This is a genomic window from Hydrogenivirga caldilitoris (assembly GCF_003664005.1).
GTDB classification, from domain to species: Bacteria; Aquificota; Aquificia; order Aquificales; family Aquificaceae; genus Hydrogenivirga; species Hydrogenivirga caldilitoris.
Window position 1 is genome coordinate 776252 of record NZ_RCCJ01000001.1, and the last position, 55718, is coordinate 831969.

At 45.0% G+C, this 55718-nt stretch carries 59 protein-coding genes and 1 tRNA gene (2 of these 60 running past the window's edge); 32 read left to right on the forward strand and 28 right to left on the reverse strand.

The window, feature by feature from the left end; all coding sequences use genetic code 11:
• Positions 1-274 carry the 5' portion of a ferritin-like domain-containing protein gene (locus tag BCF55_RS04185; protein WP_121010432.1) on the reverse strand. Its footprint begins 593 nt before the window's first position, so only the first 274 of its 867 coding nucleotides appear in the window; its start codon is at positions 272-274; its stop codon lies beyond the left edge, outside the window.
• Between the two features lie 69 nt (positions 275-343).
• On the opposite strand from BCF55_RS04185, the gene BCF55_RS04190 reads away from it, so the two are divergent.
• From BCF55_RS04190 to BCF55_RS04205, 4 genes are read left to right on the forward strand one after another with little or no spacing between them, the layout of a single operon-like run.
• Entirely contained in the window at positions 344-670 is a 327-nt protein-coding gene (locus BCF55_RS04190; protein ID WP_121010435.1) for a hypothetical protein, read from the forward strand.
• Position 671: 1 nt separating this feature from the next.
• Positions 672-1112, forward strand: coding sequence for a ribonuclease H-like YkuK family protein (locus BCF55_RS04195; RefSeq protein ID WP_121010437.1), 441 nt, complete (start codon positions 672-674; stop codon positions 1110-1112).
• 29 nt (positions 1113-1141) lie between these two features.
• Positions 1142-1801, forward strand: a complete 660-nt coding sequence (locus BCF55_RS04200; RefSeq protein WP_121010439.1) for a septal ring lytic transglycosylase RlpA family protein — start codon at positions 1142-1144, stop codon at positions 1799-1801.
• A 50-nt stretch (positions 1802-1851) separates the two neighbouring features.
• On the forward strand, positions 1852-3060 hold the full coding sequence (locus BCF55_RS04205) for a class I SAM-dependent methyltransferase (RefSeq protein ID WP_121010442.1): 1209 nt from the start codon (positions 1852-1854) through the stop codon (positions 3058-3060).
• Here the strand turns inward: BCF55_RS04205 and BCF55_RS04210 are convergent.
• The 5 genes from BCF55_RS04210 to BCF55_RS04230 are packed head-to-tail and all read right to left on the reverse strand — an operon-like array spanning position 3034 to position 7761.
• Positions 3034-3804: an ABC transporter ATP-binding protein gene (locus tag BCF55_RS04210; RefSeq protein ID WP_121010445.1), complete on the reverse strand. Its 771-nt coding sequence runs from the start codon at positions 3802-3804 to the stop codon at positions 3034-3036. The genes BCF55_RS04205 and BCF55_RS04210 overlap by 27 nt on opposite strands.
• Positions 3801-4433: an MBL fold metallo-hydrolase gene (locus BCF55_RS04215; protein ID WP_121013141.1), complete on the reverse strand. Its 633-nt coding sequence runs from the start codon at positions 4431-4433 to the stop codon at positions 3801-3803. Before BCF55_RS04215 ends, BCF55_RS04210 begins: the two co-directional genes overlap by 4 nt.
• A gap of 21 nt (positions 4434-4454) precedes the next feature.
• A complete protein-coding gene (locus BCF55_RS04220) occupies positions 4455-6725 on the reverse strand; it encodes an endonuclease MutS2 (RefSeq protein ID WP_121010448.1) in 2271 nt (756 codons plus the stop codon).
• On the reverse strand, positions 6722-7519 hold the full coding sequence (gene dapB / locus BCF55_RS04225) for a 4-hydroxy-tetrahydrodipicolinate reductase (RefSeq protein WP_121010451.1): 798 nt from the start codon (positions 7517-7519) through the stop codon (positions 6722-6724). Before dapB ends, BCF55_RS04220 begins: the two co-directional genes overlap by 4 nt.
• Complete coding sequence (locus BCF55_RS04230) at positions 7516-7761, reverse strand: hypothetical protein (RefSeq protein WP_121010454.1); 246 nt, start codon at positions 7759-7761, stop codon at positions 7516-7518. Before BCF55_RS04230 ends, dapB begins: the two co-directional genes overlap by 4 nt.
• Before the next feature lie 41 nt (positions 7762-7802).
• On the opposite strand from BCF55_RS04230, the gene BCF55_RS04235 reads away from it, so the two are divergent.
• Positions 7803-8450 carry a lysophospholipid acyltransferase family protein gene (locus tag BCF55_RS04235; protein ID WP_121010457.1) on the forward strand — a complete coding sequence of 216 codons (648 nt, stop codon included), beginning with the start codon at positions 7803-7805 and terminating at the stop codon, positions 8448-8450.
• Here the strand turns inward: BCF55_RS04235 and BCF55_RS04240 are convergent.
• From BCF55_RS04240 to dtd, 5 genes are read right to left on the reverse strand one after another with little or no spacing between them, the layout of a single operon-like run.
• Positions 8389-9579: a cation:proton antiporter gene (locus tag BCF55_RS04240; RefSeq protein ID WP_121010460.1), complete on the reverse strand. Its 1191-nt coding sequence runs from the start codon at positions 9577-9579 to the stop codon at positions 8389-8391. The two genes, BCF55_RS04235 and BCF55_RS04240, sit on opposite strands and share 62 nt — an antisense overlap.
• A gap of 3 nt (positions 9580-9582) precedes the next feature.
• Positions 9583-10074: a cation:proton antiporter regulatory subunit gene (locus BCF55_RS04245; protein ID WP_121010463.1), complete on the reverse strand. Its 492-nt coding sequence runs from the start codon at positions 10072-10074 to the stop codon at positions 9583-9585.
• A gap of 6 nt (positions 10075-10080) precedes the next feature.
• On the reverse strand, positions 10081-11553 hold the full coding sequence (guaB, locus tag BCF55_RS04250) for an IMP dehydrogenase (protein ID WP_121010466.1): 1473 nt from the start codon (positions 11551-11553) through the stop codon (positions 10081-10083).
• 53 nt (positions 11554-11606) lie between these two features.
• A complete protein-coding gene (locus BCF55_RS04255; protein WP_121010469.1) occupies positions 11607-12035 on the reverse strand; it encodes a hypothetical protein in 429 nt (142 codons plus the stop codon).
• 26 nt (positions 12036-12061) lie between these two features.
• Positions 12062-12508 carry a D-aminoacyl-tRNA deacylase gene (gene dtd, locus BCF55_RS04260; protein WP_121010472.1) on the reverse strand — a complete coding sequence of 149 codons (447 nt, stop codon included), beginning with the start codon at positions 12506-12508 and terminating at the stop codon, positions 12062-12064.
• A 47-nt stretch (positions 12509-12555) separates the two neighbouring features.
• Between dtd and BCF55_RS04265 the strand changes: the two genes are divergently transcribed.
• A complete protein-coding gene (locus BCF55_RS04265) occupies positions 12556-12834 on the forward strand; it encodes a hypothetical protein (protein ID WP_121010475.1) in 279 nt (92 codons plus the stop codon).
• A gap of 2 nt (positions 12835-12836) precedes the next feature.
• Here the strand turns inward: BCF55_RS04265 and BCF55_RS04270 are convergent, their stop codons facing one another.
• On the reverse strand, positions 12837-13742 hold the full coding sequence (locus BCF55_RS04270; RefSeq protein ID WP_121010478.1) for a WD40 repeat domain-containing protein: 906 nt from the start codon (positions 13740-13742) through the stop codon (positions 12837-12839).
• A gap of 41 nt (positions 13743-13783) precedes the next feature.
• On the opposite strand from BCF55_RS04270, the gene thrS reads away from it, so the two are divergent.
• Both thrS and BCF55_RS04280 read left to right on the forward strand, forming a co-directional pair.
• Positions 13784-15709: a threonine--tRNA ligase gene (gene thrS, locus BCF55_RS04275; protein WP_121013142.1), complete on the forward strand. Its 1926-nt coding sequence runs from the start codon at positions 13784-13786 to the stop codon at positions 15707-15709.
• Positions 15710-16348 (forward strand): lysophospholipid acyltransferase family protein, encoded by a 639-nt coding sequence (locus tag BCF55_RS04280; protein ID WP_121010481.1) that lies wholly within the window; start codon positions 15710-15712, stop codon positions 16346-16348.
• Here the strand turns inward: BCF55_RS04280 and cimA are convergent.
• Genes cimA through BCF55_RS04295 form a run of 3 tightly spaced genes read right to left on the reverse strand, consistent with a single transcriptional unit; the run spans position 16320 to position 20268 of the window.
• Positions 16320-17900: a citramalate synthase gene (cimA, locus tag BCF55_RS04285; protein WP_121010484.1), complete on the reverse strand. Its 1581-nt coding sequence runs from the start codon at positions 17898-17900 to the stop codon at positions 16320-16322. The genes BCF55_RS04280 and cimA overlap by 29 nt on opposite strands.
• 16 nt (positions 17901-17916) lie before the next feature.
• Entirely contained in the window at positions 17917-19347 is a 1431-nt protein-coding gene (locus BCF55_RS04290) for a thioredoxin family protein (RefSeq protein WP_170144742.1), read from the reverse strand.
• Positions 19348-19380: 33 nt separating this feature from the next.
• Positions 19381-20268 carry an aspartate carbamoyltransferase catalytic subunit gene (locus tag BCF55_RS04295; protein ID WP_121010490.1) on the reverse strand — a complete coding sequence of 296 codons (888 nt, stop codon included), beginning with the start codon at positions 20266-20268 and terminating at the stop codon, positions 19381-19383.
• A 108-nt stretch (positions 20269-20376) separates the two neighbouring features.
• Here BCF55_RS04295 and BCF55_RS04300 point away from each other — a divergent pair, with 108 nt between their 5' ends.
• From BCF55_RS04300 to BCF55_RS04325, 6 genes are all read left to right on the forward strand, one after another.
• Positions 20377-20643: a hypothetical protein gene (locus tag BCF55_RS04300; protein WP_121010493.1), complete on the forward strand. Its 267-nt coding sequence runs from the start codon at positions 20377-20379 to the stop codon at positions 20641-20643.
• 156 nt (positions 20644-20799) lie between these two features.
• Positions 20800-22197 carry a circularly permuted type 2 ATP-grasp protein gene (locus tag BCF55_RS04305; protein ID WP_211322881.1) on the forward strand — a complete coding sequence of 466 codons (1398 nt, stop codon included), beginning with the start codon at positions 20800-20802 and terminating at the stop codon, positions 22195-22197.
• A 3-nt stretch (positions 22198-22200) separates the two neighbouring features.
• Complete coding sequence (locus BCF55_RS04310; protein ID WP_121010496.1) at positions 22201-23142, forward strand: alpha-E domain-containing protein; 942 nt, start codon at positions 22201-22203, stop codon at positions 23140-23142.
• Entirely contained in the window at positions 23142-23990 is an 849-nt protein-coding gene (locus BCF55_RS04315) for a transglutaminase-like domain-containing protein (RefSeq protein ID WP_121010499.1), read from the forward strand. Before BCF55_RS04310 ends, BCF55_RS04315 begins: the two co-directional genes overlap by 1 nt.
• The gene (locus tag BCF55_RS04320; RefSeq protein ID WP_121010502.1) at positions 23987-24925 is read left to right on the forward strand and encodes a M14 family metallopeptidase; all 939 of its coding nucleotides are present in this window, start codon (positions 23987-23989) and stop codon (positions 24923-24925) included. Before BCF55_RS04315 ends, BCF55_RS04320 begins: the two co-directional genes overlap by 4 nt.
• On the forward strand, positions 24918-25850 hold the full coding sequence (locus tag BCF55_RS04325; RefSeq protein WP_121010505.1) for a M14 family metallopeptidase: 933 nt from the start codon (positions 24918-24920) through the stop codon (positions 25848-25850). Before BCF55_RS04320 ends, BCF55_RS04325 begins: the two co-directional genes overlap by 8 nt.
• A 12-nt stretch (positions 25851-25862) precedes the next feature.
• Here the strand turns inward: BCF55_RS04325 and BCF55_RS04330 are convergent.
• Both BCF55_RS04330 and BCF55_RS04335 read right to left on the reverse strand, forming a co-directional pair.
• A tRNA-Met gene (locus BCF55_RS04330) sits at positions 25863-25936 on the reverse strand.
• Positions 25937-25984: 48 nt separating this feature from the next.
• Positions 25985-26176, reverse strand: a complete 192-nt coding sequence (locus BCF55_RS04335; protein WP_121010508.1) for a hypothetical protein — start codon at positions 26174-26176, stop codon at positions 25985-25987.
• Positions 26177-26350: 174 nt separating this feature from the next.
• Here BCF55_RS04335 and truD point away from each other — a divergent pair, with 174 nt between their 5' ends.
• The 3 genes from truD to BCF55_RS04350 are packed head-to-tail and all read left to right on the forward strand — an operon-like array spanning position 26351 to position 29856.
• Positions 26351-27487 (forward strand): tRNA pseudouridine(13) synthase TruD, encoded by a 1137-nt coding sequence (truD, locus tag BCF55_RS04340; RefSeq protein WP_121010511.1) that lies wholly within the window; start codon positions 26351-26353, stop codon positions 27485-27487.
• 24 nt (positions 27488-27511) lie between these two features.
• On the forward strand, positions 27512-28744 hold the full coding sequence (gene mtaB / locus BCF55_RS04345) for a tRNA (N(6)-L-threonylcarbamoyladenosine(37)-C(2))-methylthiotransferase MtaB (protein WP_121010514.1): 1233 nt from the start codon (positions 27512-27514) through the stop codon (positions 28742-28744).
• A 29-nt stretch (positions 28745-28773) separates the two neighbouring features.
• The gene (locus BCF55_RS04350; RefSeq protein ID WP_121010517.1) at positions 28774-29856 is read left to right on the forward strand and encodes an HlyD family secretion protein; all 1083 of its coding nucleotides are present in this window, start codon (positions 28774-28776) and stop codon (positions 29854-29856) included.
• On the opposite strand, the gene BCF55_RS04355 is transcribed toward BCF55_RS04350, so the two are convergent.
• Positions 29843-32368: a cation-translocating P-type ATPase gene (locus tag BCF55_RS04355; RefSeq protein WP_121010520.1), complete on the reverse strand. Its 2526-nt coding sequence runs from the start codon at positions 32366-32368 to the stop codon at positions 29843-29845. The genes BCF55_RS04350 and BCF55_RS04355 overlap by 14 nt on opposite strands.
• 23 nt (positions 32369-32391) lie before the next feature.
• On the opposite strand from BCF55_RS04355, the gene BCF55_RS04360 reads away from it, so the two are divergent.
• Entirely contained in the window at positions 32392-33648 is a 1257-nt protein-coding gene (locus tag BCF55_RS04360) for an ABC transporter permease (RefSeq protein WP_121010523.1), read from the forward strand.
• On the opposite strand, the gene BCF55_RS04365 is transcribed toward BCF55_RS04360, so the two are convergent.
• Entirely contained in the window at positions 33629-34369 is a 741-nt protein-coding gene (locus BCF55_RS04365; RefSeq protein WP_147425003.1) for a hypothetical protein, read from the reverse strand. The two genes, BCF55_RS04360 and BCF55_RS04365, sit on opposite strands and share 20 nt — an antisense overlap.
• Before the next feature lie 34 nt (positions 34370-34403).
• Between BCF55_RS04365 and BCF55_RS04370 the strand changes: the two genes are divergently transcribed.
• Entirely contained in the window at positions 34404-35603 is a 1200-nt protein-coding gene (locus BCF55_RS04370) for an argininosuccinate synthase (protein ID WP_121010529.1), read from the forward strand.
• Here BCF55_RS04370 and BCF55_RS04375 read toward each other — a convergent pair.
• The 3 genes from BCF55_RS04375 to BCF55_RS04385 are packed head-to-tail and all read right to left on the reverse strand — an operon-like array spanning position 35600 to position 38409.
• The gene (locus tag BCF55_RS04375; protein ID WP_121010532.1) at positions 35600-36973 is read right to left on the reverse strand and encodes an NAD(P)(+) transhydrogenase (Re/Si-specific) subunit beta; all 1374 of its coding nucleotides are present in this window, start codon (positions 36971-36973) and stop codon (positions 35600-35602) included. The two genes, BCF55_RS04370 and BCF55_RS04375, sit on opposite strands and share 4 nt — an antisense overlap.
• The gene (locus BCF55_RS04380) at positions 36974-37255 is read right to left on the reverse strand and encodes an NAD(P) transhydrogenase subunit alpha part 2 (RefSeq protein ID WP_121010535.1); all 282 of its coding nucleotides are present in this window, start codon (positions 37253-37255) and stop codon (positions 36974-36976) included.
• Positions 37255-38409 carry a Re/Si-specific NAD(P)(+) transhydrogenase subunit alpha gene (locus BCF55_RS04385; protein WP_245960396.1) on the reverse strand — a complete coding sequence of 385 codons (1155 nt, stop codon included), beginning with the start codon at positions 38407-38409 and terminating at the stop codon, positions 37255-37257. The genes BCF55_RS04380 and BCF55_RS04385 overlap by 1 nt, the downstream gene beginning before the upstream one ends.
• Before the next feature lie 16 nt (positions 38410-38425).
• Here BCF55_RS04385 and BCF55_RS04390 point away from each other — a divergent pair, with 16 nt between their 5' ends.
• Together BCF55_RS04390 and BCF55_RS04395 are read left to right on the forward strand one after the other, a co-directional pair.
• Positions 38426-38878 (forward strand): DUF4878 domain-containing protein, encoded by a 453-nt coding sequence (locus tag BCF55_RS04390; RefSeq protein ID WP_121010541.1) that lies wholly within the window; start codon positions 38426-38428, stop codon positions 38876-38878.
• A complete protein-coding gene (locus BCF55_RS04395) occupies positions 38875-39825 on the forward strand; it encodes a glycosyltransferase family 9 protein (RefSeq protein ID WP_121010544.1) in 951 nt (316 codons plus the stop codon). Before BCF55_RS04390 ends, BCF55_RS04395 begins: the two co-directional genes overlap by 4 nt.
• Here BCF55_RS04395 and BCF55_RS04400 read toward each other — a convergent pair.
• Both BCF55_RS04400 and lpxB read right to left on the reverse strand, forming a co-directional pair.
• Complete coding sequence (locus BCF55_RS04400) at positions 39772-40407, reverse strand: hypothetical protein (RefSeq protein WP_121013144.1); 636 nt, start codon at positions 40405-40407, stop codon at positions 39772-39774. The two genes, BCF55_RS04395 and BCF55_RS04400, sit on opposite strands and share 54 nt — an antisense overlap.
• 32 nt (positions 40408-40439) lie before the next feature.
• Positions 40440-41558, reverse strand: a complete 1119-nt coding sequence (lpxB, locus tag BCF55_RS04405; protein WP_121010547.1) for a lipid-A-disaccharide synthase — start codon at positions 41556-41558, stop codon at positions 40440-40442.
• Positions 41559-41574: 16 nt separating this feature from the next.
• On the opposite strand from lpxB, the gene BCF55_RS04410 reads away from it, so the two are divergent.
• Positions 41575-41973, forward strand: coding sequence for an arsenate reductase/protein-tyrosine-phosphatase family protein (locus BCF55_RS04410; RefSeq protein ID WP_121010551.1), 399 nt, complete (start codon positions 41575-41577; stop codon positions 41971-41973).
• Here the strand turns inward: BCF55_RS04410 and BCF55_RS04415 are convergent.
• Positions 41959-43038, reverse strand: a complete 1080-nt coding sequence (locus BCF55_RS04415; RefSeq protein ID WP_121010554.1) for a 3-deoxy-D-manno-octulosonic acid transferase — start codon at positions 43036-43038, stop codon at positions 41959-41961. The two genes, BCF55_RS04410 and BCF55_RS04415, sit on opposite strands and share 15 nt — an antisense overlap.
• Positions 43039-43058: 20 nt before the next feature.
• On the opposite strand from BCF55_RS04415, the gene BCF55_RS04420 reads away from it, so the two are divergent.
• The gene (locus tag BCF55_RS04420; RefSeq protein ID WP_121010557.1) at positions 43059-43592 is read left to right on the forward strand and encodes a hypothetical protein; all 534 of its coding nucleotides are present in this window, start codon (positions 43059-43061) and stop codon (positions 43590-43592) included.
• An 11-nt stretch (positions 43593-43603) separates the two neighbouring features.
• Entirely contained in the window at positions 43604-44029 is a 426-nt protein-coding gene (locus BCF55_RS04425) for a hypothetical protein (RefSeq protein ID WP_121010560.1), read from the forward strand.
• Here the strand turns inward: BCF55_RS04425 and BCF55_RS04430 are convergent.
• From BCF55_RS04430 to BCF55_RS04440, 3 genes are read right to left on the reverse strand one after another with little or no spacing between them, the layout of a single operon-like run.
• Positions 44020-45297, reverse strand: coding sequence for a class I SAM-dependent RNA methyltransferase (locus BCF55_RS04430; protein WP_121013145.1), 1278 nt, complete (start codon positions 45295-45297; stop codon positions 44020-44022). The two genes, BCF55_RS04425 and BCF55_RS04430, sit on opposite strands and share 10 nt — an antisense overlap.
• On the reverse strand, positions 45290-46291 hold the full coding sequence (nusA, locus tag BCF55_RS04435) for a transcription termination factor NusA (protein WP_121010563.1): 1002 nt from the start codon (positions 46289-46291) through the stop codon (positions 45290-45292). The genes BCF55_RS04430 and nusA overlap by 8 nt, the downstream gene beginning before the upstream one ends.
• On the reverse strand, positions 46285-46758 hold the full coding sequence (locus BCF55_RS04440) for a ribosome maturation factor RimP (protein ID WP_121010566.1): 474 nt from the start codon (positions 46756-46758) through the stop codon (positions 46285-46287). The genes nusA and BCF55_RS04440 overlap by 7 nt, the downstream gene beginning before the upstream one ends.
• A gap of 27 nt (positions 46759-46785) precedes the next feature.
• Between BCF55_RS04440 and BCF55_RS04445 the strand changes: the two genes are divergently transcribed.
• The 8 genes from BCF55_RS04445 to BCF55_RS04480 all read left to right on the forward strand — a co-directional run.
• Positions 46786-47439, forward strand: coding sequence for a site-2 protease family protein (locus BCF55_RS04445; RefSeq protein ID WP_121010569.1), 654 nt, complete (start codon positions 46786-46788; stop codon positions 47437-47439).
• 31 nt (positions 47440-47470) lie between these two features.
• Complete coding sequence (gene hemN, locus BCF55_RS04450; RefSeq protein WP_121010572.1) at positions 47471-48841, forward strand: oxygen-independent coproporphyrinogen III oxidase; 1371 nt, start codon at positions 47471-47473, stop codon at positions 48839-48841.
• 27 nt (positions 48842-48868) lie between these two features.
• Positions 48869-49786, forward strand: coding sequence for an oligopeptide/dipeptide ABC transporter ATP-binding protein (locus BCF55_RS04455; RefSeq protein ID WP_121010575.1), 918 nt, complete (start codon positions 48869-48871; stop codon positions 49784-49786).
• A complete protein-coding gene (locus BCF55_RS04460) occupies positions 49755-51023 on the forward strand; it encodes a hemolysin family protein (RefSeq protein ID WP_121010578.1) in 1269 nt (422 codons plus the stop codon). Before BCF55_RS04455 ends, BCF55_RS04460 begins: the two co-directional genes overlap by 32 nt.
• 97 nt (positions 51024-51120) lie before the next feature.
• Complete coding sequence (gene dnaE / locus BCF55_RS04465) at positions 51121-54621, forward strand: DNA polymerase III subunit alpha (protein ID WP_121013146.1); 3501 nt, start codon at positions 51121-51123, stop codon at positions 54619-54621.
• A 59-nt stretch (positions 54622-54680) separates the two neighbouring features.
• Complete coding sequence (locus BCF55_RS04470; RefSeq protein WP_121010581.1) at positions 54681-55268, forward strand: LPP20 family lipoprotein; 588 nt, start codon at positions 54681-54683, stop codon at positions 55266-55268.
• A gap of 130 nt (positions 55269-55398) precedes the next feature.
• Complete coding sequence (locus BCF55_RS04475; RefSeq protein ID WP_121010584.1) at positions 55399-55653, forward strand: hypothetical protein; 255 nt, start codon at positions 55399-55401, stop codon at positions 55651-55653.
• A gap of 5 nt (positions 55654-55658) precedes the next feature.
• Positions 55659-55718: the beginning of a transglycosylase SLT domain-containing protein gene (locus tag BCF55_RS04480; protein WP_245960397.1), read on the forward strand. The gene runs 1116 nt beyond the window's last position; 60 of the gene's 1176 nt are visible here — the first part of the coding sequence; its start codon is at positions 55659-55661; the stop codon falls past the right edge of the window.

The window sequence follows — 55718 nt, forward strand, 5'->3', positions numbered from 1 at the left end:
CTGCGTTTACATCGTTCTCAAGCATACTAACCCAGTCCGGACCTCCTACCTTTATCTCTTCCTCAATCCTCTTGAGTTCAACTTCGCCCCCAAGCTGGACAACTTTTTGCGCAAACCATTTCATATGCCTCATCTCCTGACGGGCTATCTTCTCTATTTCCTCCGTGACTTCAGCGTCCTGTATAAGGAATATGTGGTACAGGTACTGAACTATAGCTGAGTGCTCCAAGGCAATATTGTGAAGGAGTATGCCTATAAGCTCTAATTTTTTCATGCCCACCTCCTACTATGAGTATAGCAAAGACCCCTTCCCCTGAAGGGAACGGAGTCCTATAATTTAAGTATGCTTATCTCAGAGCTTTCCAAAAAGCAAAGGGATTTTTTAAAGGGTGTATTTGAACTGTCCGAGCTTCCAGAAGAAGCAGAGCTAAGAGAATTTCTGAGAGAGAAAGGGTGCGAGCTGTATGAGTGTATGGAATGCGGTAGCCTTATATTTCATGACAACTACGAGTTTTGGAACCTTTCCGAGTGCTGTGACGACAACTCAAAACTCACCCAAAAGGGTCTGCTATGTGAAGTTTGCTACGCAAAGAGTCCCGAAAACATGAAATACTGGGTAGCCTTCAGACCCAGCTGGTACAAGGATGTAGATTTTAACCCAAACGGTTGATATGCCTCTCATAAAAAACATAGAGGAGGTAAGGGAGTTTATCAAAAACTCCTCAGACAACAGCGCTATATACGTTGGATGTGATTCAAGGCAGTTCAGAAGTAAAACCATATTCGTCACCGTAGTGGTAGTTCATATAAACTCCAACCACGGAGCAAAGATATTCTGGCAGGTTGATAAGGTAGACAGGATAAACTCTATAAGGCAAAGGCTGATGGAGGAGGTTAACAGGGCTGTTTATACAGCCCTTATGATCGCTGATGTGGTTGGAGAGCGTCCTTTTGAAGTTCACCTGGATATAAACCCCAGCCCTGACCATCGCTCCAGCGTAATAGTGAAAGAAGCTGTCGGATACGTCCTTGCGCAGGGGCTGAAGCCAGTTCTAAAGCCTGACGCCATAGCAGCTTCAACCGTGGCGGACTTTTTCACTGGAAAATTTTGAGCCTCTAAACCGATAATAGGTATAAACTGATGAGGTTTTCTGCCCTTTTGCTCAGTTTTATCTTTCTGGTAGTTGCCTGTGCGCCACCTACAGGTAGGATAAAGTACGAGTACGAAGACCTTGTCGCCGAGTGTCCTGAGGAAAGCGTTATGCTCGTTAATTATTGCCCTACGAATTACGCTTATTCGGACAGGATACAACACCTAAGCAGGGTAAGAGTTACCAGTCTTGAAACAGGAAAGGGTTTAACAATAGCAGTTAGAAAAAACAGGAGCGTAAAGGGACTATGCATACCAAAGAAGTACAAACACTTTATGAGCAGAAACGATCAGTTCAGAGCAAGGGTAGAAGTCCTAAGATGCGGAGAAAACAATGTGAGGATGTGTCCCAAGTATATAAGGGGTTACGCCTCCTGGTACGGCCCCAAGTTCCATGGAAAGAAAACCGCGGCGGGTACAAGTTTCAATATGCACGATTACGTTGCTGCTCATAGGACCCTTCCTCTTGGTACGTTGCTCCTCGTGAAGAACTTAAAAAACGGGCGAACCGTAAAGGTTAAAGTCCTTGACAGAGGTCCCTTCGTTAGAGGGAGGCACCTTGATCTATCCAAAGCGGCAGCAGAGAAATTAGGTATGTTTAACGACGGTGTAATCCCCTTTGTTGCAGAAGTGCTGAGATGTGGGGGTTGAAATACTGAAAAAAAGCCAAATAAATATTAAGAGGAGGAGGTTAGGGAGCCATGAAGGGGAGACTCCTTGAAAAAATATTAAAGGACATCAATCACTTCAGTGACGAGGGTATAGGTGTACGCTTGCCAGACGGTAAGAACGTACCTGAAGGCAACGTCACTCACAGGGTTGTGTTTAAAAGCTGGAAAGCCCTTGACAGGGTCCTGAAAGACCCGGAAATGGGGTTTGGTGAGGGTTACATGAGGGGTGAGATAGAGATTGAGGGGGACCTGGAGAAGGTTCTTGTTGCCGGGAATAGGTATATAAACAACTTGGAGGGAAATAGGGGTTTTTCAGTATTGTTCTTCAAGGTTGTTAATACCCTGAGCTTTATAAACAAGCTCAAGGAGAAAGAGAATATAAAAAGACACTATGACCTGGGGAACGATTTTTACAAACTCTGGCTTGACGAATCTATGACCTATTCCTGTGCCTTTTTCAGCTCTCCAAACATGAGTCTTGAGGAGGCTCAAAGGGAAAAGAGGAAGATAATTTATGAAAAACTTCAGCTTGAAGAGGGAGACAGACTCCTTGATATTGGTTGCGGTTGGGGTTCTATAATTTTAGAGAGTGCTGAGAATTACGGGGTCAGGAGTGTTGGAATTACCCTTTCAGAAAATCAGTACGAGTATGTAAAGGGGGAGATAAAGAGGAGAGGGCTTGAAGATAGGGTTGAGGTTTACCTTATGCACTACGCTGACCTTCCAGAGCTGGAAAGAAAGTTTAATAAGGTTGTTTCAGTGGGAATGTTTGAGCATGTAGGGAGGGAGCATTACAAAGCCTTTTTTAACACCGTTAACAGGGTTATGGATGAGGGAGGTCTTTTCCTTCTCCACACCATAGGCAAGGTTCATCCCAGTACCCAGAGCAGGTGGATAAGGAAGTATATATTCCCTGGTGGTTATCTGCCGGGTATACCTGAAGTTCTCTGCGCCTTTGAGGGGCTCAATTTCTGTCTTATAGACATAGATGACTGGAGAATACACTACTACATGACTTTAAGGGAATGGAGAAAGCGCTTCTGGGACAGGGTGGAAGAGGTTAAAGGTATGTACGGTGAGGAGTTTGTAAGGATGTGGGACCTGTATCTCGTTGCTTCTGCCGTTTCCTTCTACGTCGGAAGTAATCATCTCTTTCAGTTCCTTCTGTCTAAGGGGGTGAAGAACGACTATCCTGTCATGAGGAGAGTTTTTTTAGAGACCCCTGCCTTGCTTAGTTAAGCAGTCCTTCATATCACCTATGAACTCTTGAATAAAGGGGTCTGGTGAGTTGAGGACCTCCTCCGGTTCACCTATAGCGACAGTTTCCCCTTTTTTAAGGACCAAGACCCTGTCCGATATGGTAAAGGCGGATATCATATCGTGGGTTACAACTATCGCTGTTGTGCCGGTTCTTTCTCTGAGCTGGAGTATCAGCTTGTCTATAACCCTGCTCGTTATAGGGTCAAGACCAGACGTGGGCTCGTCATAAATTATGAGCTTAGGATCGGTGGCTATAGCTCTGGCTATTGATACCCTCTTTCTCATACCGCCTGAAAGCTCAGAGGGCATAAGGTCTAACACGTCCTCGTCCAGGTCCACAAGCCTGAGCTTCTCAAGTGCTATATCCCTTACCTCCCGCCTGCTCATATTCGTGTGTTCTAAGAAATAGAAGCCCACGTTTTCCCATACCTTAAGACTGTCAAACAGAGCTCCTTCCTGGAAAACGTAGCCTATATTCTTCCTGAGCTCATCAAGCTCCTGAAGAGACAGTTTTGATACCTCCTTACCGAAAACCAGGACGCGTCCTGAAGTTGGTTTCCAAAGACCTATTATGTGCTTGGTTATAGAGGTCTTTCCGCTCCCGCTTCCTCCTATTATGGAGAATATCTCCCTTTCCGTTACCTCAAAGGATACATTCTTGAGTATCTTTCTGCCCTCTATATCCTTGTAAAGGCTCTCTACCTTAACTATAGTTCTGCTCATACCAGACCACCGTGCAGGTAGGGGTTGAACTTCCTCTCGTGTCCTATCGTTGTCTCTTCATAATGCCCGCATATTACTATGGTTTCATCAGGTAGTTCAGTAAATACTCTTTTTAAAGAAGCTTTCATCTCCTCTGGATTTCCGCCAGGGAGATCCGTCCTCCCTATACTTCCTTTAAATAGGAGGTCTCCCGCTATAAGTATGTTTTCGTCCTCTATATAAAAGCAACATAGTCCGGGTGTATGTCCGGGCGTATGAAGGACTCTCAACTTTAAATCCCCCACGCTTATCTCCATACCTTCTTCAAGGTACTCGTCAGGTGGTGGGCATGGCACCGCCCCTATATACCTGGAAAAGCCTTCCCATATCTCGTCTTCTATAAGGTAAAGGTCTTCTTTGTGAAGGTAGAAGGGGACGTTGAAATACTCCTTTACCGTTTTTACTTGACCCACATGGTCTATATGTCCATGGGTATTTAGCACACCGATAACTTCAAACTCTTTAGCTACCTCTATAATCTTCTGGGCGTCTGCGCCGGGGTCTATTACGATAGCCTTTCCTGTCCTATCATCCGCTACCACAGAGCAGTTAACCGCAAGAGGTCCTACAGGTATAACTTCAATCACCATACCCATGCTTGTTTAATGATACTACTGAACATTGAGATAGACCATAGTTACACCGGAACCCCCCTCTTTTGGGTAAGCTTCTCTGTAAAACCTCACCTTGTCCGATTTGGAAAGGAATTCGTGAACAACCTGTTTTAAGACCCCCTTTCCTATGCCGTGCACCACCCTAACACTTTTATGTCCCGCTGCGTAAGCCTCCTCTATGAACTTTTCAAGTTCCAAAAGAGCTGTATTTGCGTCCATACCTATAAGGTTTATCTCAGTCCTTGCCAATGTACCCTTAGGCACCTGAGGCTCCTTCTTACCAGGAGTTTTCTTGAGCTTGATGAGTGAGTCAATGTCAATCCAGATTCTCATACCCTCAAGGTTAACGTAAGCTTTCCCCTCCTTTATCTGGGAAACCCTTCCCTTCTTGCCCATAAACTCAACCATGTCCCCAACTTTTATCTCTTCCTTTTCTTCTCTGGGCATAAAGAGTTTTAACTGTTTCTCTTGCTCCCTGATAAAGTCCTCAAGCTCTTCCTTAGTTTTTGCCTTTTTGAGGACTTCCTGCCCTTCGTTTATCAGCTTTCTTAAATACTCCTTAGCCTCCTTATAAGCTTCCTTCCAGCCTCTCCTTTTAAATTCCATATACTCTCTGTATAGTTCTTCATACTTCTCCTTCTCCTTACTGAGTTCTTCCTTGAGATTTTCAAGTTCTTCCAGTTTCTCCTCGTATTCCCTCGTGTAATCGGAGAGCTTCTCCATTGCGCTCATGTATTCCCTGCCCTCCGCTTTAATGCTTGATTTTGCAATTTCTATGACTTCCTCGGGAATCCCGCATCTGCTTGCAACCTCAAAAGCCATGCTCTCCCCTATGGTGTTGTAGGCGATTTTGTATAGGGGCTTTAGGGTTTCTCTATCAAAGAGGACACTCCCTGGAACGAAGTAGTCAGAATTTACCGCGTAGACTTTTATAGGCGTGTGATGGGTATTGGCGAAAACCCAAGCTCCTCGCTTCTTCAGATACTCCAGTATTCCTATGCCTAAGGCTGAGCCCTCTACAGGGTCTGTTCCCGCTCCAAGTTCATCCAGGAGCACGAGGGTGTTTTCATCGCTGTTTGGTAGGAACTGGGCTATATTCGTCATATGGGATGAGAAAGTTGAAAGGTTCTGCTCTATGCTTTGCTCATCTCCGATATCTGCAAAAACCCTCTGAAAAACTCTCAGAATGCTCCCCTCTTGTACAGGGACCGGTATGGCGCTCTGAACCATAAGGGTAACTAAACCTAAGGTTTTTAAAGCTACCGTTTTGCCTCCGGTGTTGGGACCTGTAAGTATGAGCCCCTTCTTCTCTTTGATGACTATGTTCACCGGAACGGTATCTGGGTTTATCAGAGCAAGGATAGGATGTTTTACTTCTTTCAATTCAATATGTCCAGCTAACTGGGGAAACTTACCCCCGATGGCTTCCGCAAATTTCCTTTTTGCCTGAAGCAGGTCAATCTTCACGAGGGTTTCAAAGCTCTCTTCTATTTTGGGAGCGAAATCCCCTACGTAAGAGGTTATCCTTCTGAGTACCTTTATAGTTTCCTCCTCTTCCCTCGCTTTCAACTCTGTGAGCTTGTTGTTCAACTGAATTACAAACTGGGGTTCAACATAGGTTGTGTAACCGGAAGAGGAGGTGCCATGGATTATGCCAAATATCTTTTTAACCTGAGAGCTTTTCACAGGAACAACGTAACGGTTATTCCGGAGAGTTATTATCCTGTCAGTGAATACCTTGTCCGCATCTGGTCTCCTCAATAGGCTCTCAAGCCTGTCCATTATCTCCTTTTCCAGACCCCTTATGCTTTTTCTAAGGTTAAAGAGCTCCTCGCTTGCCTCATCTTTAACGAAACCCCTTCTGTCAATCGTAGACTCTATAAGGTTCTCCAGTGAGGAGAATAGGTGTAGCCTCCTTGAAAGTCTTCTCAACGGGACTTTGTTTTCCGCTTCGCTCCCTATAACCTTCCTAACTTCCTTTATGAGTTTCAAAGTGTTCTGGAGTTTTAGTAGTTCCTCAACACTGAGGGACGCCCCCTCAATTCTTGACCTCTTAAGAAGCTCCCTTATATCCTCAAAGTTATAGAGAGTCAGCCCATCAACTTGGGTGAAGCTGTTGAAAAGCTCTATCTCAGAATTGATCTCCTCCAGGGAAGTCATAGGACTTAAATTCTCTATCACCTCATTGGTTGCGGGAGAGTTGGTAAATTCCTTTAACTTCTCTTTAACTTTGTGGAACTCAAGCTTCTGTAAGTCCTGCTCTCTCATAGATTCAGTACATCAAACATGGTGTACATACCGGGTTTTTTACCCTTTATCCATTTTGCTGCTTCAAGAGCTCCCTTTGCAAAGGTGTCCCTGGAACTTGCCCTGTGGGTTAACTCTATCCTCTCTCCAAAACCAAGAAAGTAAACGGTATGGTCTCCAACAACATCGCCTCCCCTTACAGCAAAAACACCGAGCTCCCCCTCTTTCCTGGGTGATTCTCCTTCTCTTCCGTAAATGACCTCGTCCAGTCGTGCGCTTTCTTTGAGTATCTGTGCAAGTTTGACAGCCGTTCCGCTCGGTGCATCCTTCTTGAATCTGTGATGTATCTCTACAACCTCTACATCAAAGTTTTTGTCTTTTAAAACCCTTGCAGCAGTCTCAACGAGCTTGAACAGGAGATTTACCCCAAGGCTCATATTGGGGGAAAACAAAACTGGAGCGGTTTTGGATGCCTCCTCTATCTCGGATAGCTCCTGGGAGGTAAATCCTGTCGTGCCTATCACCACAGCTTTTCCGTCAAGGGTTGCAAGCTTGGTATGTCCTACCGCTGCTGTCGTATTACCCGAAAATTCTATCACCACGTCGCAGGAAGGTAAAAGCTCTTCCAGTCTGCTTGTAAGTGGGACACCCTTGAGCTCTGCTTGCCCGATTGCCTCTCCCAGGTCAATGGAGGGTATACAGTCAGGATGCTCAACTCCTCCAACCACTCTCACCTCTTGGTCCTGCAGGGAAAGCTCTATTATACGCCTTCCCATACGACCGAGAGCTCCACAAACAACTATCCTTGTGCTCATTCTTCCTCCCCGAATATCATACCCTCAAGCTCACTGACTGCTTCTTCAGCCTGGTCCGGAGGGACGACCGAGGGATACAGTGCAACCTTCACCCCTTCCTTGAAGAGGAACTTTGCCACCAGGTCCTGGAGCTTTTCCATCTCCTCAGGGGTTAAGTCATCCCTGATGCTCTCCTCAATAGGCCTGTTGGTTACAAAGAAACCCACCAAACTGAATGGAACTGCAACATACTGCTCTTCCATAGCTCACCTCACAACCAGTTTTTAGTAATAATATCATCTACATGCGTAAAAGAGTTAAGTTAATCAAATTCAAACTTATCCTTGCCCTTATGCCAGTGATAGTGCTGCTGACGAGGATTCTTGCAAGGACTATACGCTGGAAGAAGAGGTACGACTTTGATAAGGATAGGGGAACTATATATGCAATATGGCATGGACAGGCTCTTGCCCTTGCTATGTTCGGGATGGACAGAGGTATATACACCCTTGCAAGCAGGTTCAGGGATGGGGAGATAGCAACCGCGCTCTTGAAAGGTCTGGGTTTCAACGTGGTGAGGGGTTCAACTGAAGAAGGGAAAGTTGAAAAGGGGGGCAGGACAGGAACCCTCAAGCTTATAGATGCCCTAAAGAGAGGTAAAAATGTTGCTATAACCGTTGATGGTCCTAAAGGTCCTGCCTTCAAGGTGAAAAAAGGTGTTGTTTTCCTTGCTCAGAAAACCGGGGCGAAGATAATACCAGCCGTAGTCAAATTTGAGCGTGCCAAGATTCTGAACTCTTGGGACAGGTTTACGATTCCCTACCCTTTCACGAAGGGTGTGGTTGTCATCGGAATGCCAATAGAGGTTAAGGAAGGAGATGACCTTGAGCTTAAGAGGCTTGAGTTAGAAAAGGCTCTCTCTGGGCTTTCTTCTTCGGAGGTTTCTTTTTAGGTGGATAGAATATGTCCGCTACTCTTGGAGCAATCACAAACAGGAAGCTACCTATTAAAGCCGTTGCGAAGATAAAGGGTATAGATAAGATTTTGACAGAGGGTTCTAGAGAAGCTATCACAACAGAGAATTCACCTCGCGGGACAAAAGAGAGAGAAGTTCTGAGTCTGGTTTTCTTCTTCATTCCGTAAAGGTAAGCGGCAAGGTAAGTTGATATAACTTTAAGGACTATACCCAGGGCTATAAGCAGCAGGACAAACCTCAGGTCTTGAGGAAGTGAGAGAGAACTCTCATAGGCAAAGAAGAAGAAAAAGATACCTATGGATAGCTCCTTTAGAGCAGAGAGGTGGTGCTCAATGCTTTCCATCACTCTGGTCTCTGGAACAAGCACACCTAAAAGAAAAGCTCCCAAGGCTTCTGAAAGCCCAGCCTCCTTAAAGGAAACACCTATAACCATTATCAGACCAAGGAGGAAGAACACAAAGCTTTCCTCCTCGGATACTCTGTCAAGCCAGGGTTGAATCTTAGGCATGAGGAGCTTGTAAAACAGATAAAAAACCGTTAAAACCAGGACTATTTTAAAAAGACTTATGGGCAACGTTCCCGGGTCAACACTTCCAAACTCCACAACGGGAATAAGGACAGAGAGGAGTATTATCGCAACCAGGTCTTCAAATATGAGAATTCCAATGAGTAGTTCTGCCTCTGGAGAAGCCAACCTTTTAAAATCCATAAGTAGTTTTGCAACTATGGAGGTGCTGGAGGGGTAAAAGACCCCCGCTATCAGCAGTGAGAGTATCGGGTCAAAACCGAACATTAAGGAGAGGAGGAAGACGGGAAAGAAATTAAAAAGAAGGTCAACCACACCCGGCTTCCATATAGAGACCATGTTTCTGAGCCTTTCAAAGGAATATTCAAGACCTATGAAGAAGAACAGGAGTATTATGCCCGCCTCTTTAAAGAGCTCTATTAACCGTGTGCTTTCAGGGTGCACCCAGAACTTGGCTAAAAAGCCTACAAGTAGATAGGAGATTATCGGAGGTACCCTTACCTTCTTTAGGATATAGGCAGACAGAAACATTATTATGAAGAGTAGATTTATCTGTATGAAGGTTAGAGAATGCTCCATAGTTCAGGTGTAACACTCGCCGCAGTATTCAAGGAAGCTATTTATGTGCTGTCTTGTCCCCACAACTACAAGGGTGTCTCCAGGCTTTATAACGGTATCATATGGGTCTGGACTGACTATCATATCCTCTCCCCTTATTATTGCAACTATTGAGGCTTTTGTCTTCTTCCTTATCTGGGCTTCGGCTATAGTCTTATTCACAAGGTTTGAGCCTTCTCCCACCCTGACCCACTCCATGACCATCTCCTTCATTATGAGCTCCATCTTCTCCGGAGCTACGGGTTGATAGGTAGTGCCAGCGAGTAAAAAGCCCAAATCCTTAGCTTCATCCTCGGTAAGGGATATTACGCAGGTGGGCTCCTCTTCCTCCTGCTCTATTATGTAAAGCTCTCTTCTGCCGGTGTTGTGAATTATAAGGGTAAGTTCTCCACCGTCTTCAAGTTCAAGGGTGTACCTCTTCCCCACCCCCGGTAAGTCAGTTTCCCTAAACCTCATTGAACCTCACTCCACCCAGTAGTTTGGAGCTTCCCTTGTTATCTGAACGTCATGAACGTGAGACTCTCTGTATCCTGCCCATGTGATCCTGACAAACTTCGCCTTTTCTTGAAGCTCCTTAACGCTTCTGCACCCCGTGTAACCCATTCCGGACCTCAGCCCACCAACGAGCTGATATATAACATCGCTCAACTTCCCTTTGTAGGGAACCCTTCCTTCTATACCTTCCGGAACAAACTTCTCAAGCTTGTCCTGTCCGTATCTGTCTGAAGACAGCCTCGTTACCATTGCACCCAAAGAACCCATGCCCCTGTAAACCTTGTAGGCTCTTCCCTGATAGTATATGGTTTCACCAGGGGCTTCCTCAGTGCCTGCCAAGAGGTTTCCCAGCATAACCACATTTGCACCAGCCGCCAAAGCCTTAACGATGTCTCCGGAGTACCTGATACCTCCATCTGCTATTACAGGTATGTCCTCATCCTTTGCGACGCTGTAAGCTTCCATTATAGCTGTAATTTGGGGAACGCCCACACCTGCAACTACACGGGTTGTACATATGGAACCCGGTCCAACACCTATCTTAACTGCATCTGCCCCGGCTTCTATCAGTGCCTTTGTACCCTCTGCGGTTGCAACGTTTCCAGCAACAACCTGCAGGTCCGGAAATTGAGCTTTCACCTTCTTAACTGTATCAAGCACCCTCTTGGAGTGTCCGTGGGCTGTATCAACTACTATAAGGTCAACGCCGGCTTCCGCCAGAGCCGACACCCTATCAATAATATCCTCGCCCGTTCCAACGGCAGCACCGACACGGAGCCTTCCTATTTCGTCCTTGCATGCGTTCGGATATTTTTTCCTCTTGACTATGTCTTTTATGGTTATAAGTCCCTTTATCCTTCCTTCCCTGTCAACTATAGGGAGCTTTTCAACCTTAAATCTTTGAAGTATATCCGTAGCCTCCTCTAAGGTAATTCCCTCCTGAGCTGTAACCAGATTGTCCTTGGTCATGAAAAGGGATACCGGTTTATCGTAATCTGTGGCTTTTATAAACCTCAGGTCTCTGTTCGTCAATATACCAACAAGCTTGTTTTGTTCATCAACGACTGGAACACCAGATATCTTGTACCTTTCCATTATGTCAAGAGCCTCTCTCACCGTTGCCTCTGGTTTCACAGTGACTGGGTTAAGTATCATTCCGCTTTCAGATTTCTTGACCTTCTCCACCTCTCTCGCCTGTTCCTTTATAGGCATGTTTCTGTGGATAATACCCATACCTCCTTCACGGGCAAGGGCTATGGCAAGACGTGCCTCCGTAACGGTGTCCATAGCCGCAGAAACTATGGGTATGTTAAGTTTTATCTTCTTGGTTATGTATGTAGAAACATCTACCTCGTGAGGTAAGACTTCCGAGTAATCAGGAACCAGCAGTACATCATCAAAGGTCAAGCCTTCTTTTATTAGTTTTTCAACCTCTACCATATAAATATTATACAAATCTGATGGTTTTATCACACATCCTGCCGGAAAGGCTATTAACAGACACCCCTCAACTCAAGCAAAAGTTCGTAGATAAGCTTTCCAGGGATATTCAGAGCCTGCTCTATATGCTGGTCAGAAAGTTCCTCAAGGGTTCTAAAGTAGTGATAGAGCTCAAAGAGCTCGTATATACAGCAGTAAAGCTCCCTCTCTAAGTCTTCAAGGTCTTGTTTTACTTCTTCCTTCTGTTTACCAGGGCTCAGGTTTTCGTAAGTTTCTCTGTAGGCTTTAATCTCTTCAACAAGCTCCTTTATGTAACTCTTCATCTTCTTGTGATAGTCCTCTATCTTCTCTGGCAAGATGTCCGTTATCCTTTTCTCCTCTCTCTCGGCAAGTTTCTTGTAGAGTTCTTTCAGCTCCGCATGTTCTTTGATTTTCTCTATACAGGGTCCGACACACTCAAGTATCGTTCTCTTCTCCTCCATAGCTTCCCTCCAAAGATTAAGATAATTCATATCTCTTCAGAATCCACAATTATGGTTACGGGACCCCAGTTCCTTATAAACACATCCATCATAGCTCCAAAGATGCCTGTTTCAACCCTCACACCCTCTCTTCTCAGCCTCTCAACAAACCTGTTGTAAAGCTCCTCCGCCCTGGCAGGCTCCTCCGCAAGCTCAAAACTTGGTCTCCTCCCCTTCTTTACATTCGCATACAGCGTAAATTGAGACACCACAAGAGCCTCACCACCTATGTCAAGCAAGGAGTGCTGGAATTTACCGCTCTCGTCTTCAAATATGCGGAGGTTGACTATCTTACGAACGAGCTTTTCTATGTCTTCTTCGCTATCTCCTTTCTTTACACCGAGCAATATGTTTAAGCCCTTCCCTATCCTTCCAACAACTCTGTCGTTAACCTTGACGAAAGATTCTTCAACTCTTTGCACTACCGCTTTCATGGAAGAAGATTATAATTTTTATACAACCATAAGATGGGAGGGAAAGGATGGAAGACCAAGAGCTCAGGCTGGAAGAACTCTACGAACTTATAGAGGAGGTAGATTCAGTTAAGAATCCCACGTGGAGGGAAGTAGAGGACTTAAACTACAGACTGAGGAAATTCCTTGAAGCTCTGCTGATAAGGACTAAGTACGATTATGAACTTCTTGACCTTTACTACAGGGTAGGGGAGAACTATGAGGAGATAAAGGGAAACCCTTCAAGAGGCTTAAAAACTATAAGGGAAATACTCATATCAGTAGTAAGAAAGCTTGAAGGCGAATAGTTTCACTTTAGGTTCCAGATTATTATCTTCCCCCTATCGTCTCCCGATACAAGCTTTTTACCGTCCGGGGAGAAGCGTAGCCTGGTTACGGACCCCTTATGTCCCTTCAACGTTCCAACGAGTGCGAAGGTCTTAGCATCCCACAGCTTTATAACAGAATCAAACCCAGCGGTTGCTATGAGGTCCCCTTTAGGAGAGTAGTGAACAGTGTAAACAGCCCCTTCATGGGCTTTGATTTTAAACAAACCCTGCCTTTTCACCACGTCCCATACTATCAGGTAACCGTCGTTACCAACGGACACGAGCTTCTCTCCATCAGGGGAGAAGGAAAGGTCATAAACAAAATCTTCATGCCCCTCCAAAACCACGGAGGAGCCGTCAGGGTACCACAATCTTACCGTCGTATCCTTGCTGGCTGAAGCGAACAGGTCCTGGGTGGGGGAAAAATCTATGGAGAATATCCAACCACTATGCCCCTCTACTTTCTTTATAAGTTCCCAGTTTACGGCATCCCATAATCTTATCTCCCACAGGTCATCACCCGAGGCAAGTCTTTTGCCGTACCTTGAGAAAGAGAGAGCCCTCACGTACTCTTCGTGACCTTTCAGAGTTTTCACAAGTTCCCCGTTAGGAAGTCTCCATATCTTTACAGTTCTGTCGTCTCCAGCGGAGGCTATAAAACCCCTTTTGTTTATTGCCACTGATAACACCTGCCCTTTGTGACTTTTTATCTCAAGTACCTTCTTGCCGGACAGGTCCCATACGCGAATGTATCCGTCATCACCGCAACTGACAAAGAACTTCCCGGCAAGGTCAAGGTCTCTGACCGCCCCCCGATGGGCATTTATCACCGTTTGAGCGAATGAGAATAAGACAACAACCAGGAGTATAAAAACGCTTATACCCATACCTACCCCCTTTATATTGAAGATAGTAAAATATGAAAACTATGAAGGTGCAAGAAAAGGTAAAAGTTTCCATAGAAGGAAAAGAGTATGAAGTAGAGAAAGGAACTCCCCTCGGGGAAGTGTTTAGCCTCGCTGGAATAAAGGATGCCCTTGGAGGAAAATTAGGGGGGCGCATAATGGACCTCCAGACACCTATAAAGGATGGTGGAGAGATTACCCCAATATATAAGGATGACCCGGAGAGTCTTGAGATAATGAGGCATTCCCTTGCCCATATTATGGCTCAGGCTCTCAAAGAGCTTTATGGTGTTGATAGGGTGCATCTGGGTGTTGGTCCAACTACTGAGGAAGGTTTTTATTACGACGTTGAGGTTGAAGGGCATAGGATAACCGAAGAAGACCTTCCCAAGATAGAAGAAAAGATGAAAGAGATAATAAGCAGGGACTATCCTATCCTCAGAAAGGAGCTCCAGAGGGAAGAGGCGATAAAACTCTTTGAGCAGCTAAAGGAAAAGTACAAGATAGATATAATCCAGAGGATACCTCCTGACGATGTTATATCAGTTTACGAGCAGGGAGATTTCATAGACCTATGCAGGGGTCCTCACCTGCCCTCAACAGGTAAAGCCGGAGCCTTTAAGCTTACCTCCATTTCAGGAGCTTATTGGCTCGGCAAGGCTGACCAGCCTCAACTTACGAGAATTTACGGTATGGCTTTCTGGTCCGACAAGGAGTTAAAACAGAGGCTTATGTTTTATGAAGAAGCTAAGAAGAGAGACCACAGGAGGCTTGGCAAAGAGCTTGAGTTTTTCATGATAGATGAGAACGTGGGGGCTGGTTTAGTCCTGTGGCTTCCGCGAGGAGCCGTTTACAGGAGAGTTCTTGAAGACTACTGGAAGGAAGAACACCTGAAGAGGGGCTACCAGTTTGTTTACACACCACACGTCGGTAAATCCAAGCTCTGGGAGATAAGTGGACATCTTGAGTGTTACAGACCAAACATGTTCCCCCCTATGGAGATGGAAGGAGAAGAGTACTACGTAAAGCCTATGAACTGTCCCTTCCATATAGCCATATATAAGAGCAGGGTAAGAAGCTACAGAGAGCTTCCTATTAAGCTTGCAGAGCTGGGAACAGTTTACAGATATGAAATGTCCGGAGTACTTCATGGGCTTCTTAGGGTGAGAGGTTTTACCCAGGATGATGCTCATATCATCTGCACTCCGGAGCAGGTTGATGATGTGATTAGGGACACCCTTGACTTAGCCTTAACGGTTCTAAGAGATTTTGGTTTTGATGACTTTAAGATATACGTATCTACAAGACCGGAAGATGCAATAGGTTCAGACCAGCAGTGGGAGGTTTCCGAGAACGCCCTGAAGAAGGCTGTTGAGGACCTGGGTTACAGCTATGAGATAGATGAAGGTGGTGGAGCCTTCTACGGACCTAAAATTGACGTGAAGATAAGAGATGCTATAGGAAGGCTCTGGCAGTGCTCAACCATCCAGTTTGACTTTAACCTTCCGGAGCGTTTTGACATGACCTATGTAGGTGCGGACAATCAGAAACACAGACCCTACATGATACACAGAGCCTTGCTGGGTTCAATAGAGAGGTTCACCGGGATACTTCTTGAGCATTATGCAGGTTTATTGCCAGTATGGTTATCTCCAACCCAGGTCAGGATAGTTCCTATAGCCGACAGACACTTGGACTACGGAAATAAGGTTCTTTCAGCCCTTGAGGAGGCAGGTTTCAGAGCCGACATAGACGACAGGGACGAACGGATGAACGCCAAGATAAGGGAAGCAGAACTGATGAAGATACCGTACATACTCGTTATAGGGGACAGGGAAGCTGAGGCTGGAACCGTCTCGGTGAGAAGCAAGAAAGAAGGAAACTTAGGCTCAATGACGATAGAGGAGTTCTTGAAGTTTCTAAAAGAAAAGGTAGAGAGGAAAGAGTAGTTGAGTGGTTGCCCAACTACCTGGGTAGGTGATTACCTGTTAAAGCCTTTGTGTCCCGTAGCCAAGTTCGTTTTTGTAAACCTCTTTAAGGTCAGCGTTTACGGACGTGAGAACATACCTCCAAAGGGTCCTTATATAGTGGCTTCAAATCACAGGAGCCATTTAGACCCTCCGGTTCTAAATTCCGTGTTTCCAGAACCGCTCCTATTTCTGGCAAAAGAAGAACTCTTTAAGCCGCCTTTTGGCTGGCTCATAAGACACATGAGAACTGTTCCAGTAAAAAGGGGTAGTGGCGATGTAGACACACTGGAGATGAGCCTGGAATTTCTCCGCAAAGGATGCAAGCTTGCCATATTTCCTGAAGGGACAAGGGCAAAACCTGGAGAGTTCTTAAGACCTAAACCGGGGGTGGGGCTCCTCGCCGTAAAGAGCGGTGTTCCGGTTATTCCAGTTTTAGTGGAAGGAACAGACAGGGTGTTCCCAAGAGGCAGTAAATTCCCAAAACCCGGACATCCGATAAAGGTACGCATTGGAAAGCCTAAAGTATACACTGGCTATGAGGATAATCTAAAGGGCTACAGAAGAGCCGCCCTGGATATAATGGAGGATATTAGGAAGCTTCTTCCTCATCCTTCATGAGTTTATAAACTATGGCGTCCCTTAAGGCTATCCAGGAAGCTTCTATAACGTTCTCAGAAACCCCAACCGTCCCCCACTTTCTCTTGCTATCGCCCGACTCTATGAGAACCCTAACCTTTGCAGAAGTTCCGGCAGACTCATTTATTATCCTAACTTTGTAGTCTATAAGCTGCATCTCTCTGAGATTTGGGTAGAATTCTTCAAGAGCTTTTCTCAACGCTCTGTCAAGGGCACTTACCGGACCGTTTCCCAAAGCAGCCGTATGTTCATCAACACCTTCAACGGCAAGCCTCACAGTCGCTTCTGAGGTTGGCAGGCTATCGTTCCTCCTTTTGGCGATAAGAACCCTGTAAGCATCAAAGTCAAAGTAGTCCTTCACAAGTCCAAAATGCCTCTTACATAAGAGTTCTAAGGAAGCTTCGGCAGCTTCAAAGTGATACCCTTCATTTTCAAGCTCCTTAACCCTTTCAACAAGCCTAAGCAGTTCCGGAGAGTTCTCATCTACGTTGATACCGAACTCCCTGAGTTTATATATAAGGTTGCTCTTACCCGCCAGGTCCGAGACCGTTATCTTCCTTCTATTTCCAACGAGGGAAGGGTCTATATGTTCGTAGGTTAGCGCTTTCTTCATCACAGCCGAAGCATGAACACCACCCTTGTGAGCGAAGGCACTTTCTCCAACGTAGGGCATGTTTCTTGGTAGGGGCATGTTGGACAGCTCAGCCACAAACCTGGCTATTTCCGTTAGTCTTTTGAGGTTTTCTTCAGGTATGACTTTAAAACCAAGTTTCAGCTGGAGGTTGGGGATTATAGAGCATAGATTTGCGTTGCCAGTCCTCTCCCCTATGCCGTTTATGGTTCCGTGGACCTGCCTTGCTCCTGCCAAGACAGCCATTATTGAGTTAGCAACAGCAGTCTCCGAATCGTTGTGAGCGTGGATGCCAACTTTTACCTGGGGAAACCTTTCCGTTACGTGCTTAGTTATATCATAGACCTCATGGGGTAGCTTGCCCCCGTTTGTGTCGCACAAAACGATCCAGTCAGCACCACCCCTAACGGCAGCTTCCAGAACTGCAAGGGCATACTCGGGGTTAGCTTTAAAACCGTCAAAAAAGTGCTCCGCATCAAATATAACCTCTTCAACATGTTTCTTCAAAAATTCAACGGACTCATAGACCATATCAAGGTTCTCATCAAGGGTGGTTTTAAGAGCTTCGGTAACATGCATATCCCAGCTCTTCCCGAATATGGTTACAACGGGCGTACCTGCCTTTATCAAAGCCTCTATCTGTTTGTCCTCCTTAACCGATTTACCGGGTTTTCTCGTTGAACCAAAAGTTACCGGTTTCGCATGGGAGAGATTCATACCTTTAATCTTTTGAAAGAATAGGTTATCCTTCGGATTGGCATAGGGCCATCCACCTTCAATGTAGTCTATACCGAACTCGTCAAGCTTTTGAGCTATCCTGAGCTTATCCTCAAGAGAGAAGTTTACACCCTCAGCCTGGGAGCCGTCTCTGAGCGTTGTGTCGTATATGTAAACCTTTTCCATAGTTGATAATAATAGACTATATCTCGTCCCTTTCAATCATATTTTCAAGGGCTTTCAGAAGAAAGACCATATCGTCAGGGTTGTGGTAGGAAAGGTTTACTTCAAGATCAGTGAGAACCTTTCTTGCCTCATCACCGCTTAACCTTGACAGGATATACGCCTTTATAGAGACGGAGACCCAGTCTTCATAGGAAGGTTTAAGCTCAAGGATTTTTCTTAAACTCACCCTGTATGTGGGGTTAAACTCGGACAGCTCAATAAGAGCGAGACCTAACCAGGCTATATCCCTTCCAAGATTAAGATTCACCCTCTTATTTTTCTTGACGCCGGTGTCGTAGTATCTGTAAAGACCCTCTTGAGTCAGGAGGTTCATCAAAAGGTAGTCTGTGCATCTGAACGCTGTATCTAAAAACTGTTTGCTTTCTAGCTTTCTGTAAAGCTCCAGTAGAGCAAGAATGGCTTTGGCGTTGTCTTCCACTATTATTGCAGTATCCACCGGTGGTGGTTTTCTCCTTTTCCTGTCCTGAGGGTCAAGGTTGTAGTATTCTGGGTCGGAGACCTGAGCGTTGAAGAAACAACCGCTCTCCCTGTGTAGGAGAAAAGTTATCAGATAGGAGTAAGTTCCCAGAGCTTTGCCTAGAAAGTCTCTATCCCTGGTGACACGGTACGCCTCCAAAAGGGCAGGTATCATCAGAGCGTTTACCATAAGGGATTTAGAAGTTTCAAAGTAAAACTCGTACACACGGGTCCTATCATAAAAATTAAAGAATCCCCCATCTACAGGGTCGTACAGGAACTCTATATCTTTTCTAAGAGAGAAAAGAACTTCATCGGTGAGAAGTGCTCTCTCAAGTAGGAAATCGTAGGTTAGTGGTGTACTCCACTTAAATACGCTCCCCCTCTTAGAGGGCGAGGAAAAACCACCGTAAAAACTATCGTATCTTCCTTTCAAATCGGTAAGGAAGTATTGCAACAGGAGCTGGTATGTTTCTTTACCCGGAAGCTGAATCTTGTAAGTTTCATTCTTATCAGTTGGACTTGCTTCACCTCTGCGAACAAGGTACAGGATTTCCTTCAGGTCCTCAGATTTTACAGAGCCGTGGAATTTCAGAAGAACCTTCTCTCTTTGGTCCAGCACAACTGTTAAAGGGGTTCCTCTGCCACCAAACTTTAAAAAAAGCTCCCTGTCCCTGTCGCTATCCAGGTTTAGGGGAACAAAGTTTTCGGATATATATGGAGCTATCTTTACAAGCTCCTTCTCGTATTCCCTACACCAGCTACACCACACCGCTGAGAAGTAGAGAAATACAGGCTTTCCTGCTATCTCAGCCTCTTTTAGAGCCGAGGGATAACTCGTATACCATCCTATATCGGGAGCTTTATCTCTTAATTCCCTTTCACAGCTATGTACAAGTAATACCAGTAGAAGGAGTAAAAGAAACCTCACAAGTTTAAATTTAATATGAGGAGGTCCCAAGGCTTATTTGTCTGTAAAGCACCAGCTTATAACTGCCATTCTGATAAACAGACCGTTTCTAACCTGCTCCTGTATCAGGGATTTTTCGGAGTAGAGCAGTGAGCTGTCTATATCTATATCCCTGTTGACAGGTCCAGGGTGCATGAAGAAACCCTTCAGTTTCTTGTGCCTTTCCTTTGTAAGGCCGAACTGCTCAAAATAACTCCTCTCGGAGGGAATCAGGTTTTCCTTCTGACGCTCTTTCTGAAGTCTAAGCCATATAACAACATCAGCCCACTCTATACCTTCGTCCACATTATCAAAAACCTCTTTAACACCAAACACGTGAATATCCCTTGGAATCATGGTCTTGGGTCCGGATACAGAAACCTCAGCACCGAAAAGCCCGAAAAGAGCTGCTCCAGACCTAAAGACTCTACTGTGGGTTATATCACCCACATACAGCACCTTTAAACCTTTAAGGCTTCCGTAAGCTTCTCGGAGTGTAAACAGGTCTGTAAGCCCCTGCGTAGGATGCTGATGGGTTGAGTCTCCCGCGTTTATGAGGGAAAGTTTAAGGGCATTCGCTGTATCCTCGTAGGGGAACAGTATGAAAGGGACCCTGAAGATCACACCCCTGAACCCAAGGGCTTCAAAGGTCTTAAGGGTGTCAAAGAAGCTTTCCCCCTTCGCAAGGGAGCTACTCTCCCCCAGGACTGTATAAGTTTCCAGACCAAGGGTTCTACACGCCTTCTCAAAGGATATGCGGGTTCTGGTTGAAGGTTCAAGGAACAGGAGAACGATATCCCCCTCAAGTCTCTCTTCCTTACCCTCTTTAAAAGAGGAAGCTTTCTTCAGTATCTTTTCAACTTCCTTTTTGCCGATATCCCTGACAGATATGAGGCTCTTCATGGCTTGGAAAACTATTTTAGGCCATAGATGGAATGTTTAATGGAAGAAATTCAGGTAACATAGCGGTAACACTCCTGCCGAATTTAAAGGTCAGAAGGAGGTTATTCAATGGTTGCCACTCAGGTAGGCTGGGCACCATGGCTCTTTGCACTCCTTGAAAGAATTGAAGGGCTACCCTTTGTTGAAAGCCTGGAAATTATGGAGCTGTCTTCGGAGGAAGTCAACACTGAATTTTCTCTGAGGATAAGAATATTGGAGGGAACGGACGTAAGCCTGGTCCTGCCAACTATAGTAGACTTGATAACTCAGGAAAGTTGGAAAGTTTATGAGAGAAATAATACGCTCCCAACCTTTTTCTGGGAAGTAGTAGGTTAAAAGATTATGATATAAATATTTGACAGGTTACCAAATAAGCTTTAAATTGATAACAAAGGAGTTTAAGTGTTAAAGACTAAGGGAACAATTAAGCAATCAAAACCACTGTTTAGGGGTTATTTTAAGCACCTAAGGCAATACAAGGCTTTTGATGAGGTGTTTAACAGAACAGGCAAGCCAAAAAAACATTACCAGAAGGTAGCCAACTTCTTCTCCAAAATGTCCAAAGATGAGTTCTTAGAACTCAACAATCACACGAAAATTTCCTTTATGTATCAGGGTGTAACTTTCACGGTTTACTCTGAAAAGGAAGGTATAGAGAGAATTTTTCCCTTTGACCTTTTCCCACGGATAATAACTCAAAGAGAATGGGAGAAAATAGAAAGGGGACTTGTTCAAAGGATAACTGCTCTAAACCTGTTCCTGCACGATATATACCATGATAAGAAGATACTTAAAGATAGGGTTATTCCCTACGACCTCGTTCTGGAGTCTCCCCATTACAACAAGGAAATGATAAATCTTGAACCTCCAGGTGGTGTGTACACACACGTATCCGGTATTGACATAATCCGCCACAAAGACGGAGAGTTTTACGTGCTGGAAGATAATCTACGCTCTCCATCGGGGGTGAGTTATGTCCTGTCAAACCGGTCAACGATGAAAAAAGTCCTGCCCAACATATTTTTCCATTATGAGGTGTCTTCTGTGAGCGATTATCCTCAGCAACTTCTTGCGATGCTGAAATCAGTCGCACCTGAAGGAGTTGATGAGCCAACCTGCGTTGTTCTGACTCCGGGTATATATAACTCAGCCTACTATGAGCACACGTTCTTAGCTCACAATATGGGTGTAGAGCTTGTTGAGGGTAGAGACATGTTCGTTGATAACAACTTCGTGTATATGAAAACCATCTACGGACCCCAAAAAGTTGATGTGATATACAGAAGGGTTGATGACAGTTTCTTAGACCCTTTGGTCTTTAAACCTGAATCCCTCCTCGGAGTTCCGGGAATAATGGCCGCTTACAGGGCTGGAAATGTGACTATAGTTAACGCTCCAGGAACTGGAGTTGCTGACGATAAAGCCATATACGCCTATGTGCCTCAAATGATAAGGTACTACCTTAAAGAGGAGCCGGTGCTTAATAACGTTCCGACGTATATCTGTGACATAGAGGAGGATTTCAATTATGTAATGGACAATATGGAGAAGTTAGTTATCAAGCCTGTTGATGAATCAGGAGGTTACGGGATACTTATAGGTGCTATGGCAACAAAAGAAGAGATTGAAACTTACAAAAACAAGATAAGAAGAAACAGAAGAAAGTATATAGCCCAGCCGATAATGACGCTTTCCACCCACCCTACGTTTATTGAAGAATCTGGGAAATTTGAACCAAGACACATAGATTTAAGGACTTTCCTCCTTTATGGAAAGGATTTTAAATATCCTCTTAAGGGTGGTTTAACTAGAGTTGCCCTAAAGAAAGGCAGTCTTATAGTTAACTCATCACAGGGTGGGGGCTCTAAAGATACGTGGGTTATGGAATAAAGCATGCTCTCAAGGATAGCGAACAACCTCTTTTGGCTCGGTAGATATCTGGAAAGGGTTGAAGACACGACGAGATTTGTAGAGGTTCAATACTACTCGGCTTTAGATGCACCCTTTATACAGAAAAAGGAGCTAACTTTAAACTCAATACTCTCCATTCTTGGTAACTCAGACTACTACTTCCAGAAATACGAGACTTTATCTGAGGATGATGTCCTGTACACGGCGATATTTGATAGGGATAACCCCACTTCAGTTTTTTATTCCCTGAGCATGGCGAGAGAGAACGCCAGGACAACAAGAGATATATTGGCTGAGCATCTATGGGAGTCCATAAACCGTTTCTATCACTATTTAAAAAACTACAGATTTAACAGGTTTCAGAAAAATCCCTTTGACCTGCTTGATACCGTGATAGACAACTGCTTCATTATCAACGGGATAATAGACAGGATCATAATGAAGGATATCGGATGGGCTTTTATAAAGCTTGGAATAGACATAGAGAAAGCTGCCCAGCTGTCAAGAATAATCTTGGCAAAGATACAGGACATTGAAAACATGAAAAATCCTACAGAGATAGCGGAACGTTTCCAGTGGAACAAGCTTCTTGAAAGCACCGCTGCTGAAGATATAAAGAGCACACTTGACCCAAAAGCTACGGACAAGGAAAAAGTTCTTGAAATCCTGATTTTGAATCCCAAATCTCCACGCTCAATTTCCTATAATCTTCAGAGCATTTACAATCTACTCGTTTTAGTTTCTTTGGATAAAGAGGAGAAGGCGGGAAGCGTGGAGTTTGAGGCAGGCAAACTCGCTTCAAGGTTCAGGTACACAACCGTTGAAGATATCATAAACGTGGGAGAAAAGGAGTTTTGCTTAAGAACTCTGAACGATATCTACAGTTTAGCAACCCTGATAGAGAAGAGGTATTTTGTATACTGATGAGGTACAAAGTTATATATAACACCGACAACCATTACACGGATGTGGTAAGGGAGGCTATATACGACCTTTTGGTTTTGCCAACAACCGATGAATCTCAAACGCTTCTGTTCTACAACACAGAGAATTCTATCAAAGAGAAACCTACCCTATATAAGAACACCTTTGGGTTTGACGTTTTCAGGATAAGAACCGCCAAGCCCTTTGAGACTTTTTCTTTCAGAATGGAAGCTGAGGTCGCAGTGAAGGAGGTAAACCCCTTTGACTTTATCTCGCTTCCGCCTGAAGAGGAAAGAGCCATTTTAAACTCTGAAGCCTTCAAGATTGATAACTTCCTGTTTTTGAAAAGAACCAGATACACTCACCTGTCGGATTCTAATAAGAAGAAGATACCAAACCTTGATAAATCAAAATCGGTCTTTAACTTCTTGTTAGAACTGAACAGGTATATAAACGAGAGAATAGATTACTGCACCCTATCAACGGACGTTTACACTACTGCCGACCAAGTCTTTGAGCTTGGGAAAGGAGTTTGTCAGGACTACGCTCACGCTTTTATTTCTGTGGCAAGAGAGAACCAGATACCCTCCAGATACGTATCTGGGTATTTAAACCCCGGCGAGGGTCTAATTGGAAGCCTGTTCATGCACGCTTGGGTTGAAGCCCTGATACCGGGAGTGGGCTGGAAGGGTTTTGACCCTACAAACAACCTTCTCGTTGATGAAAACTACGTAAAGGTAGCTCACGGCGTTGATTATAATGATTGTGCACCTATTAAAGGGGTCGTAAAAACAAATGGAAAGGTGGAAACCCAGTATTTAGTGCAGGTTTCCCAGGAGCAGCAATGATAGAAGAGGTATTTTCCCTTGATTTAAGGGTTTCTGAGAAATTCTACATAAGAAGGAACAGGTATACTCCCGGAAATCCGGGAAGTGGAAAGAGGATATCAATAGTATCGGGCATACACGGGGATGAGCTTGAAGGTCAAATGGTGTGTTATCTGCTGAACAGGTTTTTAAGAGAGAATGAAGATAAGATTCTCGGAACTATAGATATCTATCCCTCTATCAATTCCGTCGGAATAGATTCCATATTGAGGAACGTTCCTCCTACAGATATTGACCTAAATAGAGTTTTCCCAGGTTCACCAGAAGGAACCTTACCGGAGAGAATCGCCTTTGCTCTTGTTGAAGCTGTGAAGGGTTCGGACATAGCGATAGACATCCATTCAAGCAACATCTTTCTCTTTGAAATACCCCAAGTTAGGATAAGTGAGGAGAATGCTGAAACCCTCGTTCCCTTGGCTGAGAAGCTGAACGTGGATTTTATATGGGTTCATGGTGCTGTTACGGTTTTAAAATCCACCTTTGCCCATACAATGAATGAGCTCGGCACTAAAACCCTCGTCGTGGAGATGGGTGTAGGTATGAGGCTAACTCAAGAGTACTGTTATCAGCTTTTTAGGGGGATTGTAAACTTGCTCACCCAAGAGGGGTTTTTAAACTATGAGGTTAACTATGATGTGAGGAAACCAACGATCTCAACGAACGGAGAAGTCCACTTCATAAACGCGGAAGCTCCAGGGATATTTATACAGAATTCAGAGCACGGCAGCTGGGTTAATGAAGGAGAGAATATAGGAAGAGTCGTATCCTCTCTAACGGGAGAGGTTCTCCAGGATGTTGTTTCCCCAGCTAAAGGTTTTCTATTTACCCTGAGGGAGTACCCAGTGGTATATCCCGGCTCCCTCCTTGCCAGGATTTACGAGGAAAAAAATGGGTAAAGAGCTTCTCTTCAGTTTTCCGTCCCCGAGCAGGGATGAGCTAAAGGTTTATGGCTACAGATTCAAAGGAGCAGAAGGGAAAGCTTCTGTTGCCATAGTAAGTGGTTTAAGAGGAGATGAACTCCTCCAGCTTTACGTGGCATCAAAGCTCGTAAGATTCTTGAAGGAAAAGCTTGAACATAACAAGTCTTTCGTAAGGGGAGAAGTGCTTATAATCCCAGCAGTCAACACTTACAGCTTCAATATTGAAAAGAGATACTGGCCCCTGGACAATACGGACATAAGCAGGATGTTTCCAGGATACGATAGAGGAGAAACTACCCAGAGGATAGCGGCAATGTTGTTTGAAAAGGTCAAAGGTTTTGATTACGGAATAAAACTTACATCAGGAATAAGGTCCAATGAATACATTCCCCATGTGAAGGTTTTTGACATGGAAAACAGCGATATAGATAAGTCAAGAGATTTTGGGTTGAGATACATACACAAGATACAGCCTAAACCCTATGACACCGTCACCCTTGCTTACAACTGGCAAATCTGGAACACAAAAGCCTACTCAATATACGGTGGAAAGGCAAACGACATAAACTTTGCTTACGCTGAGGAGATTAAAAACGCCCTGGTCAGGTTCTTATCTAAGAATGAAGTAATCTCACACAGGATTCACGAGCTTTACTTTCCTGAAGTTATAGAAGATGAAAGCCTTGTGAGTGTGAAGACACCCTATGCGGGTATATTCCATCCTTACAAGGAGTTAGGAGACTATGTGGTGAAAGGGGAAACCCTCTTCCGTGTTGAAGACCCCTTGTCAGGAGAGACAAGAGTCAAGATAAAGTCTCCCGTTGACGGGATTGTATTTCAAAAACATAACCACCCAATGATATATCAGAACACGGTTGCCTTTAGACTTGAAGTCAAGTGATGGTTATAAAATTTGCGGGGGAGGGATTTGAACCCTCGACCTCCGGGTTATGAGCCCGGCGAGCTACCAGGCTGCTCCACCCCGCGTTTATGCAAGTTATTATTATACTTCCTGGAGAAAAAGTCTTCAAGTGTTCAGGTTTGGACTGTCGGCTGAGGGTTTTCTCCGCCAGAGCTTTCATCAATTATAACCACATTGGCTTTTTTTATGAAATCTGAGTTCAGGTCTCTTACATCACTTACTACCGCAAGCACCTTTTTCTTCCCCAACACTCTTCTCTCAACACGTTCCCTATCCCTCTTACTTTTAACCCTTAATACTTTCATGCTTTAACCTCCTGCATACACCTTAATACCTATTCGTTAAGTTTCTGTTAATTTCTAACGGCAGCATTCCCCTTTGCTTTTATCTCTCGCTCCTTTCCAGAGTAAGACTAGCCCTCCAACTATCAATACTACTGCTAAAGCTAAATCCTTGATTTCCATGTATCTTTAAAAGTTATGGTGATTATAAAGGAGCGTCCAGAGGACTTTTACGTAAGAGAAATAAAGCATCTGGAGTTTGAACCAGATGGACGGTATGCGTACTTCCTGCTACGAAAGAAGGGACTGAACACCCTTGAAGCTATAAGGGAGATTTCCAAGCTCCTCGGTGTTTCCGAAGAAAGAGTAGGTTTTGGAGGGTTAAAGGATAAACACGCCCTTTCGGAGCAGTTTATATCCGTTGAAAGACCAAAGTACATAAGAGAGATAAAAACGGAAAACCTTACTCTCAAGTTCTTGGGGTATGGAAGGAGACCTGTAAGCCTGGGTGAAATAGAAGGTAACTATTTTGAGATTGTTGTCAGGAGAGTTAGACCCAAGGATATAGGACTTTTAAAGGAGAGGATACCCTTCGTCAAGAAGTTCGGTTTTGAAAACTACTTTGGAGAGCAGAGGTTTGGCTCTGTAAAGCACGCAGGGGAGTTCATACTTAAACACCTTTTAAAAAACAACTATGAGGCTGCCGCTAAAGAGTATCTTACCTCTCTTGGTGATAAGAGGAGGAAAAAAGCTCTCCTGAAAGCATGGGGCAACTGGAAAGAATTCCTACGGCTCATGCCCCAGACTTCAATACCAGAGGTAAAACTTGTGGAATCCCTGTTAAAGGGGAAGTCTTTTGAGGAAGCTCTTGCAGAGTTGCCAAGGAACATAAAGCTTATGTTTGTATTTGCTTACCAGAGTTATCTGTGGAACAGGTATTTAAACACCTTTGTTGCAAGGTATTTCAAGCATTGCCCTGTACCCTTTTTGAAGTGGAAAATCTCCTTTATAAAGGAGATTAATGAAGACGTTTTTAAAGAGATAAAAGAGCTTGAGATACCCTTCATCGGAATAGAGTTCAAACCTAAGAGCAAAAAGATAGAGCTCATAATTGAAAGCATACTTAAGGAAGAGGGAATAGACAGAGAAGCCATTGAAGCTGAAAGGATAGGAATCAAGCTATTCAACGACGGTATCAGGAAAGCCTTTGTTTTCCCAGAGGGATTAAAACTTATGGAAGAAGGGAAGAACCATGTGAAACTCTCCTTTACACTCCCGCCGGGAAGTTACGCTACCATTCTGCTGAGAAAACTCCTTTGCACACCCATAAATTAAGCACTTATATTATTTAACCTGGCTATGAGAGTTTCCTTTTATACCCTTGGGTGCAGAATGAATCAGTTTGATACCGACCTGATGCGTTCAAAATTCATAGAGTCTGGCTATGAGGTGGTTAGTTTTGAAGAGCTTGCAGACATTTACATCGTAAACACCTGCACTGTGACGACCGGAGGTGACCGCTCCTCCAGACAAGCTCTCTATCAAGCTAAGAGGAGAAATCCCAAGGCTGTTGTGGTAGCTACCGGATGCTATGCTCAGGTAAAACCCCAGGAACTTACCTCTCTCAATGAGGTTGACCTCGTGGTAGGCAATACCCATAAGAGCGAAATACTCAAGCTCGTGGAGGAGTTCCTGGAAAAGAAGAACAAGAAAGCTGTTGTTGGAGAGATATTCCGACAGAATGAGCTGAAAAATTTTGATACGGTTCTTTACTTTGAAGAGTCAAGACCTTTTCTCAAGGTTCAGGAAGGGTGCAACAAATTCTGTACTTTTTGTGTTATACCCTTTGCAAGAGGAAAGGTGAGGAGTGCCCCTAAAGAGAAAGTAATTGAGCAGGTGAAGCTTTTGGCGGATAGAGGTTTTGAGGAGGTCGTTTTATCGGGAACCCAACTGTCCCAGTACGGATGGGACATAGACTCCTCCCTTCATGAGTTGCTTCTTGACCTGCTTAAAGTTGAGGGAATAAAGCTTATAAGGCTTTCATCAATGCACATAAAGGAGCTTTCTAAAGAACTTATAGAGTTAATAGCAACCGAGGATAGGATAGCTCCCCACTTTCACCTCTCTCTTCAGAGTGGCTCTGATAGAATTCTTGCCCTTATGGAGAGGGGATACACAAGGGAAGACTACCTCCGAGTGGTAAATCTCATACTTGAGAGTAGGTCTGAGAGTGCTATCGGTACAGACATCATAGTCGGGTTTCCCACAGAGAGTGATAAAGATTTTGAAGATACCTACAGATTTGTGGAAGAGCTACCTTTTGCTTACCTGCACGTATTCCCCTATTCTGATAGACCTTTTACAAAGGCGAGTAAGCTTAAAGGAAAAGTGCAGGAGAGGGTAAAGAAGGAGAGGGTAAGAGCCTTAAATAAACTGGATAGCGAGAAAAGGACAGAATTTTACAGGAAAAATTTGGGGCGGAAGTTGAGAGCAACGGTTCTAGGGAACGGAAAGTTGCTGACCGAGAATTATATAAGCGTAGAGAGAAGTACGTATGCACCCCCAGGAAGGGTTGTGGAGGTCACCTTGTAACTCTTGCGAACGTTTAAAATATAAATCCCATGAAGTTTTTGAAACCGTCTCTGCTTTTCCTGTTTTCCATTACAACCCTTTCCTATGCCCTTGAAGAGTGTGTTGTACAGACGAAGGAAGTAGTTAAAGCGGTTTACGGTTCTGGTTATGTAAGGAGCAGGGAGTACGTTTTAGTCCGGTCTGCCGTATCTGGATACATAAAGGACATCTTTGTTGACAGCGGAGATATGGTCAAAAGGGGGCAGCTACTTGCTATTATAGACAGCGTAGGTCTTAAGAACAGAATAGAGGCTCTTGAAGAGAGGATTAAGACCTTAAGGGAGCGACTTGAGCCTGACTCGCCTTTTATGAAGAACCTCAGACAGAATGTGGATTTGAGGGAGGAAAACCTTGAGAAAGCCGAAAAGAAATACAGGCGCAGACTGGAACTCTTTGATAAAGGTGTTATACCTAAGGAAACCCTTGAGGAAGCTGAAAGGCTTTACAGGTCAGCTCGGATAGAGCTCAATATGGCACAGCTAAAGCTCAAAGATACAGTTAAAGAAATGAAGTCTGAACTTGCCTCTCTTGAGAAAGAGAAGACTTCCCTTGAGAGGGAGCTTGAAAATTACAAAATAAAGAGCCCCATAGAGGGTGTGGTTCTTAAGAGGTTCGCTGAAAAGGGAGATTATGTCAACGCCATAAGCAGAGAAAACGCCCTTGTATCCATAGGTTCTCTGGAAAAGAAGGTCGTGCTGAACATTGATGAGGAACTAACACCTCTTGTGAAGGAAGGGCAACAGGTTTACATAACAACAGACGCATTGCCAGATAAAATCCTTGAAGGTAAAGTCCTAAAATTAGACCTTGAAAGCGACCCTACGAGGAGAGTTGTTGATGTAGAAGTGGAGGTTGAGCTACCCAGGGGCGTGCCCGTAAATTCAGTTGTAGAGGGTAACATACTGATCAGTAAGTTAAAGACCACCGTTGTTCCTTTAGAATTTGTCAAAGACGGCTTCGTTACTCTCCTGGTAAACGGTGAGAAGAGAAAGGTTAAGATAAACAGGGTATTTAAAGACTATGCAGAAGTTCTCGGCTACCCTCCCGGAACGCCCTGTCTCAGCGAGAGGTAAGCTTTTTCTCAAAGAGAAGCCAAAGAAACTTCCTCATTTCTATGAAGAGGAAGAGACCAAAAGAGGTGAGCAGGACGTAAAGCCAATCTCTAAAGTTCAAAGGAACAGCGTGGAGAAATTCAGGAAATAGGTAGAGGGCGGAGAGCTGGAGAAGAAGACCTATAAGAAGTCCTGCATAGACGTAAGGGTTAAGGGTAAAGTTTCTCCAGGGTCTGTAAAAGAAGGGCAGGTCCCTTATAGTCTGAACTCCGTTGAACCACTGGTTCACAACCATTGAAGTGAAGGTAACGCTCAGTGCATGCTCGTAATCGCACATCTCCAAAAGATAGCGAAACAGGAGTATGTTAGCAAATCCCACAAAGAGGGCCGTTGAAAGTGTATCAATAAGCTGTCTCCTATCAAAGAAGACCTTCTCCGGTTTTCTGGGTTTCTCTCTCATAAGGTCCCTTTCCTCTCCATTAAAAGGGAAAGCTTTATCCTGAACTCCATCGGTAACTAAGTTTATCCAGAGGATTTGGGTTGGATATAGGGGAAAGGGCAGCTTCATGAGGAAGGCTAAGGAGAGGAGAATAACCTCATCAAAACTACTGGACAGCAGGTAATAGATAGCCCTCCTTATGTTCCTCGCAATCACTCTTCCCCACCTGACTGCGTCCACTATGACCGAGAGGTTGTTGTCCGCTATGACCATTTTAGCCACGTCCCTTGCCGCCTGAGCTCCGGAGCCCATGGCTATGCCTATGTCCGCCACCTTGAGGGCTGGAACATCGTTTATTCCGTCTCCGGTAACGGCTACCACCTCACCCCTGCTCTGAAGAACCCTGACTATCCTGTACTTGTCTTCGGGTAGTGCCCTCGCAACGACCGTTATCCTTTTAAGGGCATTGTAGAGCTCCTCATCGGTGTAACTCTCTATCTGCCTTCCTTCCACAGCCCAGCTTCCTTCCCCGTATATTCCCACCTCTCTACCCACAGCTTTAGCTGTTTTGAGGTTGTCCCCGGTGAGCATTATCACCCTTATCCCTGCTTTCTTAGCTATCTCTACCGCTTCCCTTACACCCTCCTTGGGAGGGTCCAAAAAACCCACAAGCCCGACAATTCTTATCTTTACTTCTTCCGGAGAGCTCGGTATCTCTTCTACCTGTGCATACCCGAAAGCGAGAACCCTAAGCCCCTCCTCAGCCATTCTATCGTGCTCTTCAAGGATATCTTTCGGGACGTCTTCTGATAGGGAGCCAAGGCTTTCAAGGGCTCCTTTAATAAGGAGCAGTTTCCCTCCATCGCAGCGATGAACTGTGGTCATGTAGCGCTTCCTGGTGTCAAAAGGAAACTCCCTTAATCTGGGACAGGCTTCCCTCACACGGAGGACATCAAAATCCATACCCTTAAGCCATTTCACAAGGGCGACCTCAACCGGGTCTCCGGAAGACCCATCTGAGTTGTTGCACAGAGCAGCCACAAGTCTGAGCATTTCGGCATCCACTTCATAGACCTTCATGACCTTCAGCTTCCCCTCCGTTATAGTTCCTGTTTTATCGGTAGTTATGTAAGTGGTGCTACCAAGGGTCTCTGCCGCTGGAAGGTACCTTATGTAAGTCTTCCTCCTGCTCAACCTCACAGCGCCAACCACCAAGACAAGGGTTATTACTATTGGAAGACCTTCTGGAACTGCGGAGACAAGTTCGGCTATAACAAGGAGAGCCACCTCATAGATACCTCTTCCCTGAAGGACACCGACAGCAAGAAGTAGGAGCAAGAGAAAGAGGAGGAGGAGCATCCACCTCCTTGAGAAAGCCTTTAGCGCTCTTGTGAGTGGTGTATCCGGAGACTTTTCCTCTGCCCTTAAACTTATCTTCCCAAGCTCAGTCCTGGCTCCGGTTGCATAAACAACCCCCTCACAGTGCCCCTTCACGACTATGGTCCCCTTGAAGAGTAAGTTTTTCCTCTCATAAATAGGGGCGTCCTCAGAAAGTAGCACATCCGAATCTTTCTCAACGGGAATGGATTCTCCTGTCAAAACCGACTCATCCACCAGAAGTCCTTCAGCCTTTAAGAGCCTTATGTCTGCAGGGACAACGTCCCCTTCACTCAAGGAAACTACATCACCGGGGACGAGGAAACTTGAAGGGACAAGCTTCACCACACCCTCCCTCTTTACCCTCACCTTGCTCTCGGTCATTCTTTTAAGAGACTCAAGAGAACTGATGGCACGATGCTCTTGAATAAAACCTAAGAGAGAGTTTACTAAGATTATGCCAACTATAAGGATAAAGTCAAAGGTCTCCCCTATGGCTATAGAGACTAAGGATGCTGCGATCAGTATATAGACCAGTGGGCTTTTAAACTGGCGGAAGAATATTTCAAGGGAGCTCTCCCTCTTTTGCTCAACCTCATTCCTTCCATAAATCCTGAGTCTTCTCTGGGCTTCCTCCTCGGAAAGCCCATTTATGCTTGTACCAAGCCTTTCAATCAAATCTTCGGGCGTGAGTGTGTGAGCTTTATAGTTATCCATTTACCCTATAAAATTTTAAGGTTATGAACCACATCCTGTTCGTCAGTCTTAAGCTTATATTTCAAAGGCGAAGGCAGACAGTGGTCTCCACTCTCGGAGTAGCCATAGGCATGGCTGCCTTTGTCGTTATGAGCTCCCTGATGTTTGGTTTTCAGAAGCACTTCATAAACCAGGTGATAGACCTTGACGCCCATATATCGGTTAAACCGGAGTTTAATTACGATGAAAAGAGGATACTTAAGAAGGTATTCAACAAGGACGTTATTGTTGAAATACTTGGTTCCAAACCAAAGGATGTCAGAGACCGGCTCAGTAATTACAGAAGGATTATTGAGGAGCTTTCCCATAGGGAAGGTATAGTGGGTGGCTCACCACACCTGCGGGGCAACGCCATAGTCAGATTCGGACCTATGGACGTACCCGTTAACCTGTTTGGTATAGAGCCTGAGTTTGAAAGAAGAGCAACGAGTATAGACAGATACCTTGAGAACAATAAGCTGGATATCCTTAATGTGAAGAGAAACGGAATAATATTGGGAAGACTTGTGGCAAGGGACCTGGGCATAAAAGAGCCTGGGAAGAAGGTTGTACTTGTAGCTCCCAACGGAACCTCCCAGGTATTTGAGGTAATTGACTTCTTTAACTCAGGAATAACCACGATAGATAAGAGTAGAGCGTACATACACCTCAGGACTATGCAGAAGCTCTACGGCAGACCCAATGAGGTAAATGAACTCGTTATAAAGGTCAGGGACGTGAATGAAGCGGTAAGGATAGCAAGGTACATTGAAGAGAGAACTGGTTACGACGCCCAGAGCTGGCAAGAGGCATACAGTAACTTTTTACAGCTCTTTAAGATACAAAACACCATAACCTATATGGTTGTAGGAGCAATTCTTCTGGTCTCGGCTTTCGGAATATTTAACATCTTAATGATGACCGTTTTAGAAAAGCAAAGGGACATAGCTATACTCAAAGCCATGGGTTATTCAAGTTCTGACATAGTGGCTATATTCCTACTTCAAGGTTTCCTGATAGGGGTGGTTGGAGTTGTTGTGGGAGGAATCGGTGCTTACCTGTCTCAGGAGTACCTGGCAAGTGTGGAGATAGACCTTGAAGGACTTATAAGGGCAAAGGGTTTCATTCTTGACAGGTCTTTCAGGTATTACGTTGGGGGTGCTCTCTTCGCCCTTATTTTCTCGTGGCTTGCCTCCGTCTATCCAGCCCGCAGGGCTGCCAGATTGAACCCCGTTGATATATTCAGAAGCGGAGGAGTCTAAAGGATGCAACAGTCCCAAAGAGGTATAGGAGATAAAGGTTAAGGAGCGTTACGGCCGGGGCTAAAAGTGCTAAGGGAGTTATAAAGGCTATCAAAAGGTTTAAAACCAACAGACATAGCGTTATTAAAGACACGATAGCTGAAGACTTTATGTAATCCCAGTTCAGTATGGTCTTCCAGCTTATCTCTGCATAAAGGGAAGTTAAAAAGTAGCTCAAAGTCTGGGAGAAGCCCTTTCCCCTGAGCATGGCTCTCCCGAAGAATATCGGAAAAGACGTAACAACTGAGAAATAAACGAATAGAGAAAGAACAAGGCTTAGAACCAAACCTGTCCAGCTGACATCACCGCCCATGAATAGGGGCTTGATAACCGACCATACCCCTCCAACACTAAAGACGATTAGAGCAAACAAAATCGCTCCAAGGGTCAACAGGAACTGAGCTACCAAAACACCTATGGTTTCCGAAGCGTAGGAATACAAGAATTTAATAGGGCTGTTTGTAGCCTCCTCAAAGGTACTGGGGTTACCCTCCGTTTCTATGTACTTCTTTGACATGAATACCACGTAAGAAAAGGTCAGGTAGTAATTGAAAAGCAGGGCAGGAAGGCTAAAGGGAGGCATGAAGGTAAAGACGCTGAATAGTATGAGCAAGAAAGCAGCCACGAGAGTCGGGATTTTAAGTACGCTTATCTTCCAGAAGAGTAGAGCTTCTCTCCACACTGAGGGTATTATAGTAGAGATATAATAATTTTCTATGGCTAAGAGGGTCATTCTTGCATATTCGGGTGGACTTGATACATCTGTGATAGTTCGCTGGTTAACCGACAAGGGGTATGAGGTTATAACCTATACAGCAGACGTAGGTCAGGGGGAGGAGCTCTCCGAGATACCTGACAAGGCAAGAGCTTCCGGGGCGGTTGAAGCTATAGTAGAGGACATAAAGGAGGAGTTTGCAAGAGATTTTTGTATGCCAACACTGAGGGCTTTGGCTCTATACGAGGGGAAGTACCCTCTGACCGCCTCTCTCTCAAGACCCCTTATATCAAAGAAACTCGTTTACTATGCAGAGAAGTTCAAAGCCGACTACATAGCACATGGCTCAACGGGAAAGGGGAATGACCAGGTAAGGTTTGAGCTGTCCGTGTGGGGATTAAATCCAGACATTGATGTGCTGGCTCCGGTTAGAGAGTGGGAATTCAAAGCAAGGGAAGAACAGGTAGAGTATGCCAAGAAGCACGGCATACCAGTTAAGGTCACAAAAGAAAAACCTTACTCTATAGACAGAAACCTCTGGGGAGTGTCAATAGAATGCGGTCCCCTTGAGGACCCTTGGACCGAACCCCCGGAGGACGCCTATCAGATAACCACCTCTCCCGAAAAGGCTCCCAATGAGCCGGAATACGTCACAATCGGCTTCAGAGAAGGTTCTCCTGTTTCTCTTAACGGAAAGGAGTACAAACTTCTGAGCGAGTTGATCCTTGACCTTAACAGGTTGGCAGGGAAGCACGGGGTGGGAAGAATAGATATGGTTGAAAACAGGCTTGTGGGTATAAAGAGCAGGGAAATATACGAAGCTCCCGGTGCGATAGTCCTATATGAAGCTTATAGAGACCTGCTCTCTCTTGTAACTGACAGGTTCACCTTTCACTACTTTATCAACCATATTCCTCACGAGTATGCAAAGCTTGTGTATGAAGGTCTATGGTTTACGCCCCTGAGAGAAGCCCTTGACGCCTTCACTGAAAGACTTGCGGGAGACGTGACAGGAGAAGTGAGACTTAAGCTCTACAAGGGACATGTGAGTGTTGTTGGAAGAAGGTCTCCCAACTCCCTTTACGTTGAGGACCTTGCCACCTATTCGGAGAAAGACGCCTTTGACCATATAGCCGGTAAGCACTTCACAAAGGTATGGGGCTTACCCATCAGGGTTTTGGGAAGGAGAGGTAAGAGTTAACCTTCCTTTAAAGCGTTGACTATATCCTGAACAGCCTTCTTGGCATCGGCAAAGAGCATAAGGGCGTTGTCCATAGCGAAAAGGGGGTTGGGTATTCCTGCAAATCCGGGGCTGAGACTTCTCTTTATCACGACCACCGTCTTTGCCTTCCAGACCTCAAGGACAGGCATACCTGCTATCGGACTTTTAGGGTCAGTCTGAGCCAGTGGGTTAACGACATCATTCGCCCCTATAACTATGACCACATCTGTCTGTTCAAAGGTAGGGTTTATATCCTCTAACTCCTTCATCTTTTCGTAGGGTATGTCCACCTCTGCAAGCAGAACGTTCATGTGTCCGGGCATCCTTCCCGCAACGGGATGTATCGCAAATTCAACCTCAACGCCTCTTGACTCTAAAAGGTTGTATAGGTCTCTGACCGCATACTGAGCTTGAGCAACAGCCATTCCGTAACCTGGAACGATAACCGCCCTCCTTGCCCCCTCCAGAAGGAGAGCTACCTCTTCGGGTGAAGTAGCTTTCACCTTTCCTGCGTATATGTCCTCCTCTGAAGTCTGAACTACCTCTCCGAAGCCGCCAAATAAGACGTTAAGAAGTGATCTGTTCATGGCTTTGCACATCAGATTCGTAAGTATTATTCCCGAAGCTCCAACGAGTGAACCTGAAATTATAAGGGCGTTATTCTGGAGGACAAAACCTGTAGCTGCAGCGGCAAGACCTGAGTAGGAGTTAAGTAGGGCTATCACAACGGGCATATCGGCACCGCCTATGGCTATGGTAAGCAGGACACCGAGAACCGAAGAGAGCCCGGTTATAACCCAGTATAGATGTAGGTTTTGTGGGTTAAGCACCAGATAAGCTCCAAAGGTAACGGCTGCAATGGCAAATAGCGCTTTTACAACCTGCTCACCTGTATACCTTACAGGTCTTTCATTTATAATCCCCTGAAGCTTTCCGAAGGCAACACCGCTACCAAAAAAGGTCACCGCCCCTATTATTCCAGAAGCAACCGAAGCTGTAGTAAAAAGGTAATCAGGGTTCTTTGTCTCATAAAGGGCGGCACCCGCCACCAGTGCAGAAGCGCCTCCTCCCAGTCCATTAAAAACCGCAACAAGCTGGGGCATTGCGGTCATTTCAACCTTGAGGGCAAGAAGCGTCCCGATAGCTGCCCCTATCACAAGTCCAGCTATTATTAGGGAAAAGTCAGCTATCTTCTTGTCCAGAAGTGTAACCACAACCGCTATGAGCATACCTAGGGCACCGAGCATATTACCTCTTACGGCTGTTCTTGGATGGGAGAGTCCTTTAAGCCCGAATATGAAGAGAGAAGCAGAGAGGAGGTACGCAAGGTTTACTATTATCTTCTCCATTCACTCCTTCCTCCTGAACATCTCAAGCATCCTGTGGGTTACCAGAAAACCACCAACAACGTTCACGGTTGCAAAGACTAAGGCTACAAAGCCGAGTAAAGTCGTGAGGGTGGTGTGGTGGGACCCGGCAGATATGAGGGCACCCACTATGGTTATGCCCGATATAGCGTTAGAACCAGACATCAGAGGGGTATGAAGCGTAGGAGGAACTTTTGTTATAACCTCAAAACCAACAAACATTGAGAGAACGAATATCGTGAAGTACATCATGAAGTCTTCCATCACCCGGCTCCTCCGCTTATAAGCTCTCTAATCCTTTCATTTACCAGCTCTCCGTTTCTGAAAAGAAGTGTGTCCCTCACTATCTCATCCTCAAGGCTTATGTGAAACTCCCCCTCTTTCACAAGGAGACTAAGAAAGTTAAATAGGTTCCTTGAGTACATCTGGCTTGCATCGTAGGGGACTTGCGATGGAAGATTTACAGCTCCAACTATCCTTACCCCGTACCTTTCAACAACTTCTCCTGGAACGGTAAGTTCACAGTTTCCCCCCCTCTCTGCAGCGAGGTCAACTATAACAGAACCTGGTCTCATGCCCTTAACCATGTCTTCTGTCACCAGAACTGGAGCTTTCTTTCCAGGAACCATAGCCGTGGTTATAACTACATCGCTTTCCGATACAACCTCGGTCATCATCTCCCTCTGTCTCCTGTAAAACTCCTCGTCCATCGCTCTTGCGTACCCGCCTTTATCCTCAGCCTGTTCGCTTTCAAGTCCGAGCTCCACAAACTTTGCTCCCAAGCTCAAAACCTGCTCCTTAGCAGCGGGTCTTATATCATAAGCCTGAACCACAGCACCCAGTCTCTTGGCGGTAGCTATAGCCTGAAGACCGGCTACCCCGGCACCCACCACAAAGACCCTCGCAGGGAGAACTGTCCCAGCCGCGGTCATGAGCATCGGGAACATCTTGGGCAGCATGTTTGCAGCTATGAGAACCGCTTTATAGCCCGCTACTGTTGCCATAGAGGAGAGAGCGTCCATGCTCTGAGCTCTCGTTGTCCTGGGTATTAGCTCCATAGCAAAGGCGGTTAAATTGAGAGAGTTAACCCTATCAAGAATATCACCCACAGCAAAAGGCTCAAGGAAACCTATTAGAACTTTGCCAGAGTATCTCTCAATTTCTCTCAAAAAGTTCTCCTGGTCTGCCATAAGGTCTCTTACCTTCAGTATCACTTCAGCCTTGGAAAAAACCTCTTCCCTATCCAAAACTTTTGCACCAGCCTGTGAATATTCCTCGTCGGAAAATCCAGCTCCTTCGCCAGCCCCCCTTTCAACGAGGACTTCAACACCCATCCTGCCTAATTTCTGGACTTCAGACGGTATCAGGGCGACCCTCTTCTCGTTGGGATACGTCTCTTTGATGACTCCAACAAACATGGTGTATAATTTTAGCATGAGAAGGGTTTTAATCGCTTCATTTGCAACGTTTCTGCTTTTCGGAATAAAGTCCTGCGGTGAACCTTACGGAGCAGCTAAAGATACAGTTGAGGAATTCCTGGAAGAAGTTAAGGACAAGAAAGGGCAGGAAGCTCTCAGGTATTTGCATCCGACCTTTAGAGACAGCCTTGCCAAAGAGGTAAAGTTGCCCATAGAGCTGACAGAGCTCAAACCCTCTCAAGTGCTTGCCTGTTTTCTAAGTAGTATGGGAGCCAACATAGACGAGATTAAAGTCATGGAGGGAAAACCCCTCGGTAAGGAAAATGCTATGGTTAAGGTTAAGGTTGTAGACGGCAGTGGAATAGAAAAACTATTTAACTTTGTACTTATTAAGGAAGGAGACAAGTGGTTGATAGTTGATATCACCCCCTATAAACCAGAAATCAAGAAAGAACAAAAGGAAAAGTGAAATTCCTCATCTGGCAGACAGCATTTCTGGGCGATGTTATCCTAACAACTCCTTTGATAAGAACCATTGAGAAGAACTATCCGAAGGCGGGCATAGCTTTCGTGGGAAGACCCTTCATAAGGGAGCTATTCAAGGGATGGAACTTAGAGCTCATACCCTTCTCAAAGGGTCTAATGGAGAGCTTCTCAATTTTAAAGAGGCTAAAGGGCTTTGACGTAGCCATAGTTCCCCACAGGTCACTGAGGACCGCTCTCATAATGCTTTTCTCAGGTATACCGATTAGAGTTGGTTTTGACAGGTCAGAATTTCCCAAAGCTTATACCCACATAGTTGAGCACAGGTGGGAACTCCACGAGGTTGATAGAAACCTCATGCTCCTGAAGGCTTTGGGGATAAAGGAGCTGACCAGGGAAACGTTTCTACCGATGGAGGAAGAAGAGTTTAAAGACACCTTAAAGAGGTTCTCTCTTAAGGAGAGAGAGTATGTGGTTATAAACCCCTTTTCCAACTTCCCCCTTAAGGAGTGGAGTCTTGATAACTGGACTGATACCATAAAGGCTTTGAAGGGTATTGATGTGGTTGTTACGGGATTGCCCTCAGACAGGGATAAGGTTGAAATCTTACGTTCCAGAGTGGAGTTCATAAATCTTGTTGGAAAAACAAGCTTAAGAGAGCTTATGGCAGTCATAAAAGGTTGCCGTGTTGTGCTATCCAATGACTCCTCTCCTGTTCACATTGCAAATGCCTTGGGAGTCCCTGCAGTTACTGTGTACACCGCAACATCTCCAAAGTATGGGTTTTACCCCCTTGCAGGCGCTTATCTTGAAAATCCTGCACCCTGCTCTCCATGTTCCCCAAACCCTAAAAGGTGTAAAACAGGCACCTTTGAGTGTTTAAGTCTTCCTCCTGCTCAACTTCTCCTTGAAGTTGTTAAAGAGTTCCTTTAAGGCTATGGCTTCCTTACCCTTGGGAACTTTTTCATAAGCGTAGAATACACCCCCTTCCTCAACCACGTTCACATCTTCAAGCTTTTTCCACCTCTTGGTGTCTTTTGCCTTGACGTACAACTCCTTAACCTCACCGAAGGGTAAGCTCTCTCTCTCCAAGAAGAAGTCTATTTCCTTCATAAGCTTTATCAGATGGTCACAGGAATCAAAATAGTAAGTGTAACTTCCTATCTTCATAGTGCACAGCTCATCTTCCTTTATTATGATAGCCTTGCATACAGGACACCTACACTTTTCTGGTGGTGTAAAGTCCCTCGCCTTTTCAGGGTTCTTGCTGACGTAAAGGACTACACCACCCAGGACGCCAGCTGTAAGAAGGAGGTCCGCAAGAGCTATATACTCAAAGTATTCCCTGGCAAGTAATCCTGCTGTGCTTGATATTAAGCTTAAAACAACAACACCCCCAACTAGATAAACGTACTTTAACTTGTAACCTCTGAACATCAAGAAGATGGTTGTTATTATTCCCAGAAACTCAACCACTCTACTCAAAACTATCAGAATCGTCGTTTCCTTGAACATGGATAAAAGTATTGTAAATAAGTACTTTCTCGTCAACCCAGAAGTTCTCTAAATAAACTCCTGAGCCTCACAATCACCTCCTTCCCACCGAGCCTACTCTTCAGCTCACCGAACCTATACCTCATACGCTCTCTCTCCTTATCCTCTTCAAGAAGGGTAATGGCTGCTCTCGTTATCTGAGATGGGCTTTTATTTATAAGCTCTGGGATAACCTCTTCGTTCAAGATAAGATTTGGCAAGCTCACATACTCAACCCTAACGAGAAACCTTGCAAGCATGTATGTCAACGGGTTCAGACTGTAAAAAACTATATGGGGATTATAGGCAAGAGCAGCCTCAAGGGAAGAGGTGCCAGAAGCTACGATAGATAGTTTTGAGTAAAACATGGAGTTGTAAGAGGGGTAGCTTACGTCCCTATCCGTGATAACCTTAACAGGTAAACCGCTAAAACTATCCTCTATGTATTCCCTGAAATCTTCAAAGGTAGGGAGGATAAAATCCTTAACCCTACCCTGAAGGTTCTTTACCACCTCCTTAAGGATAGAGGAGTGGCGTTTCACCTCTCCCCATCTGCTACCGGGCATAAGGTTGACGGGCTCCTCATCTATGCCAAGAATTCTGTAGAACTCCTCCCGGCTTACACTTGGTTTTACCATGTCTACAAGGGGATGTCCCACATAATGAACCTTAAATTTCCCGCTCTCAAAGTTTCTGTATATTTCCACCTCAAAGGGGAGTATCACGATAAGGTCATCTACGTATTCAGCTATAATCTTTGCCCTTCCTGGCTTCCAAGCCCAAACCTGAGGGGAGATAAAGTAGACCACCTTCTCAACACCCATTCTGCGAGCCTCTTTTATAAGGCGCAGGTTAAAACCCGGTGCATCGCAGGCGATAAGAACATCACAATCCCGAAGAACCTCAATACTCCTTTTATAGAGCCTCCTTATCTTAAGGAGTCTCGGCAGTACCTCCGCTATCCCAACAACGGACAACTCTGATATCTGCCCCACACTTTTAATCCCGATACTTTCAAGCCTTGTGTTGGTAATACCGAGAAATTCAAAATCCTCAAAGCCCTCTTTCAGTATCTCATACAGGTAATTCGCCGCGGATATATCGCCAACGGAGAGAAACACTTTCACAGACATGCTATTATTAAAGACCATGAAGATCGGTTTTATCAGCCACAAAAATGCGGTAAGGAGTGTAATGGCTGAGGCTGTGGCAAGAAAATTACTCTCAGACTTAGGCATAAAGGCGGAGGTGTTTTCCGCAGGTGTGGAGCCTGCAAAAGAGGTAAACCCATTAACCATTAAGACCCTTAGAGATAAGGGTTATACGGTAAACGGTCTGTATCCAAAACCCGTGAGTAAAATTCCGTACAGAAAGCTGGACGTGGTTGTAACGATCGGTAATGAGGCTAAGGAAAGGTGTGAGTTCGTAGTCGGTCATAAGAGGAGAGAGAACTGGCTAATAGAGGAGCCCTCTGAAAGTGAAGAATCCTTCAAGAGAACCCTTGAGGATATTGAAAGCCACCTGAAGGGTTTACTAAAGCTCTCCTGATATGGTCCTAATGTAGCACTCTTTAACCTGTTGGGAATAGCTCTTGAGGTCTCCTGCCGGGGTAAAGCCTTCCTTAAGAAGTTTTTCCACAGTAGCCACCAGTTCTTTTAGTGAGCTAACTTTGAAACCGTATCCACTGGAGAGCAAGAACTCTTCAAGGTCTCGTACCTTGTAGGTACTGGGTCCAAAGACCACAGGCTTGCCAAAGAAAGCCGGTTCTAAAAGGTTGTGTCCACCTGCGGGGTAGAAGGTGCCTCCAACAAACGCAACGTCAGCCAGCGAATACATAGCCTTAAGCTCCCCAAGGGTATCTACGAGCAAGATATCCCACTCCTCCCCCATAGAGCTCCTTCTTGCATAAGATAAGCCTTTTCCCCTCAAAACCTTTTCCACCTCTTTCACACGGGATACATGTCTGGGAGCTATCACAAGCTTGAGTGGTAAACTTTTCCGGACTTCAAGGAAGGCTTCTAATATAATCTCCTCTTCACCTTCCCGTGTGCTTCCTGCAACCCAGAGTTTATAACCTTCCGGTATCTTAAGGTTTATGGGTTGAAGATCGTTTTCCTGCACAAACTTCAGGTTTCCACAGGAAACAACTTTGCCTGCTCCTTCCCTCTCAAAGAGCTCCCTATCTCGTTCAGTTCTCGCAATTATAAGCTTAAAGTTAGGGAGAAGGAGCTTTTCAAGAAAATTACCCCTGGCGTATGCATTTACGAGGATTTTTTTCACCCTGGTAGCCTTGATTAAAGCAGGCCAGAACTCCCTTTCAACTATTATGAGCACCTTCGGTTGAATTAGGGATTCAAATCTCCTCAGGAGGAAAGGTAGGTCTAAGGGAAGCGGAAAGAGAAGGTCATAAAGCCCTGATTGCTTTTCAAGGTAACCCTTCGCCCGGGGCGAGAAGTAGGTCAATACCACCTGCTCCCTGCTTTTCAGCTCTCTGAGTATAGGTTTAAAGGTGTTAAACTCACCCACGCTTGCGCAATGCACCCAAATAGGCTTTGATAGGTTATCAACATTTGGTTTCTCCAATAGAAATCTTTTCTTAAGACAAAAGTGCATGGGTGTTTTAGAATTATAGTATGAAAGCTCTATTGGTTCTTTACTCTGAACTACTTGAAAACGGCAAGGATAAGTTCTACAGGGAGCTTGAAAAGAACCTATATTACCTCAGAAGGGTGGTTGGCATAGACAACATATACGCCTCGGTGAGTTCTCATTTTAAGGATATATTTGATAGATTCCCGGACGTATGTCTGATAAACAACCTCAAGGACACGCCTGTCTTTGGTGCTTACAAGGGTTTGAGGAAGTTAAGAGGAGATGATGTGCTTTTGATAGACGGAGGCGTGAAGCTATCAAAGGAAGTTCTGTTGAGGTTCTTCAACAGGCTTAACGTTACCGTTGGCGTTGTGAAGGAGAATTGGTCTGGCATAGCCCTTGTAAAGATGCGTGACGTTGACTATATGGTAAGGAGCCTTGAGAGGAACTTTGAGAACAGCATGCTGGATGCTTTTTACACTCTTAGGGATATATACAGCATAGTTACAGAATTCATTCCGCTTGAAAATGAACGCTCTCTTCCGACTTTAAACTTAAAGGAAGTCAAACCTTAGGGGGGTGTGACATGGTAGACCCGGACATACTTCTCATAGCCATGGTTGAGCTTATTGAAGGTGTTAGGAATTTGATAGGGGACAAGGGAGCCAACGCTGTCCTTAGGGATGCCGGGAGGCACAGTGGACCAAAGCTACTTGAGAGCCTGATAGGTCATCTACCTGAGGTCCTGGAGAGGGAAGAGGCTTTAAGAAGAACCTGTATGCTCCTTGAAGAGCTCGGCTTTGCCAAAAAAATTGAAAAGGAGGACTCAACAATAAGCATACAGGACGACATATTCAGTGATGCCATAAGAGCTGAAGATATACAGAAGTCCCCCGTAGTTTACTTCTTTATGGGTCTTATAGAAGGGTTTGTCCAGTTTATGTCGGGAAACAAAGTCACTCTGAGTCCTAAACAGATAGAGAAAGGCAGGTTTGTATTCTCTTACGCCTGAACCCTTAGATAGCTCACGCTTTCAATGTGGTACGTTTGAGGAAACATATCAACCAGCTTGACCTGTTCAAGTCTGTAGCCCCCTTTCAGGAGAGCCTTTAAGTCTCTGGCAAGGGTTGCAGGGTTACAGGATATGTAAACAATCCTTTCTGGCTGGTTATTAACAAGTAAATCAATCTCTTTCCTCTCAAGACCGCTTCTGGGTGGGTCCAGAACAACAAGGTCAAGAACCTCTCCTCCCCTGTTCTTGAGGTGCCTGTAAGCGTCCGACTTTATAAAGACCACGTTGTCTCTGTTGTTGAGCTTGGCGTTGTACTCCGCATCGTTTATAGCCCAGGGGTTACTGTCGGAGCCTTCTATGAAGTTGCCCTTCTCTGAGAGAGGTATGGTAAAGAATCCTACACCACAGTGCAGGTCTATCGCTTTACGGAAAGGGTCCACATCGCTTACCGCCCTTATGAAACTCTCCCAAAGAGTCCAGTTTACCTGAAAGAAGGAATCGGAGCTAACCCTGAACTTCCACTTTCCGACATCTATAAAAAGATACTCTTTGCCTATCCAGAACCTTCGGTTCAGTATCGTTCTTAACCTTGAATAATCTCCAACACCAACAACATCTTCAGGAAGACAGTCTCTCTTCAGATTGCCCAGAAACTCCCTGTCTATCTCTGTAGGTGTTACGAATTTCACGAGGAATTTGTCCTCCGATGGAGAGTAGGTAACATGAATCTCCTGAAGCTCCCTTATATACTTGACACATTCCTTAAGGGGTTTGATGAGTTCGTTTATCCTTGGATGAGCTATTGGACAGTGTTCTATATCAACTATCTCGTGCTCATCCCACCTGTAAAAACCCAGCTTGCCATTCTTAACTTTAAACTGAACCCTTACCCTGTACCCAAACTCTTGCCCGGACTGGATAGCTTCTCCCAGTGGAACCTCCCTGATCTTTCCTATCCTTTGGAGAGTTTCCAGAAGTATGGACTCTTTACTCTCTACCTGAGTGTTATAGTCTACATGCTGGAGCTGGCACCCACCACATACACCAAAGTAGGGGCAAGGTGCTTCTCTTCTGGAAGCCGAAGAGAGGATAACGTCTTTTACATAAGCTTCCGAGTAATCTTTCTTTTCCTGGATTACCTCCACATCAACGAGTTCACGGGGAGCGGCAAACCTGACCAGAACAACCTTATCTCTATGGTGGGCTAAACCGTAGCCTCCATGCACTAACTTTTCTATGCTGAGTCGTAAGTTTTCCTCTTTACTCACCTGACTCTGACTCTCTAAGCTCTGTGAGCCTCTCAAAGTCTTCCTCCGACATTACATCAATATGCCACCCCGTTAGTCTGTGGGCAAGTTTTACGTTGGTTCCCCTCTTGCCTATTGCCAGGGAAAGCTGGTCTTGGGGTACTGCCACCTCAGCCCTCTCCTCTTCCGGTATGAGCCTTATAGCGGTAGGCTTAGCCGGTGACAATGCCCTCCTTATGAACTCCTCTTCATCTTCTGTCCATCGCACCACGTCTATCTTTTCCCCATGTAGTTCTTCGGATATTGGTTGTATCCTGGAACCTCTTAAGCCCACAACTATACCAACAGGGTCCATCTTCATATCTTTTGCATAAACGGCGACCTTTGCCCTTTCTCCGGGGATACGGGCGACAGCCTTTATCTCTATCTCCTTTTCAGCTACCTCTGGTATCTCCGTTTCAAGAAGCCTCTTCAAGAACAAAGGGTGGGTTCTTGACAGTATAAGACGGGGTTCTCCGTGTTGCTTTTTTACCTCTATGAGGAGAGCCTTGAGCCTATCACCCACATGGTAAGTTTCACCGGGTATCTGCTCTCTACGGGGGAGCACAGCTTCAACCTTACCAAGGTCAACGAGTATGTCCCCATTCTCGTGCACCTTTCTGACTATACCTGTTACTATCTCTCCCTCAAGCTCCTTGTACTCAAGGAATCCTCTCTCCCTTTCTGCCCTTTCCAGCTCACTCAGGAACTCTTCCTTAGCTGCGTAAGCTGCTATTCTATTTACATCTTCGGTAGATATATCCAAGGGAAACCTTTCTTTGCTTTTTCCTTTCCTTCTAACTATGTATACCTTTATTCCCTCGTCGGTAAACTCTATATCAAGGTTGTCCCTTATCCTCTTGTCTTTCTTTATAGCTATGGCTATAGCGTTCTTAAGGGCATACTCAACCACCCTTTCAGGCAGATCCTTTTCCTTGGCAACCTGCTCTATGAGCTTTCTGATGTTCTTTACCATTTCTCTGGCTCCAATCTACCTTTGGCAATCGCTGAGAAGGGTATGTATAACGTTTCCCCTTTTTCCTTCTCCCTGAGGGTTATTATACCCTCGCTGACCTCCTCAACGTATCCGGTCGCTTCTCTTTTTCCTCCCACCGGTTCTCTGAGAAGAACTTTTATAAGCCGACCTTTAAAAAATTCATAATGCTCAGGTTTTTCAAGCTCCCTTGTAAGTCCCGGAGAAGATATCTCAAGCATGTAGGAAAAAGGTATGATGTCTTCCACATCCAGAAGAGCGCTTATCCTCTTACTTACCTCCTCGCAGTCTCTTATGGTGACTCCACCCGGTTTATCTATGATCACTCTCAGAACCCACCCCCTCTCAGGTTTAAATTCAACGTCAAAGAGCCTGTAACCCATCCTTTTCACTATGGGTTCAACCAGCTCTTTAACTTTCCTCGCTATTTCCTTACTATCTATATTCATGAGTATTATTTTATAATTCTCACTGCTATGAACCTTAGCGAAGCTATATTATCCATTCCTGCCTTAATGATAGCGGTCATACTCCATGAAGTAGCCCACGGTTGGGTAGCTTACAGGATGGGAGACCCAACAGCCAAGCTCGCGGGAAGATTGACCCTCAATCCTATTCCCCACATTGACCCAGTTGGAACCCTGATACTCCCAGCGATGTTCATAGTTCTAAACTCACCGGTGATATTTGGTTGGGCAAAACCCGTTCCTATAAATCCTCTAAACTTTAGGGACTTACGGATTGGTACTTTCCTGACTTCCATAGCGGGTGTTGTTATGAACCTCACCCTTGCGGTAGGTTTCGGAATTACCTACAGAGTTCTTTCGGGACTTTCTGAGAGTGTTGACCCTTTTGTTGCTAACTCGGTCATCTATCCCATGCTCATTTTCTCTGCAAAATCTGTGCTTATAAATCTTATCCTGGCTCTCTTTAACATAATACCCATACCTCCTCTGGACGGAAGCAAAGCGCTGATGAGCTTTCTTTCCTTCAAATACTGGGAGGTTTTTTACAAGTATGAAGTTTACGGTTTCCTCGTTATAACCTTGCTACTTTTTACCGGCGTACTTGGAAAGCTCATATATCCACCCCTTGTATTCTTATACCACCTGATACTGGGAGGAGTATAAACTTTGATAAAGGACTATATTAAATAAGACCATGAGAACTGTATTTGATAGGAAGCTTATAGAAAAGTATGACAGACCGGGTCCGAGATACACCAGTTATCCACCGGCAACGGAGTTTACCGAGCAGGTTGGTGCCGAGGAGTATAGAGAACGTCTTCTAAGAAGCAACGATAGGAAGACCCCTCTCTCCCTATACTTCCATATACCCTTCTGTGAAAGCGGGTGTTACTACTGCGGATGCAACATAATAATTTCTCACAGGAAAGGTATAGAAAAACCCTACATAGAGAGAGTCTATAAAGAGATGGATATGGTATCTTCACTCCTTGATAAGGAGAGGAGAGTTGAGCAACTCCACTGGGGAGGTGGAACACCTAACTACCTTGAGCCTGAAGAGATAAAAGAGTTCATGGAGGAGATAAGGAGCAGGTTCGTTTTCTCAGAAGATGCCGAGGTGAGCATAGAGATAGACCCGAGGTACGCAACCGATGAGCAGTTAAAAACTATTAGGGAGGTTGGTTTTAACAGGGTGAGCATGGGTCTTCAAGACCTTGATGAGAAGGTCCAAAGGGCTATAAACAGGATACAACCCTATGAGCTTATGGAGAGGTCTATGAAAAAGCTCAGAGAGCTTGGCTTCCACAGTATAAACCTTGACCTCATATACGGGTTGCCTTACCAGACCAAAGAGAGTTTTGAGAAAACGGTTGACAAGGTTATAGAACTTGACCCTGACAGGATAGCAGTTTACAGCTTTGCTTACGTTCCCTGGGTAAAACCCATTCAAAAACATATAAATCCGGAAACCCTCCCCTCTCCCGAGGAGAAGCTGGCGATACTGGAGATGGTCATAGAAAGATTTCAAGATGCTGGCTACGTTTACATAGGTATGGATCACTTCGCCAAGCCTGAGGACGAACTTGCTGTTGCTCAAAGGGAGGGCAAGCTCTGGAGAAACTTCCAGGGTTACACTACAAGAAAGGGTGTTGAGCTTATAGGCTTTGGAGCAACTTCTATAGGAATGCTGTACGACTCCTATTTCCAGAACTATAAAACCCTCAGAGAGTACAACGTGGCTATTGACGAGGATCGTCTTCCCGTATTTAGAGGTTACATCCTTAATGAGGATGACTTTATAAGGAGAGAGGTGATAATGGATATCATGTGCAATCTCGGTGTAAGCTTTTCCAGGATAGAGGAAACCTTCGGTATAAATTTTGAAAGCTATTTTGAAAACGAGCTTGAAGAGCTAAAAGAGCTTGAAAAGGACGGACTTATAAAGGTGAAGGACAGAAGGATAGATATACTACCCGTAGGCAGGCTCCTTATAAGGAATATAGCTATGGTTTTTGATATCCACCTGAGGTCAAAGAAGGAGTTGAGGTTCTCCAGAACTATATAATGCTCATGGAGGATCTATGGGAGGTAAATGGATACTCTGATTGAAACCAGAAACCTCACAAAAACTTACAGGTTAAAAAGGGGATTGTTCGGAAAAGAGGACATATACGCCCTTAAGGATGTTTCCCTCTCAGTGAGAAGGTCTGAGATCTTGGGCGTGGTTGGCGAATCGGGTTCTGGCAAGAGTACACTTGGCAAGCTCATACTCCGACTTGAAAAACCCTCCTCCGGTGAAGTTGTCTTCATGGGTAAGGACGCTTTTAAAATAGGAAAGGAGTATACAAAGGAGGTTTCGGTAGTTTTTCAAGACCCCAGAAGTTCCCTAAACCCTAGAATGAGGGTGAAGGAAATCATAGAAGAGCCATTGATAGTTCATGGCGTAAAAAATAGAAAGGATATACTTGAAGAGGTACTTCAGAAGGTTCAACTCCCCCTGGAGTTCCTTAACAGAAAGCCAGATGACCTATCGGGAGGACAGAGGCAAAGGGTTGCTATTGCAAGAGCCATCGCTTTGAAACCCAAATTGATAGTTGCAGATGAGCCCACAGCATCCCTTGACATGTCCGTTCAGCAAGAGATACTTAAGCTTTTTGAGAACTTGAAACACCAAGGTATAGCTTTCCTGTTCATAACCCACGATATCAGGGTTATAGACAAAATTGCTGACAGGGTAGCGGTAATATACGGAGGCATGCTTATGGAGTTAGGACACAAAGAAGAAATTCTGAGTAACCCTCTACATCCATACACAAGATTCCTTTTGAGCAACGTTCCTGTAAAACACCCAAAATTCCGGAGAGAAGAGGACTTTAAAGAGGTTGAATACACAGTTCCTCAAGAGGGATGCCCCTTTGCACCCAGATGTCCTGATTACATGCAAGAATGCTCTAAAAGCGTTAGGAGGTCAGAGTTTAATGGAAGGCTCGTTAGCTGCAATTTATACTGACATTCTAGTCTTCGTACTTCTTCTATTCGCTTCAGGGTTCTTCGCCTCTTCAGAGGTTGTATTCTTCAGCGTCAGCAAGCCCTTCCTAATGAAATACTCTAAGAGCAGACTGTATCGCCTGCTCATGGAACTCCTATCTAAACCAAAAGAAGTTCTTATATCCATCCTTATAGGAAATGAGCTTGTTAACGTCCTCATATCCTCTTATGGAGCAAAGCTGTTTACCGAGAATTTAGGAAAGGAAGGTGCCCTCTTGTCAGCAGTTTTGATGTCCTTCTTGATATTTATTTTCGGGGAAACCTTGCCGAAAAATGCGGTTCTTCCCGTAGCCGACAGACTTTCCTTAATATACACGCCCGTGTTTTACCTCTTCCACACGATCATATTCCCTATTAGGCTCATCTTCCTGCTTCCCGTACAGAACCTCTTGAAGAAGCTCGGTGTTGATAGCAAGGAGGAAGTGTTTGAGCTCTCTGAAGAAAAGCTCCTGGGCATAATTGAGATGGGTATAGATGCCGGGGAGTTCTCAGAAGACGAAAGGATAATGATAAAGAAGGTCTTTGAAATGGATGAAGTTCTCGTCAGGGAAATAATGACCCCAAGACCTGACATATTCGCCCTGCCAGAAAACCTTAAGGTTGGAGAAGTTATAGAGGAGGTCAGAGGCAAAGGGCACAGCAGGATACCTGTCTATAAGGAAAAGCTTGACGATGTGACTGGAGTAGTTCACGTTAAGGACCTGCTACCTGTAAACAGGAACAAGGATAGAGTCTTAGGAGAGTTTAAAAGAGAAGTTCTTTTCGTGCCTGAAGTTATGAGCGTTGAGAGCCTCCTTCAGGAGTTAAGGAAAGCCAAAACTCAAATGGCTATTGTGGTTGATGAGCACGGTGCAGTTTCTGGCTTGGTAACCATGTATGACGTGCTTAGATGGCTTTTGGGAGACGTACCTGAAGAATGGGAGGAAGAAAAGGAGATAGAGAAACTCTCCTACGATATGTTCAGGATAGAGGGTTCTGCCGACATAGAGGAGGTTGCTGAAGCTCTTGGTTTTGAGCTCCCTGAGGAGTATGACTACGATACGGTGAGCGGTTTTGTCATGGCAAATCTAAACAAGGTACCTGAGAAGGGGGATGAGTTTGAATACGATGGTTTCAAGTTCATAGTGGGAGAAGTAGAAAAGAATAGGGTCAAGGAGGTAATAGTAAAGGTCCTGAAAAGGGCTGAGGAAAAAACCTAACCCCATATAGACTTAGAAAAAAGTTCGTAAGTTACAAATATACTTCTCAAAATGAGCCTACCTAATCTAAGAAAGGAGGCTATTATCAATGAAAGTTATGAAAGAGGGGGTAAAGGATTTTGTTCATCTCCACCTTCATACCCAGTTCTCGCTCCTGGATGGAGCTATTAAGATAGGAGACCTGGTAAGGAAGGCGAAGGAGTTCGGGTACAAAGCTGTAGGGGTGTCTGACCACGGAAACCTCTTCGGTTCCTACCAGTTTTATAAAGCCTTGAAGTCGGAGGGGATAAAACCTATAATCGGCATGGAGGCTTACTTCACCACCGGTTCAAGGTTTGACAGGAAGAGCAAAGGCAGCGAGGACAACATAACCGACAAATACAACCATCACCTGATACTTATAGCCAAGAACGATACGGGACTCAAGAACCTCTTTAAGCTATCAACCTTAGCCTACAAAGAAGGGTTCTACTACAAGCCCAGAATAGACTATGAGCTCCTTGAGAAGTATGGGGAAGGGCTCATAGCTCTTACCGCGTGTCTGAAAGGGGTTCCCACTTATTATGCTTCCATAAACGAGACCGAAAAAGCGAGGGAATGGGTAAGGAAATTCAAGGACATATTCGGGGAAGACCTGTACCTGGAGCTGCAGTCAAACGATCTTGACGAACAAGCTGTGGCTAACAGGAACCTTATAGATATAGCCAAAAAATACGGTGTGAAACTCATAGCAACCAACGATTCCCACTACCTTAACCCTGAGGACAAGGAAGCCCATACAGTTCTAATGGCTATACAGATGAAGAGAACCATACATGACATAACCAGAGGTGGATTCAGGTGTGCCAACGATGGATTACATTTTGCCTCTCCAGAAGAGGTATGGAGAAAGTTTGAAGGCAAATTTGATGGTTGGGAAAAGGCTCTTCTGAACACCCTTGAGGTGATGGAAAAGACCTCCGATTCTTTTGAGTTTTTTGAAAACAACTCCTACCTGCTCCCAGAATACAGCGTTCCTAAAGATACAACCCTTGAAGAGCATTTAAAAGAACTCGCCGTAAAGGGATTAAAGCAGAGGATAGCCAGGGGGCAAGCAAAGAACTCTAAAGAGTATTGGGAAAGGCTTGAATACGAGCTTGATGTTATAAACCGTATAGGTTTTGCAGGCTATTTCCTTATAGTTCAGGATTTTATAAACTGGGCAAAGACCAACGGTATTCCCGTGGGACCAGGTAGGGGCTCTGCCGCAGGTTCACTTGTGGCTTACGCTGTAGGGATAACAGATGTGGACCCGATAAAGCATGGACTCCTCTTTGAAAGATTCCTCAACCCAGAGAGGGTCTCAATGCCAGATATAGACGTAGATTTCTGCCAGGACAACAGGGACAGAGTTATTGAGTATGTGAAGGAGAAGTACGGCAGGGAAAACGTAGCCCAGATCATAACCTACAACGTTATGAAGGCGAAACAAACGTTGAGAGATGTTGCGAGAGCTCTGGGACTACCCTATTCAACAGCCGACCAGCTTGCAAAACTCATACCCCAAGGCGATGTTCAGGGAACATGGCTGTCCCTTGAAGAGATGTACCAAACTCCCATAGAAGTTCTGAAGGAGCGTTATGGAGTCCATAGGGGGGATATAGAAGACAACGCAAACAAGTTCAGAAAGCTGTGTAAGGAAAACCCAGAGATAGAAAAGCTCGTCCAGATAGCTCTGAGACTTGAAGGGCTTACAAGGCATACCTCCCTTCATGCAGCAGGTGTGGTTATAGCTCCAAAGCCTCTGGATGAACTGGTACCTCTCTTCTACGATAGAGACGGAGCCGTAGCTACCCAATACGATATGACAAAGCTTGAGGACATGGGGCTCCTCAAGATGGACTTCCTCGGTCTTAAGACGCTTACCGAGCTGAAGGGTATGCGTGACCTTGTTGAGGCAAGAAAGGGGGTAAGGGTTGATTTTCTTACCCTCCCCATGGATGACCCTAAGGTGTTTGAGCTCCTTCAAGAAGGGAACACTACAGGTGTATTCCAGCTTGAAAGCAGGGGAATGAAGGAACTCCTTAAAAGGCTTAAACCTGATAGTTTTGAAGATATAGTCGCCGTTCTCGCTCTCTACAGACCAGGTCCCCTAAAGAGTGGTCTTGTGGACAGGTATATAAACAGGAAACATGGCAAAGAGGCAGTTGAATACATCTTCCCAGAGCTTGAAGAGGTTTTAAGGGAAACTTACGGAGTCATAGTCTACCAGGAGCAGGTGATGAAAATGTCCCAAATACTGGCTGGTTTCACGCCAGGTGAGGCTGACACTCTCAGAAAAGCAATAGGAAAAAAGAAAAAGGACCTTATGGAACAGATGAGGGAAAAGTTCATAAAGGGTGCCGTTGATAGAGGTTTCCCTGAAAACAAGATCACAAAACTCTGGGAAGACATAGAGAAGTTTGCCTCCTATTCCTTCAATAAGTCTCACTCCGTAGCCTACGGATACATATCCTACTGGACAGCCTACATGAAAGCCCATCATCCTGCCGAATTCTTTGCGGTCAAACTCACCACTGAAAAAAACGATAACAAGTTTATAAATTTGATAAAAGATGCGAAGCTTATGGGTTTTGAGATACTCCCTCCCGATGTAAACAGGAGCGATGTAGGGTTCAAGATAGAGGGTGATAAGAAGATAAGGTTTGGTATAGGCAGGGTTAAGGGTGTGGGTGAAGAGGCTGCCAGGTCCATAGTTGATGCAAGGGATAGGGGAGAGTTTAGAGGCATACAGGACTTCGTGAGAAGAGTGGACGGTAGAAAGGTTAACAAAAAGGTTCTTGAATGTCTGGTAAAAGCTGGCGCTTTTGACTTTACGGGAAGCAGGAGGGAGGAGCTCCTTGAGAGACTCTCTTCCGGCAAGAGCACTGCAAACCTGGCTCAGAACGCTCTCTTTGGTGGAGCACAAAAGAGGAAAAAAACAGACATAAACGATATTCTGAGAATGGAAAAGGAGGTCATAGGATTCTACATATCAGGACACCCTCTTGACAAGTACGACAGCCTCTTAGCTACGAAGTATACACCCATAGAGGAGATTGAAACCGCCGGAAAGGGTAGCACCTTGACTATAGCTGGTGTTATCTCAAACCTACAGGTTAAAAAAACGAAGAACGGAAACTATATGGCGATCTTCAACCTTATAGATAGAAGCGGTGTCTGTGAGGTCATTGTTTTCCCTGATGCCTATGAAGAATTTAAGGAGAGAATAAAAGAGGACAAGGTGGTGATAATAAAGGGGTATTCGGATGAAGATGAAGAGACGGAAAGTCTCAAGTTTATAGCCCAGGAGGTTCTATTACCGGAAGAGCTGACCAGAAACGGTAACGGTTACATAACCCTTATACTCAGAAGAGAAGATGCACTGAACGGTAAGATGGAAAAGTTAAAGGAGCTTCTTGAGAGGTTCAGTAACCCTGAGGGACTGCAAGTTGTCTTTGAAATAAAGGGAAAAGATTTCCACGCTGTTCTTCATCTGCCTCCAGATTACAGGATAAACCCAAGTCCGGAATTCATAAATTTCCTAACAAAGAAATTGAAAATTAAAGTTGTAGTGTGAAATTTCACCTCAAACTTACGGTTTGCTGGCTATAATAAATGCTAAAGGAGGGTGGAACGATGAAAAGAACTTTAGCCTTTTCCCTCGCAGGGCTTGTCAGTGTGGCTCTTATAAGCTCCTGTGGAGGAAAGAAAGAGGTGGCTACAGGTTTTGAGGGAGACCCATGTTTGAAGGATGCTCCTGCATGGGTTTTAAATCCGCAGGTTGAGGGTTCAAAGGTAGCCGCCGTTGGCTCTGCAAAAATAGGGAAGGCAGGTCTGCAATTCGCCAGGACTGAAGCTTTAGCCAATGCAAGAGACGAACTTGCCAGGATGATAGAGATAAGGGTAAAGAACATGGTGAAGAACTTCATGCAGGTTACAGGTGTTGGAGACGCGGAAACAGTTGACAGGGTCTCTGTTCAGGTATCAAAACAGGTCGCCTATCAGACGATAAGAGGGTCCAAGCAGGTGGCCATATGGCAGTCTCCCTGCGCAGAGCTCTTCGTTCTTGTCGGAGTTGACCCCCAAATGGTAAAAGATTTCATAAAGACACAGGTAGAAACAAGCCTAAGGAATGAACAGGCTCTCTGGCAGCTTTATCAGGCTAAGAAAGCCCATGAAGAACTTGACAAGGAGATAGAGAAAGAGTTCAAGGGAGGACAGTGATATAAGTCGGCTGGCCGCCCTTCTGGTTGCCTTTCTCCTCATAGGGTGTGGTGAAAAGAAACCCGAATGGGTTTATAGCTTCAAACCTGAAAAGGACAGCGTCTGCGGTATCGGCAGTGCGGGTATTCACATGAAGGGGATCGCATACCAAAGGGCTACAGCCATAGCAAGGGCAATTGATGAGATTGCGAGACAGAAGGGAGTCACAGTAAACTCCCAGCTTGAATACTTCATGGAAGGGAGTTCTATGGGCGGCAATACATCAGCTCTTTCCGTATATAGCGTTCAGACAACCGAAGGGCAGACTATAAAAGCTCGCATTGTTGAAGCTTACTACGATAAAGAAAGTCAGCTCTTCTATGTCCTTATGTGTGAGGAGAAATGACGGATATGACCAGGAGAGAACTACTTACCCTCTTGCTTACGGGTAGCGTTTTTGCTCAGGAGAGC

Coding starts and splice junctions, on each gene's coding strand:
- BCF55_RS04190 (WP_121010435.1), top strand. CDS start 344: ATGCTTATCTCAGAGCTTTCCAAAAAGCAAAGGGATTTTTTAAAGGGT.
- BCF55_RS04195 (WP_121010437.1), top strand. CDS start 672: ATGCCTCTCATAAAAAACATAGAGGAGGTAAGGGAGTTTATCAAAAAC.
- BCF55_RS04200 (WP_121010439.1), top strand. CDS start 1,142: ATGAGGTTTTCTGCCCTTTTGCTCAGTTTTATCTTTCTGGTAGTTGCC.
- BCF55_RS04205 (WP_121010442.1), top strand. CDS start 1,852: ATGAAGGGGAGACTCCTTGAAAAAATATTAAAGGACATCAATCACTTC.
- BCF55_RS04210 (WP_121010445.1), bottom strand. CDS start 3,804: ATGAGCAGAACTATAGTTAAGGTAGAGAGCCTTTACAAGGATATAGAG.
- BCF55_RS04215 (WP_121013141.1), bottom strand. CDS start 4,433: ATGGTGATTGAAGTTATACCTGTAGGACCTCTTGCGGTTAACTGCTCT.
- BCF55_RS04220 (WP_121010448.1), bottom strand. CDS start 6,725: ATGAGAGAGCAGGACTTACAGAAGCTTGAGTTCCACAAAGTTAAAGAG.
- dapB (WP_121010451.1), bottom strand. CDS start 7,519: ATGAGCACAAGGATAGTTGTTTGTGGAGCTCTCGGTCGTATGGGAAGG.
- BCF55_RS04230 (WP_121010454.1), bottom strand. CDS start 7,761: ATGGAAGAGCAGTATGTTGCAGTTCCATTCAGTTTGGTGGGTTTCTTT.
- BCF55_RS04235 (WP_121010457.1), top strand. CDS start 7,803: ATGCGTAAAAGAGTTAAGTTAATCAAATTCAAACTTATCCTTGCCCTT.
- BCF55_RS04240 (WP_121010460.1), bottom strand. CDS start 9,579: ATGGAGCATTCTCTAACCTTCATACAGATAAATCTACTCTTCATAATA.
- BCF55_RS04245 (WP_121010463.1), bottom strand. CDS start 10,074: ATGAGGTTTAGGGAAACTGACTTACCGGGGGTGGGGAAGAGGTACACC.
- guaB (WP_121010466.1), bottom strand. CDS start 11,553: ATGGTAGAGGTTGAAAAACTAATAAAAGAAGGCTTGACCTTTGATGAT.
- BCF55_RS04255 (WP_121010469.1), bottom strand. CDS start 12,035: ATGGAGGAGAAGAGAACGATACTTGAGTGTGTCGGACCCTGTATAGAG.
- dtd (WP_121010472.1), bottom strand. CDS start 12,508: ATGAAAGCGGTAGTGCAAAGAGTTGAAGAATCTTTCGTCAAGGTTAAC.
- BCF55_RS04265 (WP_121010475.1), top strand. CDS start 12,556: ATGGAAGACCAAGAGCTCAGGCTGGAAGAACTCTACGAACTTATAGAG.
- BCF55_RS04270 (WP_121010478.1), bottom strand. CDS start 13,742: ATGGGTATAAGCGTTTTTATACTCCTGGTTGTTGTCTTATTCTCATTC.
- thrS (WP_121013142.1), top strand. CDS start 13,784: ATGAAGGTGCAAGAAAAGGTAAAAGTTTCCATAGAAGGAAAAGAGTAT.
- cimA (WP_121010484.1), bottom strand. CDS start 17,900: ATGGAAAAGGTTTACATATACGACACAACGCTCAGAGACGGCTCCCAG.
- BCF55_RS04295 (WP_121010490.1), bottom strand. CDS start 20,268: ATGAAGAGCCTCATATCTGTCAGGGATATCGGCAAAAAGGAAGTTGAA.
- BCF55_RS04300 (WP_121010493.1), top strand. CDS start 20,377: ATGGTTGCCACTCAGGTAGGCTGGGCACCATGGCTCTTTGCACTCCTT.
- BCF55_RS04310 (WP_121010496.1), top strand. CDS start 22,201: ATGCTCTCAAGGATAGCGAACAACCTCTTTTGGCTCGGTAGATATCTG.
- BCF55_RS04315 (WP_121010499.1), top strand. CDS start 23,142: ATGAGGTACAAAGTTATATATAACACCGACAACCATTACACGGATGTG.
- BCF55_RS04320 (WP_121010502.1), top strand. CDS start 23,987: ATGATAGAAGAGGTATTTTCCCTTGATTTAAGGGTTTCTGAGAAATTC.
- BCF55_RS04325 (WP_121010505.1), top strand. CDS start 24,918: ATGGGTAAAGAGCTTCTCTTCAGTTTTCCGTCCCCGAGCAGGGATGAG.
- BCF55_RS04335 (WP_121010508.1), bottom strand. CDS start 26,176: ATGAAAGTATTAAGGGTTAAAAGTAAGAGGGATAGGGAACGTGTTGAG.
- truD (WP_121010511.1), top strand. CDS start 26,351: ATGGTGATTATAAAGGAGCGTCCAGAGGACTTTTACGTAAGAGAAATA.
- mtaB (WP_121010514.1), top strand. CDS start 27,512: ATGAGAGTTTCCTTTTATACCCTTGGGTGCAGAATGAATCAGTTTGAT.
- BCF55_RS04350 (WP_121010517.1), top strand. CDS start 28,774: ATGAAGTTTTTGAAACCGTCTCTGCTTTTCCTGTTTTCCATTACAACC.
- BCF55_RS04355 (WP_121010520.1), bottom strand. CDS start 32,368: ATGGATAACTATAAAGCTCACACACTCACGCCCGAAGATTTGATTGAA.
- BCF55_RS04360 (WP_121010523.1), top strand. CDS start 32,392: ATGAACCACATCCTGTTCGTCAGTCTTAAGCTTATATTTCAAAGGCGA.
- BCF55_RS04370 (WP_121010529.1), top strand. CDS start 34,404: ATGGCTAAGAGGGTCATTCTTGCATATTCGGGTGGACTTGATACATCT.
- BCF55_RS04375 (WP_121010532.1), bottom strand. CDS start 36,973: ATGGAGAAGATAATAGTAAACCTTGCGTACCTCCTCTCTGCTTCTCTC.
- BCF55_RS04380 (WP_121010535.1), bottom strand. CDS start 37,255: ATGGAAGACTTCATGATGTACTTCACGATATTCGTTCTCTCAATGTTT.
- BCF55_RS04385 (WP_245960396.1), bottom strand. CDS start 38,409: ATGTTTGTTGGAGTCATCAAAGAGACGTATCCCAACGAGAAGAGGGTC.
- BCF55_RS04390 (WP_121010541.1), top strand. CDS start 38,426: ATGAGAAGGGTTTTAATCGCTTCATTTGCAACGTTTCTGCTTTTCGGA.
- BCF55_RS04400 (WP_121013144.1), bottom strand. CDS start 40,407: ATGTTCAAGGAAACGACGATTCTGATAGTTTTGAGTAGAGTGGTTGAG.
- lpxB (WP_121010547.1), bottom strand. CDS start 41,558: ATGTCTGTGAAAGTGTTTCTCTCCGTTGGCGATATATCCGCGGCGAAT.
- BCF55_RS04410 (WP_121010551.1), top strand. CDS start 41,575: ATGAAGATCGGTTTTATCAGCCACAAAAATGCGGTAAGGAGTGTAATG.
- BCF55_RS04415 (WP_121010554.1), bottom strand. CDS start 43,038: ATGCACTTTTGTCTTAAGAAAAGATTTCTATTGGAGAAACCAAATGTT.
- BCF55_RS04420 (WP_121010557.1), top strand. CDS start 43,059: ATGAAAGCTCTATTGGTTCTTTACTCTGAACTACTTGAAAACGGCAAG.
- BCF55_RS04425 (WP_121010560.1), top strand. CDS start 43,604: ATGGTAGACCCGGACATACTTCTCATAGCCATGGTTGAGCTTATTGAA.
- nusA (WP_121010563.1), bottom strand. CDS start 46,291: ATGGTAAAGAACATCAGAAAGCTCATAGAGCAGGTTGCCAAGGAAAAG.
- BCF55_RS04440 (WP_121010566.1), bottom strand. CDS start 46,758: ATGAATATAGATAGTAAGGAAATAGCGAGGAAAGTTAAAGAGCTGGTT.
- BCF55_RS04445 (WP_121010569.1), top strand. CDS start 46,786: ATGAACCTTAGCGAAGCTATATTATCCATTCCTGCCTTAATGATAGCG.
- hemN (WP_121010572.1), top strand. CDS start 47,471: ATGAGAACTGTATTTGATAGGAAGCTTATAGAAAAGTATGACAGACCG.
- BCF55_RS04455 (WP_121010575.1), top strand. CDS start 48,869: ATGGATACTCTGATTGAAACCAGAAACCTCACAAAAACTTACAGGTTA.
- BCF55_RS04460 (WP_121010578.1), top strand. CDS start 49,755: ATGGAAGGCTCGTTAGCTGCAATTTATACTGACATTCTAGTCTTCGTA.
- dnaE (WP_121013146.1), top strand. CDS start 51,121: ATGAAAGAGGGGGTAAAGGATTTTGTTCATCTCCACCTTCATACCCAG.
- BCF55_RS04470 (WP_121010581.1), top strand. CDS start 54,681: ATGAAAAGAACTTTAGCCTTTTCCCTCGCAGGGCTTGTCAGTGTGGCT.
- BCF55_RS04475 (WP_121010584.1), top strand. CDS start 55,399: ATGAAGGGGATCGCATACCAAAGGGCTACAGCCATAGCAAGGGCAATT.